This window comes from Paracoccus sp. (in: a-proteobacteria) (assembly GCF_032007265.1).
In the GTDB taxonomy this organism is placed as follows: domain Bacteria; phylum Pseudomonadota; class Alphaproteobacteria; order Rhodobacterales; family Rhodobacteraceae; genus Paracoccus.
The window spans coordinates 4,155-61,475 of sequence record NZ_DALZMB010000002.1 but is presented as its reverse complement, the minus strand read 5'-3'; the positions used below and the strand labels follow the sequence as shown (position 1 = coordinate 61,475).

54 protein-coding genes are annotated in these 57,321 nt (G+C 60.1%); 31 read left to right on the top strand and 23 right to left on the bottom strand.

Annotation, left to right across the window (positions count from 1 at the left end; all coding sequences use genetic code 11):
* Positions 1-123 precede the first annotated feature (123 nt).
* Together RTS12_RS01010 and RTS12_RS01005 are read left to right on the top strand one after the other, a co-directional pair.
* Positions 124-771 (top strand): ParB/RepB/Spo0J family partition protein, encoded by a 648-nt coding sequence (locus RTS12_RS01010; RefSeq protein ID WP_312524730.1) that lies wholly within the window; start codon positions 124-126, stop codon positions 769-771.
* A gap of 3 nt (positions 772-774) precedes the next feature.
* Entirely contained in the window at positions 775-1,041 is a 267-nt protein-coding gene (locus RTS12_RS01005; protein WP_226937283.1) for a hypothetical protein, read from the top strand.
* 19 nt (positions 1,042-1,060) lie between these two features.
* Here RTS12_RS01005 and RTS12_RS01000 read toward each other — a convergent pair whose 3' ends face one another.
* Positions 1,061-2,119 carry a site-specific integrase gene (locus tag RTS12_RS01000; RefSeq protein ID WP_312524729.1) on the bottom strand — a complete coding sequence of 353 codons (1,059 nt, stop codon included), beginning with the start codon at positions 2,117-2,119 and terminating at the stop codon, positions 1,061-1,063.
* 272 nt (positions 2,120-2,391) lie between these two features.
* Here RTS12_RS01000 and RTS12_RS00995 point away from each other — a divergent pair, with 272 nt between their 5' ends.
* Together RTS12_RS00995 and RTS12_RS00990 are read left to right on the top strand one after the other, a co-directional pair.
* Positions 2,392-3,309, top strand: coding sequence for a DUF1403 family protein (locus RTS12_RS00995; RefSeq protein WP_312524728.1), 918 nt, complete (start codon positions 2,392-2,394; stop codon positions 3,307-3,309).
* 2 nt (positions 3,310-3,311) lie between these two features.
* On the top strand, positions 3,312-3,947 hold the full coding sequence (locus RTS12_RS00990) for an SMC-Scp complex subunit ScpB (protein ID WP_312524727.1): 636 nt from the start codon (positions 3,312-3,314) through the stop codon (positions 3,945-3,947).
* Positions 3,948-3,973: 26 nt separating this feature from the next.
* Here the strand turns inward: RTS12_RS00990 and RTS12_RS00985 are convergent, their stop codons facing one another.
* The 14 genes from RTS12_RS00985 to RTS12_RS00920 all read right to left on the bottom strand — a co-directional run bounded on the left by RTS12_RS00985 (position 3,974) and on the right by RTS12_RS00920 (position 21,135).
* Positions 3,974-4,636: a hypothetical protein gene (locus RTS12_RS00985; RefSeq protein WP_312524726.1), complete on the bottom strand. Its 663-nt coding sequence runs from the start codon at positions 4,634-4,636 to the stop codon at positions 3,974-3,976.
* Positions 4,637-4,939: 303 nt separating this feature from the next.
* On the bottom strand, positions 4,940-6,130 hold the full coding sequence (locus tag RTS12_RS00980) for a GIY-YIG nuclease family protein (RefSeq protein WP_312524725.1): 1,191 nt from the start codon (positions 6,128-6,130) through the stop codon (positions 4,940-4,942).
* The gene (locus RTS12_RS00975) at positions 6,123-8,165 is read right to left on the bottom strand and encodes a DEAD/DEAH box helicase (RefSeq protein WP_312524724.1); all 2,043 of its coding nucleotides are present in this window, start codon (positions 8,163-8,165) and stop codon (positions 6,123-6,125) included. The genes RTS12_RS00980 and RTS12_RS00975 overlap by 8 nt, the downstream gene beginning before the upstream one ends.
* On the bottom strand, positions 8,162-9,046 hold the full coding sequence (locus tag RTS12_RS00970; RefSeq protein WP_312524723.1) for a hypothetical protein: 885 nt from the start codon (positions 9,044-9,046) through the stop codon (positions 8,162-8,164). Before RTS12_RS00970 ends, RTS12_RS00975 begins: the two co-directional genes overlap by 4 nt.
* Positions 9,043-11,793 (bottom strand): DNA methyltransferase, encoded by a 2,751-nt coding sequence (locus RTS12_RS00965; RefSeq protein ID WP_312524722.1) that lies wholly within the window; start codon positions 11,791-11,793, stop codon positions 9,043-9,045. Before RTS12_RS00965 ends, RTS12_RS00970 begins: the two co-directional genes overlap by 4 nt.
* Positions 11,790-12,068: a HigA family addiction module antitoxin gene (locus tag RTS12_RS00960; protein WP_312524721.1), complete on the bottom strand. Its 279-nt coding sequence runs from the start codon at positions 12,066-12,068 to the stop codon at positions 11,790-11,792. Before RTS12_RS00960 ends, RTS12_RS00965 begins: the two co-directional genes overlap by 4 nt.
* 46 nt (positions 12,069-12,114) lie before the next feature.
* Complete coding sequence (locus RTS12_RS00955) at positions 12,115-12,366, bottom strand: WGR domain-containing protein (RefSeq protein ID WP_312524720.1); 252 nt, start codon at positions 12,364-12,366, stop codon at positions 12,115-12,117.
* Between the two features lie 2 nt (positions 12,367-12,368).
* A complete protein-coding gene (locus RTS12_RS00950) occupies positions 12,369-12,998 on the bottom strand; it encodes a tyrosine-type recombinase/integrase (RefSeq protein WP_312524719.1) in 630 nt (209 codons plus the stop codon).
* Between the two features lie 691 nt (positions 12,999-13,689).
* A complete protein-coding gene (locus RTS12_RS00945) occupies positions 13,690-14,952 on the bottom strand; it encodes a hypothetical protein (RefSeq protein ID WP_312524718.1) in 1,263 nt (420 codons plus the stop codon).
* A gap of 69 nt (positions 14,953-15,021) precedes the next feature.
* Positions 15,022-16,785, bottom strand: coding sequence for an ATP-dependent helicase (locus RTS12_RS00940; RefSeq protein ID WP_312524717.1), 1,764 nt, complete (start codon positions 16,783-16,785; stop codon positions 15,022-15,024).
* On the bottom strand, positions 16,782-18,590 hold the full coding sequence (locus RTS12_RS00935) for an AAA family ATPase (protein ID WP_312524716.1): 1,809 nt from the start codon (positions 18,588-18,590) through the stop codon (positions 16,782-16,784). The genes RTS12_RS00940 and RTS12_RS00935 overlap by 4 nt, the downstream gene beginning before the upstream one ends.
* Positions 18,591-19,062: 472 nt before the next feature.
* A complete protein-coding gene (locus RTS12_RS00930) occupies positions 19,063-19,899 on the bottom strand; it encodes a hypothetical protein (RefSeq protein WP_312524715.1) in 837 nt (278 codons plus the stop codon).
* Positions 19,900-20,127: 228 nt separating this feature from the next.
* Positions 20,128-20,796: a hypothetical protein gene (locus tag RTS12_RS00925; protein WP_035715006.1), complete on the bottom strand. Its 669-nt coding sequence runs from the start codon at positions 20,794-20,796 to the stop codon at positions 20,128-20,130.
* 102 nt (positions 20,797-20,898) lie between these two features.
* Positions 20,899-21,135, bottom strand: coding sequence for a hypothetical protein (locus RTS12_RS00920; RefSeq protein WP_226937126.1), 237 nt, complete (start codon positions 21,133-21,135; stop codon positions 20,899-20,901).
* Positions 21,136-21,361: 226 nt separating this feature from the next.
* Here RTS12_RS00920 and RTS12_RS00915 point away from each other — a divergent pair, with 226 nt between their 5' ends.
* From RTS12_RS00915 to RTS12_RS00850, 14 genes are all read left to right on the top strand, one after another.
* Positions 21,362-21,697, top strand: coding sequence for a hypothetical protein (locus RTS12_RS00915; protein ID WP_312524714.1), 336 nt, complete (start codon positions 21,362-21,364; stop codon positions 21,695-21,697).
* An 82-nt stretch (positions 21,698-21,779) separates the two neighbouring features.
* Positions 21,780-22,361, top strand: a complete 582-nt coding sequence (locus tag RTS12_RS00910) for a lytic transglycosylase domain-containing protein (RefSeq protein ID WP_312524713.1) — start codon at positions 21,780-21,782, stop codon at positions 22,359-22,361.
* Positions 22,361-22,648: a TrbC/VirB2 family protein gene (locus tag RTS12_RS00905; RefSeq protein WP_312524712.1), complete on the top strand. Its 288-nt coding sequence runs from the start codon at positions 22,361-22,363 to the stop codon at positions 22,646-22,648. The genes RTS12_RS00910 and RTS12_RS00905 overlap by 1 nt, the downstream gene beginning before the upstream one ends.
* A gap of 12 nt (positions 22,649-22,660) precedes the next feature.
* The gene (locus RTS12_RS00900) at positions 22,661-22,939 is read left to right on the top strand and encodes a VirB3 family type IV secretion system protein (RefSeq protein ID WP_312524711.1); all 279 of its coding nucleotides are present in this window, start codon (positions 22,661-22,663) and stop codon (positions 22,937-22,939) included.
* The gene (locus tag RTS12_RS00895; protein ID WP_409455650.1) at positions 22,929-25,325 is read left to right on the top strand and encodes a type IV secretion system protein B4; all 2,397 of its coding nucleotides are present in this window, start codon (positions 22,929-22,931) and stop codon (positions 25,323-25,325) included. The genes RTS12_RS00900 and RTS12_RS00895 overlap by 11 nt, the downstream gene beginning before the upstream one ends.
* A gap of 213 nt (positions 25,326-25,538) precedes the next feature.
* On the top strand, positions 25,539-26,696 hold the full coding sequence (locus RTS12_RS00890) for a lytic transglycosylase domain-containing protein (protein WP_409455649.1): 1,158 nt from the start codon (positions 25,539-25,541) through the stop codon (positions 26,694-26,696).
* Positions 26,693-27,463 (top strand): type IV secretion system protein, encoded by a 771-nt coding sequence (locus RTS12_RS00885; protein ID WP_131389322.1) that lies wholly within the window; start codon positions 26,693-26,695, stop codon positions 27,461-27,463. The genes RTS12_RS00890 and RTS12_RS00885 overlap by 4 nt, the downstream gene beginning before the upstream one ends.
* Positions 27,464-27,477: 14 nt before the next feature.
* Positions 27,478-28,125, top strand: coding sequence for a virB8 family protein (locus RTS12_RS00880; protein WP_131389349.1), 648 nt, complete (start codon positions 27,478-27,480; stop codon positions 28,123-28,125).
* Positions 28,122-28,847 (top strand): TrbG/VirB9 family P-type conjugative transfer protein, encoded by a 726-nt coding sequence (locus tag RTS12_RS00875; protein WP_131389320.1) that lies wholly within the window; start codon positions 28,122-28,124, stop codon positions 28,845-28,847. Before RTS12_RS00880 ends, RTS12_RS00875 begins: the two co-directional genes overlap by 4 nt.
* Entirely contained in the window at positions 28,844-30,157 is a 1,314-nt protein-coding gene (locus RTS12_RS00870) for a TrbI/VirB10 family protein (protein ID WP_131389318.1), read from the top strand. The genes RTS12_RS00875 and RTS12_RS00870 overlap by 4 nt, the downstream gene beginning before the upstream one ends.
* Positions 30,157-31,161 (top strand): ATPase, T2SS/T4P/T4SS family, encoded by a 1,005-nt coding sequence (locus RTS12_RS00865; RefSeq protein ID WP_131389316.1) that lies wholly within the window; start codon positions 30,157-30,159, stop codon positions 31,159-31,161. The genes RTS12_RS00870 and RTS12_RS00865 overlap by 1 nt, the downstream gene beginning before the upstream one ends.
* Positions 31,162-31,175: 14 nt before the next feature.
* Entirely contained in the window at positions 31,176-31,589 is a 414-nt protein-coding gene (locus tag RTS12_RS00860) for a hypothetical protein (protein ID WP_165496661.1), read from the top strand.
* Positions 31,589-32,614, top strand: coding sequence for a type IV secretion system protein (locus RTS12_RS00855; RefSeq protein ID WP_131389312.1), 1,026 nt, complete (start codon positions 31,589-31,591; stop codon positions 32,612-32,614). Before RTS12_RS00860 ends, RTS12_RS00855 begins: the two co-directional genes overlap by 1 nt.
* Before the next feature lie 56 nt (positions 32,615-32,670).
* Complete coding sequence (locus tag RTS12_RS00850; RefSeq protein WP_165496660.1) at positions 32,671-33,012, top strand: single-stranded DNA-binding protein; 342 nt, start codon at positions 32,671-32,673, stop codon at positions 33,010-33,012.
* Between the two features lie 273 nt (positions 33,013-33,285).
* Here RTS12_RS00850 and RTS12_RS00845 read toward each other — a convergent pair whose 3' ends face one another.
* The 6 genes from RTS12_RS00845 to RTS12_RS00820 form a co-directional block, all read right to left on the bottom strand.
* Positions 33,286-34,209 carry a cation diffusion facilitator family transporter gene (locus RTS12_RS00845; protein ID WP_312524710.1) on the bottom strand — a complete coding sequence of 308 codons (924 nt, stop codon included), beginning with the start codon at positions 34,207-34,209 and terminating at the stop codon, positions 33,286-33,288.
* A gap of 128 nt (positions 34,210-34,337) precedes the next feature.
* The gene (gene cydX / locus RTS12_RS00840; protein ID WP_131389306.1) at positions 34,338-34,454 is read right to left on the bottom strand and encodes a cytochrome bd-I oxidase subunit CydX; all 117 of its coding nucleotides are present in this window, start codon (positions 34,452-34,454) and stop codon (positions 34,338-34,340) included.
* A gap of 19 nt (positions 34,455-34,473) precedes the next feature.
* Complete coding sequence (gene cydB, locus RTS12_RS00835) at positions 34,474-35,634, bottom strand: cytochrome d ubiquinol oxidase subunit II (RefSeq protein ID WP_131389304.1); 1,161 nt, start codon at positions 35,632-35,634, stop codon at positions 34,474-34,476.
* Positions 35,635-35,641: 7 nt separating this feature from the next.
* Complete coding sequence (locus RTS12_RS00830; RefSeq protein ID WP_131389302.1) at positions 35,642-37,246, bottom strand: cytochrome ubiquinol oxidase subunit I; 1,605 nt, start codon at positions 37,244-37,246, stop codon at positions 35,642-35,644.
* On the bottom strand, positions 37,236-38,948 hold the full coding sequence (locus RTS12_RS00825) for an amino acid ABC transporter ATP-binding/permease protein (protein ID WP_312524709.1): 1,713 nt from the start codon (positions 38,946-38,948) through the stop codon (positions 37,236-37,238). The genes RTS12_RS00830 and RTS12_RS00825 overlap by 11 nt, the downstream gene beginning before the upstream one ends.
* Positions 38,945-40,594, bottom strand: a complete 1,650-nt coding sequence (locus tag RTS12_RS00820) for an ABC transporter ATP-binding protein/permease (protein WP_131389297.1) — start codon at positions 40,592-40,594, stop codon at positions 38,945-38,947. The genes RTS12_RS00825 and RTS12_RS00820 overlap by 4 nt, the downstream gene beginning before the upstream one ends.
* A gap of 346 nt (positions 40,595-40,940) precedes the next feature.
* On the opposite strand from RTS12_RS00820, the gene RTS12_RS00815 reads away from it, so the two are divergent.
* The 13 genes from RTS12_RS00815 (at position 40,941) to RTS12_RS00755 (ending at position 53,419) form a co-directional block, all read left to right on the top strand.
* The gene (locus tag RTS12_RS00815) at positions 40,941-43,325 is read left to right on the top strand and encodes a heavy metal translocating P-type ATPase (protein WP_131389295.1); all 2,385 of its coding nucleotides are present in this window, start codon (positions 40,941-40,943) and stop codon (positions 43,323-43,325) included.
* A gap of 17 nt (positions 43,326-43,342) precedes the next feature.
* Positions 43,343-43,948, top strand: a complete 606-nt coding sequence (locus RTS12_RS00810) for a methyltransferase (RefSeq protein WP_312524708.1) — start codon at positions 43,343-43,345, stop codon at positions 43,946-43,948.
* Entirely contained in the window at positions 43,945-44,427 is a 483-nt protein-coding gene (lspA, locus tag RTS12_RS00805) for a signal peptidase II (protein WP_131389291.1), read from the top strand. Before RTS12_RS00810 ends, lspA begins: the two co-directional genes overlap by 4 nt.
* The gene (locus tag RTS12_RS00800) at positions 44,420-44,833 is read left to right on the top strand and encodes a disulfide bond formation protein B (RefSeq protein ID WP_312524707.1); all 414 of its coding nucleotides are present in this window, start codon (positions 44,420-44,422) and stop codon (positions 44,831-44,833) included. Before lspA ends, RTS12_RS00800 begins: the two co-directional genes overlap by 8 nt.
* Entirely contained in the window at positions 44,830-45,510 is a 681-nt protein-coding gene (locus RTS12_RS00795) for a thioredoxin domain-containing protein (RefSeq protein ID WP_312524706.1), read from the top strand. Before RTS12_RS00800 ends, RTS12_RS00795 begins: the two co-directional genes overlap by 4 nt.
* 60 nt (positions 45,511-45,570) lie before the next feature.
* Positions 45,571-46,920: an Nramp family divalent metal transporter gene (locus tag RTS12_RS00790; protein WP_312524705.1), complete on the top strand. Its 1,350-nt coding sequence runs from the start codon at positions 45,571-45,573 to the stop codon at positions 46,918-46,920.
* Positions 46,921-47,178: 258 nt separating this feature from the next.
* The gene (locus RTS12_RS00785) at positions 47,179-48,783 is read left to right on the top strand and encodes a murein L,D-transpeptidase (protein WP_312524704.1); all 1,605 of its coding nucleotides are present in this window, start codon (positions 47,179-47,181) and stop codon (positions 48,781-48,783) included.
* 438 nt (positions 48,784-49,221) lie between these two features.
* Complete coding sequence (locus tag RTS12_RS00780) at positions 49,222-49,824, top strand: SCO family protein (RefSeq protein ID WP_312524703.1); 603 nt, start codon at positions 49,222-49,224, stop codon at positions 49,822-49,824.
* Positions 49,825-49,826: 2 nt separating this feature from the next.
* Positions 49,827-50,306, top strand: a complete 480-nt coding sequence (locus RTS12_RS00775) for a copper chaperone PCu(A)C (protein ID WP_312524702.1) — start codon at positions 49,827-49,829, stop codon at positions 50,304-50,306.
* A complete protein-coding gene (locus RTS12_RS00770; protein ID WP_312524701.1) occupies positions 50,303-50,893 on the top strand; it encodes an SCO family protein in 591 nt (196 codons plus the stop codon). Before RTS12_RS00775 ends, RTS12_RS00770 begins: the two co-directional genes overlap by 4 nt.
* Positions 50,894-50,913: 20 nt before the next feature.
* Entirely contained in the window at positions 50,914-52,092 is a 1,179-nt protein-coding gene (locus tag RTS12_RS00765) for a M23 family metallopeptidase (RefSeq protein WP_312524700.1), read from the top strand.
* Positions 52,093-52,212: 120 nt separating this feature from the next.
* On the top strand, positions 52,213-52,818 hold the full coding sequence (locus RTS12_RS00760) for a CAP domain-containing protein (protein ID WP_312524699.1): 606 nt from the start codon (positions 52,213-52,215) through the stop codon (positions 52,816-52,818).
* A 16-nt stretch (positions 52,819-52,834) separates the two neighbouring features.
* Positions 52,835-53,419 carry a L,D-transpeptidase gene (locus RTS12_RS00755; protein WP_312524698.1) on the top strand — a complete coding sequence of 195 codons (585 nt, stop codon included), beginning with the start codon at positions 52,835-52,837 and terminating at the stop codon, positions 53,417-53,419.
* Positions 53,420-53,574: 155 nt separating this feature from the next.
* Here the strand turns inward: RTS12_RS00755 and RTS12_RS00750 are convergent, their stop codons facing one another.
* Together RTS12_RS00750 and RTS12_RS00745 are read right to left on the bottom strand one after the other, a co-directional pair.
* Positions 53,575-55,524: a type IV secretory system conjugative DNA transfer family protein gene (locus RTS12_RS00750; RefSeq protein WP_312524697.1), complete on the bottom strand. Its 1,950-nt coding sequence runs from the start codon at positions 55,522-55,524 to the stop codon at positions 53,575-53,577.
* The coding region (locus RTS12_RS00745) for an endonuclease (protein ID WP_312524696.1) at positions 55,517-57,321 on the bottom strand (1,805 nt) is incomplete at its 5' end. The genes RTS12_RS00750 and RTS12_RS00745, both read right to left, overlap by 8 nt.

Sequence of the window (57,321 nt, the reverse complement as noted above, 5' to 3'; positions counted from 1 at the left end):
ATATAGTGTCTATGCTGGCGCGCAGAGACTAGATGCATGGCGAGGCTGCCCGAACATTTTACAGTTGTAAACGGTCGCCGCAGATTGCTGAGCTTCTAGGCATGGCTGCCGTCCTGCTGGGGTATGTCAGGAAAGCAAACAAGAGTAAGCGAATCTCCTGAAACCCGCCGCCTTGGACGTGGCCTCTCGACGTTTCTGGCCGCTGCCGAGGCCCCGCTTACCGTACCTGAAGGCTCCGGTGCTCCTTTGGGGCAAGTTGTCTCGGTCTCGAAGGTTTCTGCCAACCCAGATCAGCCCAGAAAGAAATTCGACAGCGAGTCACTGGCTCAACTAGCGGAATCAATCCGGCAGAAGGGAGTGATTCAGCCACTGGTAGGAAGACAGCTACATCAAACTGGTGGCTACCAGATTGATGCAGGAGAGCGCCGTTGGCGTGCGGCCCAGTTAGCCGGCCTTTCGGTGGTGCCGGTGGTCGTCAGAGACTTCGACGATGATGAAGTGCTTCAAGTGGCGCTGATAGAAAACATTCAACGGGCAAAATTGAGTCCTCTAGAAGAGGCCGAGGCGTATCGACTGCTGATCTACCGATTTGGGCATACTCAAGAGCAGCTCGCAGATGCGATATCCAAGAGCAGGAGCCATATCGCCAATCTTCTCCGCTTGCTGTCGCTGTCTGAGCCAGTGCTAGAGATGTTGCGTGACAAGCGGCTGCCGAGGGGGCAGGCATGTGCGCTGATAACGTCGAAGCTGCCCATTGAGCTCGCACAGTAGGTAGTGGAACAAGGTCTCTCGGTTGGCGAGGTTGAGCTTCTCGTCAAGCGCGAGGATCTGCGTCCAGTCGTGAAGCAAAACGTCGGCGGGCAAGTTCAAAATATCAGCCCTGAGCTGCTGCATCGTGTATCGATTGCCATGGGTATGCCTGTCGGCATCTCCCTGACGCGCGGTGGACGGAGAGGAGAACTTGTCGCAAGCTTTGACAGCACCGCTGATGTCGAGCGACTCTGCGAATTGCTCGAGCGCGCAGGGTCTCTGGAGCCGTAGTCGCATCCCGGACGTTTAGTTATAGACCTGCTGCTTTGGTCAGGTTCACCCTGAACCTATCGCGGCGGCGCTGATACCTGCGGGTCATCTCGGCGCTGGCGTGGCCGAGCTGCTTCTGGACATGACGCTCGTCGACCTCGGCTGAGGAGGCGAGACCAGCGCGAAGGCTGTGGCCGGAGAAGAGGGCAGGGCGGTCCTTCTCGGGCAGATCGCCCCGCAGTCCCGCTGTTTGAGCGGCCCGCTTGACCAGCCTTGCGACCTCGCGGTCATTAAGGCGGAACGCGCCGGGTTCCTTTCCGCCGCCGGTGACACGACGGAACAGTGGTCCCTGGCTGATACGCGCGAACTTCAGCCAGTCCTCCAGCGCCTTGACCGGGCAGGTTGCGGGTGACGACCCGCGACCGATCTCGACCTCGCGCCAGCCGGTTTTGCCGCGCAGAGTGACGAGCAACCCGCCGGGCAGAACCTCGATCCAGCCGCGCCCGTCCTCGGTCTGATCCCGGCCCGCGTCCAGCCCGGTGATCTCGGACCGTCGCAATCCTCCGGCAAAGCCGATCAGCAACATGGCCCGGTCCCGCAGGCCCCGCAGGGTGCCCCGATCGCAGGTTTCCAGCATGGCCAAAAGATCCTCGGGCAGGATCGCCTCCTTCTGGCGCGGCGGGGCGGCATGGCTGTTGCGGATGCCGGCAAGGACCGTCGCGATATGACGGTCGCGCCGGTCAAGGTTCAGGCCCCGTTGGGTATAGGCCCAGACCAGCGCCGAAAGGCGGCGCTCGATGGTCGAGACCGCGTTCTTGCGCCCGCCAACCGATTTCGTGCCGGAAGCGCAGGCGGTGATATAGAGGCCGACGACCTGCGGGTTTGGCGTCAGCGCGTCCAACCCCTCGCGCCGGCCCCATCCGGCGAAATGCTTCCAGTCGGCAGCATAGGCCTTGCGGGTGTTGGCCGAACTTGCGGCCGCAGCATAGCCGTGCGCCCGCTCAGTGAGATCTCGCAGGGCAGGGGGCTGGTGGTCGAGCTGGGCAGGGGAGGGGGCGCCCCTCTTCGCGTCTTCCAGATCGGATGCCTCATCTGTCATGGCCATCTCCTTGGGCGGCACGCGCCGGCGTGTGCGCGCTGAGGCGCGATGCCGCCGGAAAAGCGCAGACAAAAGCCCGCGTTCTGCGCGGCGGCCTTGGGGCGTCTCGGGTGGGCTTTAGGGCCATTTTCGGGGTTCTGGATCGCATCTCTCTATAGAAGAGCATTTAGTCCGATAATGCAATCTTATTGGACATGATAGAGAGAAGACAGGTGCGGCGGATAAGTTAAAGTATACTGGTATAAAGCGCCGCTCCTTGATAGCGTTACCGCATGTACCGTGCCGTGAAACCTCCTCCGCCTGCCCTAATCCGACCGGCCGTGCCGCGATGGATACGGCAGGCCGTGGGTCGTGATGACCCTGAAATTGCAATGCTTTCTGCCGGGGCAGCGCTCGCCACTTTGGATCCGTTCGTGCGTTCTGACGATCTCGTTGGGATGCTCTGGCGCAAGCGGTTGGCGCTTACTGCTGCAGCGGCGATCTCAGGGTTTGAGGGTCGCCGGGAAGGGGAAGCAGAACTACGCGATGTCCTGGCTCTTTGTAAATCTGGGGATGACCCTGGCCCGGCCGGGCGAATGCTGATCGGCTGGCGTGCTTTGGGCGAGGCGCGTGCCCTGCGCTCGGCGGAATGGCCGGCGCGGCTGCCCGGCTTCTTTGATCTGTCGCCCGAGCCGGTATCAGTGCTCTTGCAGGACCTTGGGGCGCGGTTTGTTGGTCGCGCCCATCCGTTGCGCTTTGCGGCTCAGGCGGCCAGGGACGTTCTTGCCCTGGGCCCGGCCTATCGCGGTCTCGCCCTCTGGCTGGCGGATGCAGCTTTGGCCCGGGCGCTTGGACAGGATCGTCCTGTGCCACTGCTCGCGCCCCATCTGCCGCGTTCGGCTTTTCGGCTGGAGGGAGACGCATGGCTTGCCGCCTGCGCGCGCGCCTGGGGCAGGGGAGCGGTTGCGGCTATTGATCTCCACGTCGATCTAGCCCGCCGTGCCGATGCCCTGCGCGCTGCAAACCTGCGGCGGCCGGGAAAGGACACGGCCGCGATCATCATCGCCCTTCAGTCCGAGGATGCGCTGGCGGCACAGGCGGGGAAGGAGGCCAGTGATCGTGCGGCGCGGCGCTTGCTCGGCAGGCTGACATCGCTCGGGCTGGTGCGCGAGCTGACCGGCCGCCCGACGTTCCGGCTGTATGGGTTATGACCATGGCCCCTAAATCATCTGAGCCGCTGGACGCGGAACTCGCCGATCTGCCACAGGCTTTGCGCTGGCGGGAGTGGATGGCGCGGGTCGAGGCCGTGCTGTTCGCCTCCTCCGAGCCTGTGGGCCGGGAGGTGCTGGCGCGTGTGGTGGGCCGGGACTGTGCGCTTGATCTCCTGATCGAGGATATCTCTGCTGAACTGGCGGGTAGGCCTTACGAGATTGCGCATATTGCGGGAGGTTGGCAGTTTCGCACCAAGCCGCAACACGCGGCGGCGATCCGCGCCGCCCGCAAGGAGGGGGAAGAGGGTCGCGATTTTACCCCGAATGAGGCCCTCGTCTTGACCATTATTGCCTATATGCAGCCGGTGACCCGTGGTGCGATCTCGCGGTTGACGGGCCGTGAGGTCAGCCGTGATCTGATCGCACGGCTGCACCGCCAGGCCCTGATCGCCCGAGGTCCGCGCAGCCCGGAACCAGGCGCGCCCTACACCTATGTCACCACGCCGGGTTTCCTCATTCAGTTCGGTTTGGAAACCCTGCGCGATCTTCCGGATATCGAGGCGCTGCAGGATGCCGGACTGCTGAAACCGGTGGCTGATGTCGATCTGGACATGCCCATCGCCGCTGAGCAGGAATGATTGCGCCTGCTCAGGACGCTAACTGTTCAAGGCCGACGGGAGAGGAGAGCCGTGACCTGCTGCGTGCTGTCCAGCCAGGCGGCCACGTCTGGACGGCGCCATTCTATGATCCTGCGAATGCGCTGGTGATCTTCATGCAGATTTCGAGCGAAGATGGGCTCGTGATGCGCGATCCGGTTTCTCAGCTTCCGGACCTCGTCGATGTCATCGAACAATCTGGCGCGGGCTTCTGACAGCGTCAGTGCTTTGTCATATCCCGGAAATGTCGCCGCGAGGTGGGGATCCCAGATCCGAGGCTGCTGGCCTTTCAAGAACAGGAAGCGCCAAAAGGCGAACTTCAGCTCGGCGACGACCTTTCCCGCTGTGGGAAGCTTCGCTGCGCAATCTGTCAGATCTTCTCTGGGCCTGTAGCCCCTTGCTGGTGCTGGGAGCGTGTAGACGAAACCGCGGTTGAGATGCCAGTTGCCCCCAAAAACCGCCTCAATCGCCTCGACTGCTCCGTTTCGGATCGACAGTTCGCAGTACTGCAGCATGACGTAGAAAGCGGCAGACACATCGGTGTTCCAGCAGTAGAGATCCATCGCTCTCTGGCGATCGCCCGCGGTTTCACGCAGATAAGAGCTGAACCGTGGAGGTGACAGCACGGCCTCAAGATCAAAAATCAACTGGTTCGAAAATCGTGTGTGCATGGGGCGTTGCGGTATAGCGATATTGACCAGAAGACCATAGTGACCTATCTAGAGTAGGCAAGGCTTTGAGGTTCGCGGGCATCTGCCTTCCCTCATCGTCGTAAGATCTGCAGAAAGCCCGTCGCGTTCGCGGCGGGTTTTCTAATTTGGGCACTATGTGCGGACTGCCATGCTGTAGGTTGCGCCCTGCCTGCGATTTAGCAGGCAGGGCGAGGGCAGCGGCTGGTCAACGAGTTTTATAATCCAAACCGGCGATGTGACTTCAGAATTTATGCCGCCTTGGGAGACAGATGTCTGTAGGCTTTATTTGTCTGGCCGCAGGACGAGACTGGCCTTCTCTGGGTCATAGCGAAATTTTGTGATCGTTCCGTCCTTGATCTTCTGAACGGCCTCATCAATCACGAAGAGCGGCACCAGGAACCATTCGCGCGGAGTTACGGGTCTTCCGAACCGATCGGCAATCTCGATATTGAGCTGAGCGTTTCCGAAAATTCGGTGGATGAGGTTCTCGAGCCGAGTCTGGTTGATGTTGTAGAGCTCATAGGTCGCTACGACCTCAACTGGGGCCATGAGGAATGTGGGCTGTAGCTGCGCACCTGCTATCCGTTTTTGAACGTCCAAGGTGGTGACGCCAATCTTGTGAACCAGCTCGCGGTTCTCAGCCACCATGGGATGGTCGGATTTGCTGCGCAAAACGTAGATTTTTCCAGTGGTGCTGTCGCCTTCTTCGGGCGCGTCTGCAAAAAGCGGCCCAGCCACGGATTCGATTATCCGCCGCCCGGATTTATCCTTATTCAAGGCGCGCTGGAGCGATCGCAACAGCATATTGCTTTCCGTGCCGTTGTCGAAAATGACGCGCAAGCGGGCATCCGTTCGGCCTTGGTCGGTTAAGGTCTGCTCGCCCATTTCGGCAATGTATGCCTTCTGCCCCTCCACGATGAAGAACCGACCTTTTTGGATCTCGTGCTTTATTTCGAAGCCTCGTGTTTCGCGCTCACCAGTGTCCAGCTCGCGCTGAACCTTTTCGAACAGCGGCTTGAACATCTCAAAATCTTCGCAACGCTGGCGATTGGCAATATCCTCAGCGGCTTTGCGCTCCGCGTTGGATCGGACATGCTTCAGCTCAGTAAGGGGTGATGCTTCAACCGTGATACCAAGTGCGGCAAGCAGTGCGTCATCATCCAAATCTTCAGAGACCGGTGCGAAGTCATTTCCCGTTAGCAGGCCGTCAGTGTCCAGCCCTGCGAGAAGATCGGCTGCTTCGGGGAGCTCCCGCAAACGCTGCAAACGAACGGCATAAAGCCGTTCGAAGATATCCCCTTCTTCCGAATGTTGCGGGACACGCCCGTGCTCAGATACGAACTTCTGGATATCTTCGAACCCAGCAATGATCCGCTCTTCGCGTGGGGTCCGTAAAGCTTGCGTCTTTTTCTCGATCTCGATGCCAAGCTCTGACAGGAGGGCATCATCTTCATCCGTGAATGTATTAGCCATTCATCGCCTCCTGCTTCATCCGGGCAAGGAAGGCCACGCCTTCGGCCATGCGTTTCTCCCAAGCGTCAGCGGAAGTCAAAGACGGAAGCCGTCCGCGTTCTTGCTTGAACTTCACGGCGCGCTTGACGAGGTCACGCGCCTCTTCCGGCGACAGCTTGATCTTCTTGGCCTCGATCACGGCGGCAACCTCTTTCAGGCTCTCTTCGCTCATGGTTTTGGCGAGGATCGCATAGGCTTCGCTGAATGGGTTGATCCGGTCGATCAGGTCAATATCGAGCTCTTTGACGCTCATAGCGAACTGGCGAACACCGTCGACAAAAGCTGTGTTTGAGGGGGTGTCCGTACCATCACCAAGAAGAGTTTTCTTGGCCTGTTGCGTGAAGTTCATCGCAGCAATGGCGTGCTGACGCACCGCCTCCTGGTCGGCTTCGTCCAGCTCAGGATACTTGTCGCGAACGATCTTCCCCATTTTCACCTGGGTCAGCTCCTCCGGCACCATTTCGGCGTCAAAAAGACCACGCTCGATCGCGGTCTTATCCTGTAAGAAGGTGGTGATGACCTCGTTCAGGTCATTCTGACAGATGCGATTTGCTTCTGGGCTCTTGGGCTGGGTGAGCCCTTTGATCTCGATCTGAAAGATGCCTTTTTCTTCGTTGAAGCCTACGTTGCACTTGCTGTCATCGTAGCCGTTCTCGCCATAGTCGAAGCCATCCTGCGCAGTGTTTGCAGGCATCTTAGGTTTAAACTCGAACTTGGGTGTCAGCACCTGCTCCATCAGCAGGCTGGCGGCAATAGCCTTCAAGGTGTCGTTGACGGCCTCACGCACCGCCTCCTCAGACGCGTCGGGCTCTGCAATCAAGTTGGTAAATCGGGCACGTGTTTTGCCTTTGGCGTCGCGTGTGGCACGTCCGATGATCTGAACGATCTCGGTTAGGCTGGAGCGATAGCCGACGGTCAGCGCATGTTCACACCAAATCCAGTCGAAGCCTTCCTTCGCCATGCCAAGCGCGATGATGATGTCGACATGGTCACGGTTGTTCTTTTGGGCTGGATCTTTCAGTGACGCCGAGACCTTGTCCCGCTTGGCGGTATCATCATCCACGAGGTCCGCAATTCGCAGCACCTTGCCATCGGGTCGCTTTACCAGCTGGAAGCCCGTAGAAGGATCGGTACCCTGCCAGTCGCCCAAGGCGTCGATGATATGCTCGACTTCCCGATGCTTGTCTTTCGTGCTTTCACGCGAGTTGACGTTCGGGATGTGCAGAATGGTTTTCTCATTCGGATCCAAAACCTTGAGCAACTCGTCGGCGTAGGAGCCGCTGTAAAAGAAATACCCGATGTCGAGCGTTTTCAGCCATGTGTAGCCGCTGAGCTGCTCATAATATGTATATGTAACAGTCTCAAAGCGCGCCTCATCTTCGGGCGACAGCACGGCTTCAGTATCACCTCGGAAATACGATCCAGTCATGGCAACCACATGCGCCTTGTCGCGTGTGATAAGCGTGCCTAGATGCGCCCCCAGCTTGTTATCTGGGTTGGCTGAGACGTGGTGGAACTCGTCCACGGCGATAAGGCGGTCATCGAATGCTGCGATGCCGAACTTGTCTACTGCGAAGCGGAAAGTTGCATGGGTGCAGACGAGGATCCGATCGTCACTTTCCAAAAACGTGCCAAGCGCCCCGACTTTGCCGCTGTCTCCTCCCGGAGCGTTGCACAGGTTCCAGCGCGGCTCGACGGTCCAGTCCCAATAAAAACCAAACTGAGACAGTGGCTCATCAGCGAAGCTGGATCCGATCGACTTTTCCGGAACCACGATAATGGCCTGCTTGAGGCCTTGGTTGTGCAGCTTGTCGAGCGCGATGAACATCAGTGCCCGGCTTTTCCCCGAAGCAGGCGGTGACTTGATCAGCAAGTATTGCTCACCGCGCTTTTCATAGGCGCTCTCCTGCATAGTACGCATTCCAAGCTCGTTGGACTTGGTGGAGCTTCCATTTGCTGGATAGGAAACGGATACTGAAGGAGCTGAAGCAGTCATTTTTGGGAAATCCGTTTGTCAAAGCGTCTCAGGTAAAGCCTTGCGGTAACTAGGGTGATTTGCAGTCGAAAAGTCGCATCTTCTTCCTCAGACAGACCGGGATGACTGCCTTCAGGATGCATCCGGATCCACAGACCCTTAGCAAATTGCGCCTTGCTCTCGTTCGAGTGCCATTCGTTGTAGGCCGAAAGCAAGAAGGGAGGATTTAGTTCTCCGAGGAACTTAAATCGTTCGTTCATCTTGTTTTCGCCTATATATCCTAGCCGAGTTGCCAGCTGTGACAGATAGCTTTCGGTAAAGGTTCTAAGCTGTGCGTTTGCACCTGCCCACTCGCCTCTGTGGAATGCTGACATCGCCTGCTCTATGTGGCCAAGCGCATTTTTGAAGGCGTGCTTTCTCAAAATACCTACCACCTCGTTGTCAGCCTCACGAAAGTCCAAACCCGGCGCTGATTGAGGCAACATCCGCTTAAGAGTTGGCATGGCAATCATGATAGGTCCATTTTCGAAGATAGATTTCCGCCCAGAAGGGTCCGGTAATTTGTCTTCCCCGACTTCGAAACCGTCCATTTTCAGGCCTGCCACGAGCCTTGACCAAGCATCAGATCTGTCGAGTTTTACTTTTTCAGAAGCCGTTATGGCATGTTCAATCATTGCTCTGGGCAGGTCGCAGAGACCACGAGCCGTTGGAACATGCCTCTGTTGCCCCATGCGGCTTTTCGCAAACCTCACGAGATCATTGGCTCTAGAGGCAACCGATCCCGAGTTGCAAAAATCCTCTACGTCCCAACTCAATGTGAGCGCGGAGAATGCCGTTTGAGTGGACATTTCGGCGATCACTTCACCTGCCGCCATCAAAGTCATGCTGTTGAAGTCTGTCACGCTGGCACCTTCGTGGTCATCTTCGTATACATGTCGAAGAGCTTTTCCAGGCGTTCGGTATCATTCTTGAAGCGACGGCCGATATAGATGCGCTCTAAGGTTTCGTCATTGCGTTCATGAGCCGCTCGGAGGTTAGCGGGCATTTTTTCAAGGTCATAGAGGTCAGCTATGGTGGCTGGGAAATGTGCCTCTCGCGCCAGAAGAATGTCTTCGGCACAGCGTGTCAGGTCTTCACGATTTTTCTCGGTCAGCTTAGGGACCGGGAAGGTATGCCACCCCATCTTGTTGGAATAGCTGAAGTCAGTCTTCATTCTGCCGCAAACGGCCCCGACCCAGACTAAATGCAATCGAGAGCCAATCAAAGAAATATTAAGAACCGGCCCATCATAAATAGCATAAGCTAAGTTGGTTATGCAGCAGTTGCCGGGCAAAAGATCAACTGGCAAGTATGGACGAAATTCTGAGCTACGAATGGGGACGCCGATAGTTTGTGATTTTGCAGAATTCATTTCCCGGAACTGATGGGATCGTGGAGCCATTGCGCGCGTACCCGCATCTGTGCTTGAGATACGCATTTTGTACACGAGATCAACTCTTTCATTAATTTTCGCAATTTTAAGTGCATGGTTTTTATTTACATCTTCGATCCAGATACATTTTCTGGGAGACTTTGTTATGATCTCTGTAGAACCCCAGAGATCTCTGATAAATGTGCGAAAATCATCTTCACTTAGATCAAGTGAAGACACCGCATCACTGTCCTCAAGAATTAGATTGCCCCCATCATATGGGGCATTACCCAACTGCATTGGCGTCAAATCGGAAAGCGGCGAAGTGCGGCCTTCAACGATTACACGACTGCCCGGGATGAGGTATGGGCCAATTTCGTCTGTAATGATCTCAATTTGCCCATCTTCTCCAGAAGTCTGGAAAAGCCTTTTCTTCTTGACGGATCTTTGGTCGCAACCGACAATTATCACTGTCACAACTGCATTTTGGCTAGCTAAATTTCGCCATTTGAAGGATTGATGCGCGAAGAAAATGTCAGATCCAAGTGAATATAGAATCGGCCAAAGCACTGGAACTTGGCCACCTTGACATATCGAATTCGTCGTCACAAACGCAAAGGCGCCTTTTGAGTACCGGAAGAACTCCGCACCTTTGAGAAACCATCCTGATACGTAATCGAGCGTTCCGCTTCTCTTGGTGTAAGGCGCGAAAATGGTTCTTAAATCATCTTTTTCGTCTTTCGTCTGGTTCTTCGTTCCTTTGTACGGAGGGTTCCCGCAGATATATGTATCGCCACCTTCGTTTTCGAAGTCGATCTGTGCCTGATCTAGAGGCGTCTGAAACAAGTCTTCGGCTTGGAACTTCACGCCAGTTCCGGTTGGCGGGCAGATCGACAGCCAGTCCAACCGCAGTGCGTTGCCACAGGTGATCCAGTTTTGACTGTCCAGCGGCAGGAACTCGGCCAGTGCCTCTTTCTGGCCTCGATAGGTCACGTCACACTGGTACTCTGCAATGATTAGCGCCAGCCGAGCAATCTCTGCGGAAAAATCCCTGATTTCGATACCTCGGAAGTTGGTCAGGGGGATGTCAGTCTTTCGATCGGCCTCGCCTCGGCGGCGGTTGATCTCAGCCTCGATCGCACGAAGTTGCTTGTAGGCGATGACCAGAAAGTTTCCGGAGCCACAGGCTGGGTCAAACACCCGAATTTTCGCGATTCGGTTGCGCAAGTTCAGGAGCTTGCGGGCATTGTCGCCCGCCTCTTCCAGCGCCGCGTTCAGGTCGTCGAGAAATAGTGGGTTCAGCACCTTCAGGATGTTCGGGACGGACGTGTAGTGCATGCCCAAGACAGAGCGTTCATCTTCGTCGGCTACAGCCTGGATCATCGAACCGAAGATGTCTGGATTGATTTTGGTCCAGTCCAGCCCGCCGATATGGCTGAGATAACGTTGAGCGATCTTGGAGAAGCGCGGCACTTCAGTTGAGCCAGAGAATAGCCCGCCATTCACGTAAGGAAACGCATCCGCCCAGCGGGGTAGATTGGCACTGGATCGGTCTGCCAGCGGGACGTTCATAGCACGGAAGATTTCGCTGATGACCTCGTGGGTGTTCGTGCCATCACGGTTCGACATCTGCTCGATCGTGCCCGTAAACAGCCTAGATGAGGCAAAGATATCGGTGTCTTCGGCGAAGAAGCAGAAGATCAGTCGTGCCATGAAATGGTTCATGTCGGGCCGCCGATCGACCTTGCCCCATTCTGGGTTGTCCTTCAGCAGCTCCATATAGAGCCGGTTGAGCCGTCCGGTTGCCTTGATATCGAAGGCACTTTCTTTGATCTGCTTGACGGTGGAGATGCCCGCGAGCGGCAGGAATACGCCAAAGCTGTCCGGAAAATCCGGGTAGGCACAAGCCACCGTATCGCCGCCGATCAGATCTTCCGCTTCGAAGGTCTGCCCATCGGTTGCGAGGATGAACTTGGCCTTGTGCTTGGCCGTGGCGGGGCTGGCCTTAAGTGCCGCGAGGGTCTGAGACACTTCGCCCGGCGCGCAGGTCGCGATGTGGATGTTGTTGCGTTGCAGGACTCCACCAAGGTCCGACTTGTTGGAGTCGCCTTTGCGCAGTTTCTTGATCTCCGTTTCCTTGCGGCCGAAGGCTTCAAGGAAGGCGTAGGGGAATTCTGCGGCGTCGAAGGGAGCTTCGGCGAGGTCCGAAATGGCCTGTTCGATTTCAACCGGGTTCATGGGGTCTGCCTCGTAAATGGCTGGACTTCGATCTCATCGGCACGTGCCATGACCGTTTCCAGTTCGTAATTCAGTTGTCGTTCCATCCAGGCGCGAGCGGATGTGCCGAAGGCCTTTTCCAAACGCAGCGCCATTTCCGGCGAGATGCCAGACCGACCATTGAGGAGATTGCTAAGGGTCTGCCGGTTACATCCCAGCACCTGCGCAGCCTCCGTGACGGAGAGAGCATTGGGGCCAAGGCATTCTTGCCGGACCAGGATTCCAGGATGGATCATAATATCTCCCCGCTTGCTCTGGATGTACGGCGATAATGGACAGTTATCAATCAAACATTGAGAGCTGCTGCGGCATGACCCAATATCCGCGCTGCCGTTTGGACTTTTCTAACGCGAGCAAGGCGGCGATGGCTTGGTGCTCTTCTTCAAACCAGTCCAAGCGGACCTGACCGTCCTGTCCGATGCGACCCCATTCCCGATAAAGCGACCATTCCCCAAACAGGTTGGGCATGACGGCCATCCGATAAAACCGGGCGATGTTTTTTGCTGGATGGCGCTTTTCGAGATAGGTCTGCATGCTCAGAGGTGATGCCTCCGTGCGATATCAAGGGCTTCAGCCTGCCCCGTGCCGATGTAATCCTTGGTGCTCTCAATGCTGGCATGTCCGAGCAGAAGTTGGGCTGCCCGCAGATTGCCGGTTTGCTGATAGATATGGGTTGGGAAGGTCCGGCGCAGGGAGTGCAGGCCATAGAGACTGGGATCGAGACGCGCTTTTTCGAGCCAGGATTTGAACAGCCGCCAGAGCTGGCTTTCGCTGAGATGGTTGTGGGACCATCTGGGCCCCTGTCCGGTGAAGAGCCAGTCGTACAGAGGTTTCTCAGCGGCAACGAGATAGGCGCGCAAGCTCTCCCGCGTGTTGTCGGACAGCCGTGCCTGAACCGGGCGGGCGTTGCGATTTTCGGTTTTCTTCTGCCGGATTTCGACGATCTCGCGCACCCCTGCGGAGGTGGCGACGTCCGAGACCCGCAGGCGCACCAGATCAGAGCCCCGGAAGCTGGTGTCGAGAGCGGTGCTGAACAATGCCAGGTCGCGCAGCGCCTTCTCCTGGCGCAGGAGCATCCGGATCAGGGCAACCTGATCCGGCGTGAGGGGAGGCTTTTTGCCCACCACACGCCCCTTGTTCCACGTGGTTTCTGACGACGCGGCCATTGATCCATCCTTGCAGGCTATCAGATGAATATTGCGAGAAAGCTTGCATCAGGGAAAGGAAAAACTCTCGGCCTTGAAGATTGCGCCTTATTCCATTGGGATTTTATCCACCGCCCTTATGCAAGCTTCTATCCAAAAGCTCGCATGAAGATGACGCGCACGAAGTAGCAGGGGTTGACGTATTCGGCCCATAGCAGCCGATCAGCTACCGCGGATGCTGCATTGCAGCATTCTCTAAAACGGACATTCGGTATCCGCACCCGCATCGCCTGCTGGCGGATCGGTCTGGTCGGGCGCGTGATCAATACTCTACGGGATAGAGATCCGGCGCTAAGGGTGCCGAGTGTCATCGGTGAACGGAAGAGTTGCTTTTGACGTGAGCCCGGCTGGGCTGGTGCACGACCCTAGTCCCGCACTCAAGCTGCCAGGATCCGAGCCAGAACACCGGCTCGTCCATGCGCGGCGAGGTACCCCGACCGCCTCGCAAGCGAGCTAGCAATCGTCGAGTTGGGCATGGTCCGATCAGCATTCCGAGCAGCGTGCCGTAACATAACAAACGACCGTTCGATGGTCTCGTTTAAATTGGACCTAGCTTGGCAAGGTCGGCCCATTTCGAAGATGCCGCTCCCAAACAGCCACAGAGCCCTAAAGGCAACGGCTGCCTGCTGCCTGCTGAAATCAAATGGCTGGCTCACGTAGCCCAGTCTGGCAGGATGTCAGTTCGTATAGGATCTCCTCGAAGGTCTGCTCGGTAGACCTCGGGAAAGTAGGACATCGCTTCTGAAATGGTCGGGTCTACGACACTGAGCTGGGGATTCCTCAAAGCATCTCTCATTTTATTCCAGACTGTTGCGCGTATTTGGCCGAATGCACGAGTTCTCGTCAGCATGTCATTGATAATCTGTGCGCGGCACTGACCGTCTTGAGAGTTCAGGTAGGCGTTTAAGAGTCCCGTGATGTTCTCCTGCTTGTTCAAAAAGTTCGCCCATCTGCCGTCTGCCTCTGCCCATATCGAGAACATAACTCGCAGAAGCCGGTCGAAATCGCTGTCACGCTCACCGGTCACAGGGTGAAGTATAGCGGACGACCAGTTGCTCTTGGTCCTGATCAGCTCACCGATCAGGCTTTCTCGCCTCAGTGAGGCCTCTCGGAACACCGCAGGTGTTGCCACGTCCTTCAATAGGGGATGGCGGTCTGATCGATATTCAAGATCGTCGAGGCTAATAAGCCTTCGCTCCATCCCAGTGTCTGCTTGCCAAGCCGCCCAAAGGCAGAGTGTTTGGCGTTCCAGTGAGGCCGCCACAGCGCTGTCGTCGAGGACGAAAAGATTCCCCCCTGCCTCTTGTGCGATATCAGCGGTGAATGCACGAGCGACACGATCGAAGGTATACCACGGAACTAACCAAATAAGGTGAATGCCCTGGGAGAGATAATACTTGCTACGGGCGACCACCTCCGTCGCCAAACTCGGTGCGAGCTGCACCTCGACAGCAAATTTCCCTAGACCGTCGAGGTTGAACCTCACATCTGGCCATCTGCCCCTGCCTGCGCCGTTAGGAGGAAGGTAGCCATCGACGACACCGGATCCTAGCTCATATCGAGGATCTAGGCTGATCAGCTCCAACACCTGATTGCACATGCTCTTGTGGAGAGGTGATTCCTGATTCCCGGCGTAGATTGATGCCCTTACATCGTCCGGATTACGGCCCCCATCTTCGCCCCATGGGCAGGACAGACCACCTCCCTTGTAATGAGCGAAGTGTGGGCTGCGCTCAGTAGATGTGGCAGCCTTGACATGCGCCGGTTCATTGCATCCAAGGCAAAATGCCAAAGGCTCGGGCCTGGCGTGATTGATCCTGGTTCGAATGTCTTGCCAGTCTTGGCTCTGCAAGCCCGCCTGCCTGACCTCGTCGTAAACGCCAAGTCCGAGCACACGCGCTTTCCTAACTGGCATTTTCTTCCCTTCATCAAGGCCATAAGAGAGTTCAGCAGAGGAGCTCAGCCTACTGCAAGGACTACGTAATTATCCAAGGCCGGCCTCCACGATGAAGGGGGTCGGCTTATTTCTCCAGTGAGACTGATCAGAAGCAACGACGAGGACGCGTTTAGCCCGGGTTAGCCCAACATAAAACAGCCGCCGTGCTTCGTCATAGGCCTCTTGCGTCGATGTCGAGAAATGCGGGATACTGCCGTTGTTCATGCAAATCAGAGCGACACCATCAAATTCCCGCCCCTTGGAATTGTGTAGCGTAATTAGCTTTAGCGCATGTTCTGGATTGGCGAACAGGCCCATATCGGAGATGAGTAGGTTCGCTAGATCGACTTTGTTGGCCTGCATATCCGAAAGCATCTCCTCCGCCGAATCGATCAACGACTGTTTGGCGGCACCAGGCAGCCATTCTTCGCGTTCGAGATAATTTCCGGCCGAGCGGGCGATGGCGCGCAGCCAAGCGGCACCGCCGAGGTGGCGCTCGGCGAGTTCGCGAGCGAGGTAGATCAGACCAAGCGCGACCCGGCGCCCCTGATAACTGAACATGTCGTAACGCGAGTTTCCAGTGAGGTCACCGATCAGGCGAAACAGCGCCCGCTCGACACCTGGCAGTCCGATGTAGTTGCCAGCCTCGGCGCATGCCCCGAGCTGCTCGGCAAGTCCAGCGAGCAGTCGGCGTCGCCTATAGGGTCGGGCGCCCGGACCAAACACCGGCACATCGAATTCGCGAAGGGCACGGGCTACAGGGATGAGATGCGTCCACCATGGCGCGAGGATTGCGGCCTTCCCGAGAGGGATGCCGGCGTTCTGTAGGCTGGGCAGGAAGTGATCTGTGATGGCATCGATCGGCCGACCGACATTGACGTAGTTCACCTGGGCCGGGAACTGAGCCGCATTGCCCGCCGACTGCATCCCCGGAACAGTCGGGATGAGAGTCGCTGCAGTAGTGACGATCGCCGGCCCGCATCGGAAATTGCCGGTCAATGCTATATCGCGGTGCGCATTGATCTGGTCGCCGAACTGCTCTGCCAGTTCGGGGCGGGCGCCGGCAAAGCGCATGATCGACTGGTTTTGGTCGCCCACAAGGAAGAAGCGGGTTTGGAGGAAACGCTGGAGTGCCCCGAAGATGGCAATCTGAATATCAGTGGTATCCTGAAATTCGTCGATTAGCAGCCACTCGAAGCGGCTCGCTATGCCGCGTCCCACGAACGGGTGCTGCTCGAGGATTTTCCACGAGTAGTAGAGGATCATCGCAAAATCGAGATAGCCGTGGGCGCGCACCCTATCCCAATATAGAAGAGCAGAATCGGTAGTGACGATCCCAGTCTCGATTCCTTGGCCGCAAGGATGGCCACTCACATCGATACGCAGTGATTCATAGTCATCGAAAACCTGGCCCGCGGGCTTGCGCCCGAAGGCGTCCTCCACGGCCGTGACGATTTGCTCGAACAGACTGTTCTCGCGGGAGAGCACTTGGAAGCGGGTCGGCACCTCGGGAATAAGCCAACCGTAGGGACGCAGGATGAATTGCAGGCAGAAGGCGTGGATCGTAGATATTTCGCAGCGATCAGTGATCGCGTTGTTGCCATATGTGCGCAGCCGGGCTTCGATCTCGTCGACCGCAGCGTTGGTATAGGTGATGCATCCGATGAACTGTGGCGTGCCGACTAGTTGATCCGCCAAGGTCAGCAGCTTGGCGAGGATGACGCGCGTCTTGCCACTACCAGGACAGGCAGTCAGTAGAAGATTACCGTCATGGTCGACCGCTTCGCGCTGTTCTGGAGTCAATGGGATCATTCGGTAAGCCATTCATAGGCGTGCTCAATGTATACGGGCAGGTCGGTAGCGAGGTGGGCATAGCGGGCCGCGATCTGCGCGAAGCGGGCTTTGCCAAATCGCTTGGCGGTATTGAGTGTGATGCGGCCAAGTTCAACACGCAGAGCAACTTCGTCGTCCAGGTCCATTTCACCACGAGTGAGAGCGGCAAGGCCGCCCTCCATCTGCGCGAGAATCTGCGGAGCACCGAGAGCGCGCACGGTTTCGATCAGCATGGGTAAACGCCCCACCGATACGAGTTCGAGCTCAAAAGTAGTTGCGCCTAAGAATATCGACACGAATTCGCCTTCCAACGCCACTAGATCTGGGGCATCGGTTTCCGGGTCGAAGTCCTCGGCATCGGATGGCTTCATGTCGGCATCGGCCACAATGGCGCATTTCTTCTCAAGCGAGCCAGCGCGGAAAAGCTTGGCGTATACGTCAAAATGAACGCCGTGGATCGCGATAACTGAGATTCCTAGCCGCTCGAGCTTCACGCCATACACCTGCTCGATTAACGCAGGGACGAGGAACATCTCGGCCGGGCCTTCGACCAGCATAACTTTGCGAGCGTAAAGCAATGCACTCTTGGTTGCATCGAGATAGCGTTCGAGATCTGCAATCTCTGGCGTCGTCAACGTCGCGTTGAGCGCCAGATTCCCCGCTGCGATGGTCGCGTCGTCGCGTTTAGTGAGAGACACAATGCTACTCAGCGGCACCTGCGACGTCACCTGGGTGCTGTGACTGGTAAGGATGGTCTGCACACCAATCGCGCGTAACGCCGCGATCAGTGAGAATTGTAGCTGTGGATGGAGATGCGCTTCTGGCTCCTCGATCAGGATCAACTGTCCGGCCGAGCGGTTGAGTGCGATCCTCCTTTGGAGATATTCCATCAAGATAGCGATGTAGAGGATGTTGTTCATGCCGAGGCCGTTGCGACCGGGTTCAAAGGCGGTGAGCGACAGGTCCGACAGAATGATCTTCAGGTTCCGGATGATTGCGCGGAATGTGGCGGCGGAAAGACCAAGCGTTGCATCCATCTCGAAGGCGGGGCCGGACACATCCTTGAACCGAGCGTCGATCGCTGCAGCAATCTCGGCGATGGTCGCCGAGCGCGCGATCGCCTGATTGGCCTCGTCGAGGATCGCAATCAACTCGTCCTGTTCAGTCACATCGATCTCGAAGGCTTCGATCAAGCGGATGAGCGGTGACTGGCGAGGATTGCGCAAGTCATTCTCAACATCGCGGAGTGCAGGCAGGTGAACTAGAAGGTAGGATTGTAGATCCGCGAACCGCACCGACTCGCCGATTCCTTCCTCATCCCAAGCAATTTCGGTTAGGTCGATGGCCGGGTTTCCACCACCGCGTATTTCCCACTGATAGTCCTCAAGAGTTAACGTACCGGGGGTGATGTCACCACTGCCGAGCTGCTCCCGGACGGACGGGCGCGGCCGGAAGCGATAGAAAATGCGTGCTCGATCTGGAGCGGTCTTCCATGTGCTGACCAGTGCCTCTTCGTTCACCCGCCCCTCGAAGCCGGTCAGTTCAATGCCGATCAGAACCTGGCTCGGATTGGAGATGTCGACTGCGGAGTGGATATCCTCGCGCAGGAGCGCTCGGAAAGTCGATGGCAGCATATTGTCCAGGCAGATCTGGATTGCGCGAAGGATTGCAGTCTTGCCAGTATTATTTTCTCCGATGATGCAGCATAGATCATCTGCGACATTCACGTCGAGTGACGCGAACGTGCGAAAATTCTGAATCACGATTCGAGCTACCCGCATCATCTCCACCAGACTTTTGAGCAGCTAGATGATGCTGCGATATGTGATTGATCTGAGAGCGCCATCAAGACAAGGGCACTTGCCCAATTTCCAACGAATCGGGACACTTCCAAGATACTCTGCCCACTCTGCAAAAGAACTTGATCTACTACAATGTGAGGCTCATTTGGCATGAGCGGGGCGTCCGATCTTAGGCTTTCGCGCGATCGTTCTGCCTCACTGCCATCACACTGCTTTGCGCCCTCACGGTAGATCCCGCTGCGATCTCTCTGCGGTCCGCCGGAACGTCTGCTTCCATAAGGTTGCTGCTACCGCCTTGCTGCGCCGCCGTCAGGCCGGTGTCCGCCCTTTTTAGCGGTCACAGTCGCTGAACTCTGCTGACAAAACGTCTGGAACATGGGGTTACTGCCGACGTGCGACATTGATATCTCAGCGGGAAGGTCACTGCGGACGAAACCCGAGACGCGGATTTGTCTCATCGCTGGATTACTCCTTTAGCCACTGCCATTCCGTGCACAGCCAGCTGTGCCTGGAACACTGAACAGCCGAACCTGCTGCGCAGATCGTCTACCCGCTCCTCATAGCGATCCACGCCGATTGTCCGTTTCAGGTCACTTTCGTGGAAGTATCGGTTGATGAACGGGGCTGGTGCCATCAGTCGCTGCAACTGAGCGGCTTCTGGCGAGACTGACGCGGCAGCTTGCGGAGGCGGCCCCTGTCGAAACTCAGCACCGCTGCCTTTCCACTTCCGCATAAACCCCAGCAGATATCCCGCCGGCACAACCTCACGCCCACGCCGCCGATTGAACTCCCGGAAGCGATCCCAGATGTGTCGACTGTCGGCCGCGCGGCAGGGCAGGGCGGCCTTTGCCTTCCCGATCAGCGCCAGCCACCGCGCCGCCGTTTCCGGCTTTTCACGATCCACCATGATTGTTCCATGAAATACATTTTTGTTTGAATCTCTTATATAAGGCGAGATGTCAGCTGTGGTTGACACGTCATCCTCAGCATCCGGCTGATCGCAGCAGCCGAACCGGAAGAGCCAGGGCGCGGACCTGCCCTTGCCGCGATGGCGCAGAAGCCGCAGTCCGGAAGCCGCCAGCTCCGTCAGCAGGTTGTGCAGATGCTGGCGCGAGACCTCCATCCGTTCGGCGAGATCGCTCAGAGTAAAGGCGGCGGTTCCATGGGGCAGGCCGTTGTAGCCTTGCTTCCAGGCGATGCCGTCGAGGATCAGTGTCGCAAGCTTGTGTGCGGCGCAGGAGAGGTTTGTGTGGGTGATGCGGCGAAGGATGGCGCCAGTGGTGAGTTCCATGATCGTCGTCTCCGATACGACGCGCCAGGATCACAGCAATACATCACCATAGCATGCAATATAACATTATTGGTTGCGCAACCTCAAAGGATGGACTAGAATACTCTGGCTAGGTGAGTGTTCTTTGAGGTTTTGGTGTTGGACCTTTGGTCTGGCGTCGTCTTCAAAAAGGGGATCGAACGTCCCCGACACAGAGAGCCGCTGGAGCCGCAAGGCTCCGGCGGCTTTTCAATAGCGGACCTCTTCCGATCCATAGTTCCCGGCATGGTCACGCCAATCCACGAAGACCGAGCGCCAGGAATAGCTGCGGCAATGCTCCGGCACCGCGAGATCAGATGCCTCCGGGACAGCGGCCACCGAGGATCTGGCCCAACCGTAGTCGCCTTGCGTGCCATAGGAGCCGAGACGGGTGGAATCGCTGCGAATGCAGTCGCCATCGCGGTTTTGATGCTGGCTGAACTGGATGTGATAAACCCGGATGCTGCGCACGAAGTCGAAAGCATCGCCGGAGATGTCGATATCGGCCTGCTCCAGGGCCTGCGCGAGGGTCAGACCCGGCACGTCGATAGGGATGGGCAGGGTACTTTCAAGCGGCTCGCGGAACGCAATGTCATAGAGCCGCTCCATCGGGCTGAGCGGCGCATCGCCACCGAGGGATGCGCCCATCGGGCAGCGCCAAATCTGCAGCGGTGGCTCGACCGGCCAGGGCGTGATGCGGCGAATGAACTCGGCGCGGGCCCGCGCGCAGGGGACAGAGGCTGGCCATCCGCCGGCGAGGCACAGAAGGATGGCGCAGTCGATCTGGTAGGTCTGTGCCTGGACGGAGGAAGGGCTCGAGACTGCGGCGGTCAGGGCCAGAGAGGCTGTCAAAACGGTGGTTCGAAGGGCAGGGGACATGGAGGCGACTCGCTCAGTTACCCCCTATCGCTACGATACACCACTATTGAATGCAATATTCTTGCATTGCTTATCGCATGGCTGACGCGTCCGATCTTCGGCTCAGTGTCCCACCACGCTCTGGAAACGCCCGTAATCCTGACTGACCTCCTGTGCCTCGGAGAAGGCCCGGGCACGCTCGGCATCGAGGCAGCGGAAATACTCCTGCACCGCGGAGATGTAGCCCTCGAAGTCCTCCCGGATCAGATCGGCATAGGCCCGTACATCGGCCGGGTCGCTTGGCAACCATGGCCGTTCAGGGGGATCGCATGATGCTAAGGCGGCGGAGCAACTCACCATGATCGCGACAAGGCAGGATATCAGGCGCAGCTTCACCATGTTTCGGACGAGGCCCCGTCATTGCTTTGATTTGCCACAGTCTTGGGCTATCCACCTTTATGGAGCGATGATCTGCCGTCAAGGCATCAAATAATCATTGCCATCAATAATGGTGTAATGCTACGGCTATGGTGATTTGATTCCCCATGGCCTGACCCATTCTATGGAGAGGAGCCGCGGGGAGACCATGTTAGAAGACGCCCCGAATGTGGTTACAGAAGACGGATTGCGACAGCTGCTCGCCCAGGGCTATTCGGCCGAAGTGGTCTGTCGGACCGCGGCCGAGAAGCGCCTCAACGCCTGGTACGGCTCCTGGTATGTGCGGGCCATCGGCCCTTCGGGCGGCGATGAGAAGATCGTCGTCACCAGCCGCAATTACATCAAGGCCCGTGAGTTCAAGACCGTTGCCGGGCTTGTCAGCTTCCTCTCGGATATCGGCATGCGCACAGCGCATATTCCGCTCGAAGAAGGGGGACGTTCTCTCCACCAACTGCCAGAGCCCGCGCCCGCGCAGCAGGGCTGAGGCTTCATCCCTTCTTCTGGCCCTCTGCGTCCTTGCCGCGTTCGCTCCGGCTGGCGCGAACGCAGAGGGCTTTGTCTTTCGGGTGGCGCTGGACGGCCAACTGGCCACGGTGTCATCCGATACTGGCTTCATGCGCCAGTTCGGCGCCGAGAAGCCGGAGCGGCTCTTCCTCTTTTCAACACCGCGGGATGATGGTGACACTGGTGCCAGTGACGCCGCGCCTCGGCCCGCCTCCGCCAGTCCCGAGATCCTGCAAGGCATAGAAGACACCGCGCTGCGCTACGGTGGCCATGCCGCGCTGAGGCGGGCGGGGCTGTCTGTTACCGACTGGGCACTCTTCTATCGGGCAAATATCGAGGTCGAGAGCGCCTATAACCCCTCCGCGCTCAGCCATGCCGGTGCAATCGGCCTTGGCCAGCTGATGCCCGACACCGCCAGCTTTCTCGGGGTCGATCCGAATGACTGGCGGCAGAATCTCGACGGATCGGCCCGTTATCTCCTCCTGATGCTCGAGACCTTCGGCACGCCGGAACTGGCGCTAGCCGCCTATAACGCCGGACCCGAGGCCGTCAGCCGCCACGGCGGCATCCCCCCCTATGTTGAGACCCAGGGCCATGTGGCCCGTGTGCAGGCCGTTTATGCGCGGCTGAAAGGAACGAGTTGATGAAGTCCCCTTCCGTCACGGCTGTCATGGCGATGGCCTTTGTGATGCTCGCAGGTCCTGCGCTGGCACAGAGCATCGACCTCTCGCCGGTGCAGACACTGCTGCAAGGCATTGTCGATGCCATCACCGGCCCCCTGGGCATCGTGATCGGCACGCTGGCGCTGATCGGGGTCTTTCTGTCCTGGCTCTTCGGCATTCTCGATTTCCGCCAAGCCCTTTGGGTGCTGGTGGCGATTGCCGGCATTGCCGCCGCGCCGACCATCGTTGCCGCGATCTGGACCACCTGAGGTCTCGGCATCATGGCGGAACAGTCGCGCGTCTTCATCGGCCTCTTGCGGCCCCCCAAGCTGATGGGGCTGCCGATCATGTATGCCATGGTCTGGCTCTTTGGCTGGTCGATGCTGTTCCTCTCGGTCCAGAGCTGGATCATCGCTGTGGCGGCCGCGGTTGCCTGGCCGCTTCTGTGGAAGGCGGCGGATTGGGACCCGAACTTCCTCGATGTGCTGGTGATCACGCTGCAGGAAACCCCGCCGACCCGGAACCGCAAGCATCACGGGGGAGACAGCTATGCCCCGTGATGCCGTGAGCGCCACAGCGGATAGCGCCAATTTGGTCGCCGATCCGATCTCGGCGATGCCGATCTGGGTCGGAAAGGAGAAGTGGCTCGCACATATGCTGCCCTATGTCAGCCTGGTCGCCGGCAACACGATCCGCACTCGGGGAAATGAGCTGATGCAATGTATCCGGCTTGAAGGGGTGAACAGCACCACGTCCGAGGACAGCCATCTCGACCGTATCGGGTCGCTGCTTGCGGGTGTGGTGGCACAGGTCGGGACGGAGTTTTCCTTCTATCTGCACAAGGTCTCAAAGGCGGTGGACACGCGACTGCCGCCAATGCCAGGCGACGGGTTCGCAGCCGCGGTAGACGCGCGCTGGCAGTCGCAGTTGTCGAAGAGCGGGCTGCGCGACAAAACCCTCACGCTTTCGATCCTGAAGCGCCCCGAGCCGGGCAGCCGAATCCCCTTCATCGCAGCGGCCTCGCGCGCCCGCCTGGCAGCCGACTCTGTGCGGCGCCTGCGCAAGCTCGAGGAGGTGGTAGGTTTCATGCTCTCCAGCTTTGCCGATCTGAAGCCGCGCGTGCTGAGGGCCGAGAGCGGGGAATTGCTGGGCTTCCTCGGCAGCCTGAACACGGGCGAGGAGCACCCTCTCTTCCCGGCCTCGCGCCTCGGCATCCTCGCCGAGGACGTGGCCAACACGCGCGTGACCTTCCGCAGCGCAGAGATCCATCTGACTGATGGCGCCGTGGGCGACAAGTTTGGCGCGATCTTTGCCGTCAAGAACTACCCGGCCAAGACCGACAGTCTGATGCTCGATGAGTTGAACCTGCCGGTCGATATGGTCGTCACCCATTCCTTCGTGCCGATCAACTCCAACATCATGGCGGGCCGGATCAAGCGCCAGCTTCGGCTGATGCAGGCTGCCAATGATGGTGCGGTCAGCCTCGCGCAGGAGCTGGAGCTGGCGCAGGACGATCTGGAATCGAAGCGCCTGATCTTCGGCGAACACCATATGACCGTGGCGGTCTATGCCAGATCCCGGGCCCATCTCGACGATATCTGCGCCGAGATCCGCAACATCTCGGCCAGTTCCGGCATCAACCTCATCTCGGAAGGCTTTGGGTCGCGCGCGCATTACATGGCGCAGCACCCGGGGAACACCGGCGCGCGGAGCCGCAAGGCGGCGATCACTAACCACAATTTCGCGGATCTCGCGACCTTCCACCGCACCCCACTTGGGAAGACCGGTGAGGAACTGCCCTGGGGCGTGCCGATCACGCTGTTTCCAACCCCGGAGCGCAGCGGTTTCCGGTTCAGTTTCCATGAACAGGGCTCGCCTCTGAAAGAGCCGACCGGCGGGCACACCCTGATCCTCGGACGTCCCGGTTCCGGCAAATCGGTGCTGGCTGCGTTTCTGATGACCATGGCCCGCCGGGCCGGGGCACGGCTCTTCATCTTCGACTACCGCGCCGGGATGGAAATGGCGGTCCGCGCTCTCGGCGGCAGCTATGCCACCGTACGCGCGGGCAAACCCACCGGGCTGAACCCACTTCAGACCGAGATCGACAATCGAGGTCAGGCTTGGCTTGCCGATTGGCTGGCGACGCTGCTTGAGCGCCGCGACCGGCCGCTGACCCCGGTTCAGACCAACCGCCTGCAGGAGGTCGTGCGCCAGAACGCCGGCGCCGACCACGCGGGCCTGCGTAACTGGTCAGACTTCGCCTCACTGCTGGTCTCGACCGATGATGACGGCGATCTCTTCGAGCGGATGCAGGAATGGACCGAAACCGGCCGCTATGGCTGGATCTTCGGGGCCAACCCGCAAGACAGCTTTTCGCTCGGCGGCGAGGTGTCCGGCTTCGATCTGACCGGGATTCTCGATTCCGAGAGTGAGCGCGAGCGGATGGCCGTGCTCTCCTACCTTTTCCGCCGGGTCGAGCGGGTTATCGAGGACCGACGCCCGACAGTGATCTTGATCGATGAGGCCTGGAAAGCGCTCGACAATGGCTACTTCGCGGACCGGCTGAGCAACTGGCTTGTCACCGCCCGCAAGCAGAACGCGGTCGTTGTGATGATGACCCAATACGCGAGCCAACTCGAGCGCACGCGCACCGGCAAGACCATTGTCGAGGCGGTGCCGACACAGATCCTGCTGCCAAACATCCGCGCCAGCGCGGCCGATTACGCGATGCTCGGTCTCAGCGAGAAGGAACTCGATGTCCTTCTGGGTGTGGGTACCGCATCGCGTCTCGCGCTGGTGCGCGACGATCGTGGCTCGGTTGTCATCGATGCCGATCTCTCAGCCCTCGGCCCTCTCGTGACCGTCCTTGGCGGGATGGAGAAGGGCGAGCAACTCGTGGGGGCGGATTACCGCGACCGCCCTGATTTCTGGAAGGAGAAGTCGTGATGTCTCGTGTAACTGGTGCCCGGTTTCTTCATCTTCCCGTCCTCGGCAGTCTCCTGCTCCTTGCCGCTTGTGCAGGCGGGCAGGCCCCACGGGCCAATTGCTTCAGTTTCGCCGAGCGTCCTTCCGGCGTCACGGTCTCGACCATGGGCGGTGAAGTGTCGCGAGCGGCAGACCCCTGCGCCTTCACTCTGATTGGCGCGGCGGACTGACGGTATGGCCCGGATTCTGGCACCGTTCCTGTCCCAGGCTCTGATCGGCATTTCTCTGGCACAGCCCTTGGGCGCGCAAGGCGTACCGACCTTTGACGCTCAGGGCTTTGCCAGAACGGCGGCGACGATCGCACAGCGGGATCTGGACATCGCGTTGCAGCGGGATCGGCTGAGCCGGGAAGAGGAACTGGCCGAAATTGAGCGCCAGCAATTGGCCTCATTGGAGAACATCCTTGGCGCCATGACTGTCGGCGCCAGTGTGTCCGTTGGTGCGAGTGTGGCCGCGCTGGAGGCCGGGAACGGGGGAGAGACGGCTGCATCGGCGCTCTTTGCGCCCGAAGACGGCAACCCCGCCGCCACCCGCCTGTTCGGTGACGCCCGCGAAACGGTCGAAGAGCTGATCATCCGCGGAGCCCGCGACACCTACTCTCTTTCCGGCGTGTCGCGCGCTGGCCTGACGCCGGTGCAATGGCGCTGCCTCCTTCAGGCTCTGATTTGGCAGGAAAGCCGCTTCCAGATCGGCGCTCAGTCCGGCGTCGGCGCTTTCGGCCTGACCCAGATCATGCCCGGCACCGCCGGCGATCTCGGCATCTACCCGGCCTATTATGAGGATCCCTATCTGCAGGTGACCGGCGGTGCACGCTATCTCGCGCAGATGCTCGGCATGTTCGATGGCAACATCATCCATGCACTTGCCGCTTACAACGCCGGGCCCGGCCGCGTGCAGCAATACAGCGGCGTGCCGCCTTTCGCCGAGACTCAGAACTATGTCGTGGTCATCCCGGCGCAGTACAACCGATATCTCGCCATGGTGGGCGGTCCCGATGCGCTCGGCATCATCGATCCCGTGCTGCTGGCCAATGCGAGCTTCAGCCTCTCGGCGCATGGATCCGGCGTCTATGGCGACTATTCCATGGTGTCGGTTCAAGTCGCAGCGCAGCGCTTACATGACATAATTAGGCTTATCGGAGCGACTGAAGACGTGCAGGCGTCCATCGCCCTGAACACCTATGCGCGTGCCGAGCTGGCCCGGATCGTTGCCATCCGCACCCGGCTCAAAGCGGCGCAGACCCAACCCTTGAGTGACGAACAGATCGCGCTGGCCGCTGCACAGGCGGCCGAGCGGCGGTTCATGGATTTCCGATTGGAGGATTTGCGATGAGACGGTTTCTGATCAGCACGGCACTTTGTCTCGGTCTCGCCAGCGGCGCCTCGGCCCAGGGCGTGCCGACGGTCGATACTCAGAACATCGCCCAGGAAATCCGTCAGCTGCAGCAGATGCTGGAAGATTTCGGGATCCAGAGCGACATCTTCGAGAATGCGCTCGAGCAGCTGGACATGCTTCAACAACAGTTCGACCAGTTGCAGAGCATGTATGCCTCGCTGACCGGCCCGCGCGAAATCCTCGGCCTCATCATGGGCGGCGAGTTGGACCAGCTTCTCGAGGCAAAGTTCGAGAACATCCCCGGCCTGATCCGCGGCATCCAGCGAGGCGATTGGAGCAATCTGCTCGGGGTCACCGCGGGGCCGATGCGCACCCAGATGCAGCAGGCCTTGGCGAGCGCGGGTTTTGACGAAGATTCCCTGCGCGAGATCGCCACCAGCGGCAATCCCGGCGCCGAGGGCATTGCGACAAGGGCTACGACCGGCGCGGTGCTCTCGGCGGCAGCGCAGAACAGCCATACGGAGGCGGCGCAATCGCTGGCGCGGGTCGAGCGCCTTGTCGCGATGATCCCCGATATGGAGGATTTGAAGGCGTCGATGGACCACAACACCCGCGTCACGGCGGAACTGGCGATTGCCATGACCCGGATGTGGGAGCTGGAGGCGATCCAGACGATCGGCGCGGGCAATGCCGGCGTGGTCGATGCCGCGACCATCGCCGAAGAGCGGCGCTACATGGATTTCACCATGCCGAGCCTCGAATGACGGCGGGTACGAGCATGGCCGTGCGTGAGGTCGTCGAAGAAGAGCTGGTTTACGGCGCGCTGCGCCGGGAGCGCCAATGGCGGGTGATCGGTCTGTCCGGGGCCGGTTTTGGGGTTCTGGGCTGCCTTGCCGCGGCGGCCGTCGCGATCTTCGTTGAGCCGCCCCTGCCCGTGGTGGTGCCCTATGACCCGGAAAGCGGTCTCGCCTTGCCGAACGCCACTGTTCAGGCCGTGCGACTGTCCGAGCGGCCGGCGGTGATCGAGTCCCAGATCTACCGCTACATCCTTGACCGCGAGATCTACAACCAGCTCGACAACGATCTGCGGGTCAACCGCGTTCTGGCGCAATCCATCGGCGCGGCCGAGGCCAGCATGCGGGCGATGTGGACCAGCGGCCAGGAGAGTTTCCCTCCGACCCGCTACGGCGCCACTTCTGAGATGGCGGTCGAGATCGCCAGCATCACGTTGATCGGTGAAAACCGCGCTCAGGTCCGGCTGCGCAAGCGCCTGACCAGCCCGCAGGGTGGCCAGGTCGGGCTCTTCACCGCAACGCTTATGTTCGAGTTTCGCCCGGAACGCGCTCGCAGCATCGACGATGTCTGGCAGAACCCTTTCGGCTTCACCGTCACTCAATATGCCATCAGATCGGATCGGTCGGAATGAAGCTCGCCCTGCCCCGCCTACTCCTCCCTTCCAGCCTTTTGTCCGCCGTCCTGATCGTCGCAGCCCTGCCCGCGTTCGCCGAAACCACACCTCGGGCCGGATCACATGACAGTCGGGTCCGGGTTGCGGCCTGGACCGAAGGTCAGGTCTACCGTGTGGTCACCAATCTGACCCGCGTGACCTCGATCGAGTTTGGCGAAGGGGAAACCATTCGCTCTATCATCGCAGGCGACACGGTGGGTTTTCAGTTCGACGGCGTGCCCGGTGGCCGGGCCTTCGCCATCAAGCCGGTGGCGTCGAATGTGGCGACCAATATCACCGTCTATACCAACCGGCGCTCCTACTACTTCCATGTCGTCGAGGCGCGCGAGACCCCGCATTATGTCGTGCAGTTCCGCTACCCAGATGCCGCCACGCCTGCAATCAATGCTGTCGCTGCGGGTGCTCCAAACAGCAACTATGCCGTGAGCAGCCAGACCGAGTTCACGCCAACTGCCGTTTGGGATGATGGCACCTTCACCTATTTCCGCTTCCCGCGGAACGCGCCCATCCCTGCGATCTTCCGCTGGACGGGTGGCCGGGAGCGAACGGTCAACTCCGTTGCACAAGAAGAGGGCGTGATCCGGGTCTCGGGCGTTCACCGCCAATGGGTTTTGCGCCTTGGAGAGGAGGTCATCTGCATCCAGGACATGTCAGGCGCTGAGGGCGCGGCATCGTCATGAGCAGTGATCCTGACGACCTTGCCACTCGCCTCAAAGCCATAGAGGCTTCCACAGGGAACCGTAAAGCGCCCGCCCACCCCTCTCTCTTTGCGGCCCTGCTCGGCAGCGCCGCCATTCTGATGATCGGTGGACTGGGCTGGATGCTGATGCAGCCAAAGCCCGAGCCCAGTTTGCCCACCGCTGCAGCTGAAGAATTCCAAAGCGCCGGGTCAGGCTTCGGCGAATTCCCCGCGACTCCGGTTCCAGAACCTGCTCCGGCGCCCGCGCCGGTTCCTGAAGGGCCAAGCGCTGCAGAGCTCGAGCTGCGAGAAACGCTTGGGAGATTGCAAGCCGAACTGGCCGAATTGCGCGCGCGCCCCGTAGAGACGGGCGATCCAGCGGCACAGGCAGCCATCGCGGATCTGACAGCACAACTGGCGGCACTGGACGCCTCGAACGCGGAAGCCCGCGGCGCTCTTGAGCGGCAGCTCGTCGAGCGGGACCGCGAGCTGGAGCGCATTCGCATGGATCTTGAGATTGCCCGGCTTGGAGCGCCCGGCACCGGCGAGGAAGATGCAAGGCTTGCCGAACTCGAACGCCGGCGGGCCGCCGAGGCAGCCGCGCGCGAGGCCCGCATCACCTCCCCCATGCTTGCCTGGTCCGGTGTGGGTGGGGGAGCGAACGGGGAATCCGAGGTCGAGGCTGCCCGGCTGAGCGCCGACGAGGCCTTCGTGCGGGGTGGCGCGGCGGCGGCGCCCATGACCCGCGCCGAAATCATCGTGAACCCCGGTCATACCGTGGTGCAGGGCACCATGATCCAGGCTGTGCTGGAAACCGCCATGGACAGTACCTTGCCCGGTGTGATCCGTGCTGTGGTTTCGGAAGATGTGCATTCCTTCGATGGCACCCGCATCCTGATCCCGCGCGGTGCCCAGCTGATCGGACGCTACCGCTCCGAGGTATCCTTGGCGCAATCCCGGGTGATGGTCGGCTGGGACCGGATCATTCTGCCCGACAACCAAACCGTCCAGATCAGTGCTTTTGGCGGTGATGAGCTTGGCCGCTCTGGCGTCACCGGCGATGTCGACAGCCGCTTCGGCACCCGGTTTGGCTCTGCCGCTCTGATCTCCCTGATCGGAGCGGTTCCCGCAGCGGCTGCGGCGAGCATCGATGACGACACGACCTCGGACGCGGCAAGCGATGTGGCGACGGACCTGCGCGATGCCAGCCGCAGCGTGATGCAGGACTATCTCTCGATCCGTCCGGTGATCCGCGTGCCGCAGGGAACGCGCATCACCGTGATGGTCGACCGCGATCTGGAGATCCTCTGATGGCGGCAAGCTATCTCGAAGCCTCGCTGGCACGGCTGGGGGATCCGATCCGCCGCCCTGATGTGATCGAGATCTGCATCAACCCCGATGGCCGGGTCTGGGGCGAGTTCCAGGGCGATCACTTCATGCGAGACCTGGGTCAGCCGCTCACGCAGATCGAGATCCGCGACCTTGGCAACCAGATCGCCTCGGCGGCGAACACGACGCTGAGCAACCGCAAGCCGATCGTGTCGGTCAGCATTCTTTGGGGGGATCGTCCGATCCGGGCACAGGTGATCCAGCCGCCGGCGGTCGAGGGCGGTTTTTCCATCTCGCTGCGCTTCTTCTCGACGCTTCCCCTCGAGCAGATCAGGCTGGGGTTCCTTTACGGGCGCGAGCGCAGCCTCGAAGGATTGCGCAAGGAACGCAATCTTGCCCTTCGGAAGGTGGTGGCGTCGGGCGACATCGAAGCTGCGCTGCGCTTTTGCGTCGAGAACAAGCTCAACATGATCGTCTCTGGTGGAACCTCGACCGGCAAGACCGTCGCCGCCCGCAAGATCATCTCCCTGGTCCCCGATGAAGAGCGCATCCTGACCATCGAGGAGGCGGCCGAACTCAGGCCCGAGCAGCCGAATGTCGTGACGCTGATCTCGGACCGGGAATCTGACGCGCGCAGCGCCGATGCGCTCCTGACCTCGACCCTGCGCATGCGGCCGGATCGGATCGTTCTGGGCGAGGTGCGCGGCAAGGAGGCTATGACCTTTCTCGAGGCGATCAATACCGGACATGGCGGATCTCTGACGACGCTTCACGCCGAGACTCCGCAACTCGCCGTCCGGCGTCTTGCCATCGCGGCGCTGAAGACGGACCTTCCAATGACCTATGCCGACATGATCACCTACATCGAAGGCTCGATTGACGTGATCATTCAGGCTGGCCGCCATGAGGGGGCCAGAGGCATCACCGAATTCTACCTGCCCGGCATTGGTTCGGTAGAGGCCTCCTCACGCCTTGCCGCTGAATGATGAAAGGAAACCCCATGCGTGTTCTCGTTCTCGCCGCCGCCGTCTGCACCGTCGCCCTTCCGGCGATCGGCCAGGCGCCCGTCACCAACGATCTGACGCCGACCCTTGAGCCACAGCGCTACCGGATCTGCAACGACAGGCCGGAGCGGCCAGCATGGGCGGATGAGCTCCATATCCGGGAGGCATGGAAGGGTCTGACATTGCGACACCTTTATGAGCTGCGCGCCTGGGAAAACATCGCGTCGAGCCAGGACTGTTCATGCGGAACCCGCTTCCCTGACTGGACGCTGGCCGATGAAGAGTACCGGGAGCGGTACTTCGCGCTCAGCCAAGGGGAGCAGACTGCCTTGCGCAGCGGATTCATGGCGGCTCAGCGTTTGCTGGAAGACCAGGTGCGCGTGATCTGCGAAGCGCAGGGCAACTGGTAGTGGGCGTTGTCAGCTGGATGGTCGGTTCGGCCGATAGCTTCCTCGCCTCGGCTGCGGAATCGCAGTTTGGGGCGGTGGCGAGCAATATCGGTACGATCACCCTGCTGATGGTCACGCTCTCCCTGATCGGCCTCTGCATCAACATGGCCTTCCAGTATCGCAGCATGGATGGCGCGACCTTCTTCTGGTACCTGCTGAAACTGACCCTGATCGGGTTCTTCGCCTTCAACTGGACCCGCTTCAACGCGGTGGCGAACGCCGTGATCGGCGGCCTGGACTATATCGCGGGTGCCCTGGTCTCTTCGGTCGGCGGCGGCGGAGCTGGCGCAACGCACTTTGCCGGTGAGTTCGACAATCTGATTGAACAGTTTTCGGCCTATCTGAACGCGATCGGCAATAATCTGGGTTGGATGACAGGCGCGATCCTGGGCGGCATTGGCCTCATCCTGCTCAGCATCCTCGGTTTCATGACAGGGATCGTGCTGATCTTCGCCAAGATGATGCTCTCGCTGATGCTGGGTCTGGCACCGGTGATGATCGCGCTATCGCTGTTTGATGCGACCAAGGACTTCTTCCACCGTTGGGTCTCGACCACCGTCAGTTATGCCTTCTACCCGGTGGTCATCGCGGCGATGTTCTCGACCGTGGTCGGGATGGCGAATGCCTTGCTGGACCAGGTTGGCGATCCAGCCTCGGCGACAAATATCGGCTCACTCATCCCCTTCTTCGTCATGATCTTCCTGGCGAAGGGCTTCGTCGCAGCCACGCCGCTGATCGTGCGCGGACTGTCGGGGAATTTCATGGTCGTGGCAGGACCAGCGGTTGCAGCCGGGACTGCGGCCATGACCCGCGGCATGCTGAATACGCGCGGCGTGCAGGCGCGCGAGCGAATGGGAAATCTCAGCACCGGCGAAATGGTCGGCCGTCAAATCGCCCAGAATGCACCTGCCGTGAAATCCGCGGCTCTGGCCGCCGGCGGTCAGATCGTCCGGGTCGCTGAGAGGGCCCGGCGGCTTGGGAAGTAGCCGCCCATATGGGCGGTCCGGCCTTTGAAACCAGTATCGTAACGAGGAGAGATGAGATGCTGTACACCTTCGCGGAATTCCAGATTCAGGGCTATGTCGGCCGCAGAACCGAGCTTGGAGGCGGCAAGGTCCTAAAGGTCAGCATCGCCGCAACCGACAGCTGGAAGGACAAGGACAGCGGCGAGCTGCGCGAGCGCACCGACTGGAACACCGTCACCCTTTTTGAGCGCAGCACGGCGGGTTTCGCCTGGCTGAAGGAGAACCTGAAACCCGGCGACCTCGTGCATGTGAGGGGGCGGATCGGCGAGAGCAATTACGAGAAGGACGGGCAGACTGTCTACGATACCTCCCTCACCGCTGATCGCTTTGCGGTCGTTCCGGTCGGGAAGGATGGGTAAGGGTTGCATTGCCATCAGCCATCGCAGCGGCCTTTTGCAGCAGATGTATCTCGCTGGCTATTCTGGCCGCCAACTGCCATGCTGGCTGCGTCTGCTGCTGGCCGGCTCGTAGCTGGCACCGGGCGTGGTTGCTCGGGCGATTGGGCTGATTCGTTGAGAATGGGATAGGGCGCGGACCGGGTACTCCTACGAAAATGGGTCTGGTCACCTACGCCGGTCCCGATCAGCAGCATATCTTTCTCAGCCGTCCGTGCTGACGCCCCGTTGTTCCAGTCAGATTTCCTCACCCCGCCAAAGTGCGCCGGGCGGATCGACCTGGACAGTCACATGGTCGATGTCGTGACGTGCCTTCAGCCAATCAGCCACAAGCGCGGGCAAGGTTAGTGGGTCGCATCCCAGAGCCGGGGTCACATGGACGGTTGCCACAACGGTCTCATCTGTCAGCGTCCAAGCATGGAAGTGACCCGCTTCCGCCAGTTCCGGGAGGCCGCTCAGAGCTCGCTCTGTTTCACGAGGATCAATGCCTTTCGGAACCGCCTGAAGCAGGATGCGGATTGAATCCGCAACGAGTGTCCAGGCCGAGCGGACCACCAGGATAGCAACCAGCACCGACAAGATAGGATCAAGCACTGTCCAGCCGGTCAGCATGATTCCGATCGCCGCCGCAACCGCCCCTACAGACCCGAGCAGATCGCCGATAACATGCAGCATGGCCCCGCGCAGATTACCGTCGCCCTGTCTTCCTTTCGAGAGGATCCAAGCGCCTGCGAGATTGACGAGCAGGCCTACTATCGCCACGGCAAGCATCGGTCCGGCCAGCACCTCAACCGGCTGATTGAGGCGCCGAATGGCCTCCCACACGATCCAGGCGACAAGCAGTAACAGACTGGCTCCGTTGGCGAGGGCTGCCAAAACCCGGACGCGGTGAAACCCGTAGGTCCGCATGCCGTCCGCAGGTCGCCTCGCAACACGATATGCGATCAGCGCGAGCAAAAGCGCCGCGGCGTCAGAAACCATATGGCCCGAGTCGGCGATTAGGGCGAGAGACCCCGATATCCAACCGCCCGCTGCCTGCACCGCAGCATATGCTGCAGTAAAGAAGAACACAAAACGGATGCGCCGTTCGTTGTCACGAGTGACAGGCTGACTGTGATTGTGACCGTCGCCCTCGTCATGTGCCCGGGTGGTCATGTGCATAGAATCCTGTTCACAACGAGTAGAAAACCCCACCACAGAACATAGTCATACTTACTATGAGCACACCGCTAGCGGGTATCGGATTGGGGCCGGTTTCTGCGGAAGAATCAACACTCCTCTCCCGATGGTCAATCTTCGGGGTAGCCTGAAGTTCGCCGATCTTCGCTCATTTCAAACCACATCGCATTGATGACCGCGAACATTGCCGCCACGGGGAGTCCAAGCATCCAGGCGAAATACCACATTCCGTTCTCCTTTTCCGAGTTAATAGGCGTTGGGGTTTTTGGTCAACTCGTCGGCACCGACCTTGCCCCAGAGCACTTTGTATACCCATGCCGTATAGGCGAGGATGATCGGCATGAAGAATAGAGTTGCTACCAACATGATGAACAGCGTCTGATGTGACGACGAGGCATTCCAGACAGTCAGCGACGAGCCTGGATCAAGCGAAGAGGGCAGGATGAACGGAAACATCGTCAGCCCGACTGTTGAGATCACCCCAAAGATCCCCAGCTTCGATGCCAACAGTGACCAGCCGCCAGCACCGCGCGAAAGACCAAAGGCGGCAAGTGCGATCCCGACCACCCCGAGGACCGGTGCAACCGCGATCCAGGGTCGGGTTCGGTAGGCCTCAAGCCAGGAACCGCCCCGAGCCATTGCGGTCAGGTGTGGATTGGAAGGGCCAGCGGGCTCGATGTCGCCCACGTAGTGATAGGCGGGGATGCCATATGCAAGCCACAGACCGGCCAGCAGGAAACCGGCCACCGCAAGCAGCCCGGTGATCGCACCGATCCGGCGCGCGCGGATGGCTACCATGCCCTCGGCTTTGAACGACAGCCAGGCTGCGCCGTGGGTGACAAGCATGGTCAGACTGACCGCTCCCACAAGCAAGGCAAACGGGTTGAGAAGCGCGAGAAGCTTCGTCACTGCATTCCCCGGGTAAAGGGGAACCATCATTTCGGTGATCTGGAATGGCACGCCCTGCAGCGCATTGCCGACCGCCACACCAAAAGTCAGTGCAGGAACGGCACCGCCGATGAAGAGCGCCCAATCCCAACGGGTCCGCCACTTTGGATCCTCCTTCTTGTTGCGATATTTGAAACCCACAGGCCGCAGGATCAGCGCGGCAAGGATCAAAAACATAGCAAGGTAGAACCCGGAAAAGCTGACCGCATATAGCGGGGGCCATGCGGCAAAGATCGCGCCGCCACCAAGGATGAGCCAGACTTGGTTGCCCTCCCAGACCGGCCCGACGGTATTGATGGCGATCCGCCGTTCGACATCGGTTTTGGCCGCGAATGGCAAGAGCGCTCCCACGCCCATGTCGAAACCGTCGGTCATTGCAAAACCGATAAGCAGGACGCCAAGAAGCACCCACCAGATCAGGCGCAACGTCTCGTAGCTGATGAGTTCATGCAAGATCATGCTGGTGTCACTCCGCTGGCTTGATATCGGTGGCAAGCACGCCGGAAAGGCGAGCCCGGTGGGTCTGGTTCCACGCATCGGTTTCGGCCGTATCGAGCACCGGCCCCTTGCGGATCGCGGCCAGCATCAATCGGATCTCGATCACCAGAAGAACGGTATAAAGCGCGACAAAGCCCGCCAGCGTGATCAACAGGTCCAGGACGGAAAGGCGGCTTGCCGAGAGGAAGGTTGGTAGAAGTCCGTCCACCGTCCAGGGCTGGCGACCGAATTCGGCGACGAACCAGCCGGCCTCGATGGCAATCCAAGGGACCGGGATCATCCAGACCGCTGCATGGAGCACCCATGAAGGATAGCGACCTGCCCGGAAGTTCGTACGCCAGAACATGTAGGCGAGGAAGCCGAGCATCAGGAAACCGGCACCCACCATGATCCGGAAACTCCAGAACAGCGGCCAGACGGTGGGGATGGTGTCGACGGCGGCCTGTGCGATCTGTGCCTCGGTCGCATCTCGCGGGTCTTCTACATAGCGCATCAGCAGCATGCCGTAGCCGAGATTGCCACCATTCGCCTCGAAGGTTTCGCGCACCTCGGACGGTGTCGCCCCTCGCTGCTCGCGGATGGTCTGCAACGCGTCCCAGGCGACAATACCCGAGCGCACGCGCTCCTCTGATTGCTTCACCAGGTCATCAATTCCGGTGATTTCTTCAGTCAGCGATCGCGTGCCGATCAGCCCCATCACGTACGGAATATGGACAGCGTAGCGAGTTTCGCGGGCCTCCTGATCTGGCACGCCGAAGACAGTGAACGAAGCCGGCGCTTCCTGCGTTTCCCACATGCCCTCCATCGCGGCGAGTTTCATGCGCTGCGCATGGGTGGTCTCGTAGCCGCTTTCATCACCCAGCACGATCACCGCCATTATCGAGGCCAGACCGAAAGAACAGGCCACCGTGATCGAGCGACGGGCCAACTCCGTGTGACGACCTTTGAGCAGATACCAACTCGAGACGCCGATGACGAAAATGGCGGCCGCGACATAACCCGCGCTGACCGTATGGACGAACTTCGCTTGGGCGACCGGGTTGAAGATGACCTCGAAGAAGTTCTCGACCTCCATCCGCATCGTGTCGGGGTTGAACACAGCGCCAACCGGGTTCTGCATCCAGCCATTGGCTATCAGGATCCAGAGCGCCGAGAAATTTGTACCGATTGCGACACACCAGCCCACGATGCAATGCGCGCGCGCCGATAGGCGGTCCCAACCGAAGAACCACAGCCCCACGAAAGTCGCTTCCATGAAGAAGGCCATCAGACCCTCAAGCGCAAGCGGCGCGCCGAAAACATCGCCTACATAGACGCTGTAATAGCTCCAGTTCATACCGAACTGGAATTCCATCGTGATCCCGGTAGCGACGCCCAGCACAAAGTTGATGCCGAAGAGCGTGCCCCAGAATTTCGTCATCTGCCGCCAGATCGGACGACGGGTCATGACATAAACCGTCTCCATAATTGCGACGAGCAACGACAGACCAAGGGTCAGCGGAACAAATATGAAATGATACATGGCCGTCACGGCAAATTGCAGTCGTGACAGGTCGACGACATCAAGCACCATTCGGGGCCTCCTTTCTGAAAGGGGCGGTGCCCATTGAACTGTGTGGAAGGGGGAGATCTGTATTCCGCGAAGGTGGCGGCAGTCGCAGACGAAGGTCGGCACCTGCCAGATCGCTCTCGCGGTGGGAAACAATGATGATGCCTGCCTCAGGCAGGGCCTGACGCAGGCCGGCAAGGACGGCCGCGGCATTGGTTGGGTCAAGCCCTTCTGTCGGTTCATCGACAAGGAGGATGTGCGGGCGGCGCAGCACCGCGCGGGCGAGCGCAAGACGGCGCGTCTCTCCGCCCGACAGCCCCTGCCCGCGTTCACCCAAGGGGCGCAACAGCCCCGCATCCGCATCCGCCATACAGGCAAGAGAAACCGCGTGCATGGCTTCCCTGAGGCTGTCGTCGCTCGCATCCGGCGCGGCGATGCGCAGGTTTTCGGTAAGAGTGCCTGCGACCAGCGTCGGGCGCTGCAAGACCAGCGCCAGCGTCGCGCGCAGGGCGGGTTCGGGCCAGAGCGACAGGTCGTGGCCCAAAAGGCTCACCTCTCCCGGCCGGGTTGGCGCCAGCCCCGCCAGCAGGTCAAGCAAGGTGGATTTTCCGGCCCCCGAGGCTGCCTGGATTGCGATTGTCTCGCCCCGCCCAAGGGTAAAGCTTACCGGCCCGCTCAGGATACGCCCCGCATCGGGCGTGCGGATCACCAGATCGCGCACCTCCAGCAGCTGTGCCTTGGGGTCGATGGCGGGCGGCGTGGATGCCACAACCCCAACGGGAGCGGACGGCGCAAGATGGCGGGCCGCAAGTTCGATCCGTCCGCGCTCAGACCAGCCGCGCCACATAAGCCGCAGGCATTCGGTCAGCGCCAGATTGATCAGGATCACCATCAACAACAACGGCGGTGGGAGATGCAGGCCAAGGCTGAGCGTGGCGAAAATTGCCAGACCGGGCGTCAGCTGGATCACCACCCCCGCCAAGCGCCCGGCAAAATCGCTCTGCTGGCGTGCAAGAACGGCGCGGGTGATTGCTGTTTTCGTTTCACTCAAAAGACGCGGCAGCAACCCCTGCATCAGAAGATCGCCCCGGAGTCCCAAAAGGCCGGCTGCACGCGCCCGGATGGCCTGCAAGGCGGCCTCTTCGCGTCTGGCATGGCCCTGCTGCGCAGGACCGGCCAGCCGCGCAAGGCAAATCACGCCGATCCCCCAGACAGCGGCGGTCACCAGCGCCAAGCTTACTCCGGCGGCCAGCCAGATCACCAGCAGGCCGATCGCGAGCGCTATCGCTGCCGAGATCGTGGGAAAGACCAGCCGGATCAGCACTCCTTCCAAGGCCTCTACATCCGAGATCAGCCGATTGAGCAGCCGGGGGGAATGCCGACGCCGCAACTGACCGACCGGCAGCGCGCCTATCTCCCGAAACAGCCGCAACCGCAGCCGTTCAAGCGCGCGGAGGGTGGCGTCATGGCCCAAAAGACGCTCGCCATAGCGTGAGGCGGCACGGATCATCGTCAGGGTGCGGATACCGCCAGAGGGGCGCAAAAAGTCAAAGACCAGACCCATACCGGCCAACCCGGACATTGCCGAGGCGGCAATGAACCATCCCGAAAGCCCCAGCAAAAGCGCTCCCGCCACCGGCACAAGCGCCGCAAGCAAAGCGGCTCGGCGCAGGTGCTTGCCGCTGCCCTCGTTCAGTTCGCGGATAATGGCGATGAGCTGCTTCATGCAGCCCGCCCCGCCCCGCCAAGGTCAATGCCATGGTCCATCGCCGCGATCAGGCGGCGGTCATGGGTCGCAATCAAGAGCGCTGTGCCGGTCGTGCGCAGCGCCAGCAGGGCACGGGTGATCGCCTGCGCGGCCTCATGGTCAAGATCGGCAGTCGGTTCATCGGCGAAAAGCAGGATTGGCGGGGCCAAAAGCGCCCGCGCGATCAAAAGCCTTCGTGCCTCTCCGCCGGAGACACCACCCCCGGCCTCGCCAAGACGGGTAGCGAGCCCTTGCGGCAGTATCCTGACAAGGTCGCCGAGCTGCACTTTCCGCAACGTCGCCTTCAGATGCTCATCGTGCGCATCCGGGTCCGCCGAACGAAGCCAGGCGCCAAGGCTCATCGCCGGAAAGCGGGGCTGTTGCGGCAACCAGCCGAGGCCCTGACGCAACCAGGCGGCGCTTGCCGCGTTCAGTTGAGTGTCGCCGTACGTGATCATCCCCTCGGCAACTGGTAGCAACCCGGCAAGTGCGGCGAGAAGGGTGGACTTCCCACTGCCACTCGGGCCGGTCACAGCGATCGAGGCCCCGGGCATAATCTGCCCGGCCGGCAGGCGGATCAGGGCTCCCGGTGCAGACGAAATCACCAGGTCCGTCCACACAAGCGGCATCGGGGTCCTGGCTGATACTGCCGAAATTTGCTCCGCACCAAGGATACGGGGCCCGTCTTGAGCCAAAGAGCGCCGAGCTTCGTCGAGCACCGCGAGGGCTGCGGCCCGATCATGCCAGGCCGACGCTAGGTCGCGCATCGGCTGATAAAATTCCGGCACGATCAAAAGCACAAAGATCGCGCCGAAAACGCTGATCTGTCCGCCCCACCCACCCCATGAGACAAGGCCAAGCAACGACGTTCCCATCTGCACCGCAACCATCGCCACGCCGAGCGATGCCATGAGCTCGAGAACGGTAGAGGACAGGAACGCTAGCCTCAGGACCTTCATGACCCGTACTCGCAGGCCTGTTGATCGCGCCACAAGATCGGCCTCGGCGAGGTGTGTCGCGCCAAGCAGTCGGAAATCCGCAAGCGCCGCGATCCGGTCGGCAAGGACACTGTTTAACGCCCCGGCCTCGACCAGATGATCGCGGGACGCGGCTTGTGCAGCATAGCCGATCAGCATCATGAAAACCGGAATGAGCGGCCCGGTAACAGCCAGTGCGAGCGCCGCCGTCCAGCTTTGGCTAAGGACCAGCAGCAAAATCACGATCGGTATCACCCGCGCGCGCGCCATCGCCGGCACAAACCGCTCGAGCCAGGGCCGAAGCATTGCCGATTTCTCGCCGATCAAGGCCGCCTGTGCAGCTGAGTCCTCGCTCGCCCCAAAAGGAGATCGCCAAAGCAACGACGTCAGCATTTTCAGGCGCAGATCTGCGATGGCTCTGGTCGCGTGTTCCTGAAGACTTCTCTCTGCCAGCCAATCCATAATTGCGCGCAATAAGCAGAGAAAGAGGAAAAGCGGTGCCGCAATCCAAGGCGGTGTTTGGGCCATAATTAATGCAGATACGACCCAAGCGATGAGTGCCGCCTGTGCTGGCCACAAAAGCGCGGAGCAAACGGAAAGCAAGGTTGCAATCCGATTTTCATGAAGACTTGACAATTGCGTTTCCACACAATTGTCAGTCCGATTGGTTCGGTCAGGTATCACCGTTTTGTCCGCAGCATCAATCTGCGAGGCATTCCTTTTGAATGCCCCTTGCAGTTTCAGACCCTAGACCTCACCTGCGGCGTCACATTTTGCTATTGGACATTATGTCACTGACAATCTGTCGCGGCATTTGATGTTCAATTTTTCGCTACACCTCAAAATCTGACCGTTTGATATGGTCTTCAACAAAACGTCAGAGGCATGAGCGAAAAATCTCTTGAAGCTATAGTTGCTCGAGGTTGTACCTGAATGATTCGATGAGACCAGATGAGACCAGTTGACCCGGATCTGAACGGGCAGGAGACCTTGAATGAGCAGCCCGGCGCGGCACGAATGGACGGTTGGCGGCATGGATTGTGCCGCCTGTACGGTCAAGGTAACCAAAGCGATCGAGCGCCTGCCAGGTGTCAGCGATGTGAAGGTTGCTTTGATGACCGAGCGGCTGACACTGAACCTAGCGCCCGAAACCACCGGTACGGCTCAGATTGAGGATACGGTCAGGCGGCTCGGCTTTCAGATTGCGCCCCGCGTGACACCGGGGCGGGGCAGCCCGGACACGACGGCCACGAAGACGCCACATGTGCATGGTCCGGGTTGCGCAGACCATGATCACGGCAGCCATGAGAGTCACAATCATGGCGCTGAAGGTCACCACGGTCATGATCACGGTGATGATGGACATGTTCTTGGGCCTGATTGTAAAGGGCACAGCCATGACGGTCCCTCAAATACGGGGCTCTTAGCGGCGCCTGCCGGCAGAGACGCCGACGCGGGCCATGGCGGTCCGGGCCATGTGCACGACGACCCGGCAGATCGCGGCAAGGCGTGGTATCAGACGCGCAAGGGCCAGTTGGTGATCTTCACCGGCGTCCTGCTCGCACTCGCCTGGGTGTTCGAACTGCTGACCACCGCAGAATATGGCTATTGGGCCTTTACCCTGGCCTGTGTGATCGGCGTCGCCCCGGTGGCGAAACGCGCCTTCGAGGCATTGCGCCTGGGCCAGCCCTTCACCATTGAAAGCCTTATGACCATCGCCGCCGTGGGCGCGCTGTTCATCGGCGCGGCTGAAGAGGCCGCGTTGGTCGTCTTCCTGTTCGCCGTGGGCGAGGTTCTGGAGGGTGTGGCCGCTGGCAAGGCACGCGACAGTATTCGCGCACTGGCAAATCTTGTCCCCAAGACGGCGCTTTTGGAGGTAAACGGCAAGACCCGCGAGGTTGCAGCCGAAAGCCTTGCGATTGGCGCTCGCGTGCTCGTTCGCCCCGGTGACCGCATTCCGGCCGATGGCGAAATCGTCGAAGGCACCTCCGGCATCGACGAAAGCCCGGTGACCGGGGAAAGCGTCCCGGTCACGCGGGGGCCGGGCGAGTCGGTCTTCGCCGGTTCGATCAATACCGAAGCCGCCTTGCGAATCTCGGTCACCAAATCCGCCTCTGACAATACTATTTCGCGCATCATCAAGCTGGTCGAGGAGGCCGAGGAAGCCCGTGCGCCGACCGAGCGGTTCATCGACCGCTTCTCACGCTGGTACATGCCCGCTATCGTCCTCGTCTCGGCACTGGTGATCCTGGTTCCGCCTCTGGCGACTGGTGCCGATTGGGACACCTGGATCTATCGCGGCCTTGCGCTGTTGCTGATCGGTTGTCCCTGTGCGCTGGTAATCTCGGTTCCGGCCTCCATCGCGTCATCCCTGTCGTCGGGCGCACGCAAGGGGTTGTTGATGAAGGGCGGAGCGGTCATCGAGGCGGCGGCCAATGTAAGCCGCATCGCCTTTGACAAGACCGGCACTCTGACCCATGGCAAGCCGAAGGTCACAGATATCTTGGCGGCTCCCGATGTGGCGGAAAGCGATCTGCTGGCCGTGGCCGCCGGGGTCGAGACCGGATCGTCGCACCCGCTGGCACAGGCGATCCTTCGCCGGGCCGAAGAGGGCGGTGTCGAGGCGCTGCCCGCGACTGACGCCCGTGCTATTGTCGGTAAGGGTGTCGAGGCGCTGGTTGGCGGCGCAAAGGCCTGGGTCTCGTCGCCTCGCCACGCCTCAGAGGTCGCCGGGATTGCGACAGGCCATATCCGCCGTGCGACGGAATTGGAGTCCGAGGGCAAGACGGTTGTTGTGGTGTTCCGTGAACGCCAGCCGCTGGGATTGATCGCGCTGCGCGATGAGCCACGCACGGACGCCGCCGAGGCGATGCGGCAGATCAAGGCTATGGGGATCGCGCCGGTGATCCTGACCGGCGACAACCCCCGCACGGCCGAGGCGATCGCGGGCCAGTTGGGCATGGAATACCGTGCCGAGATGATGCCCGAAGACAAGCTGAACGTGATACGTGAAATGGGCGGCCAAGGCGGCGTGATGATGATCGGTGACGGTATCAACGACGCACCGGCTCTGAAGCAGGCCGGGGTCGGTGTCGCAATGGGCTCGGGCACCGATGTGGCGCTGGAAACGGCGGATGCCGCGATCCTGCGCGACAGGGTGACGGATGTTCCAGCTCTGATCCGGCTGGCACGCGCGACGATGGGCAATATCCGCCAGAATGTAACGCTGGCGCTTGGGCTGAAAGCCGTCTTCCTGGTCACGTCGGTTCTGGGACTCACCGGGCTCTGGATTGCCATCCTGGCCGATACCGGCGCGACGGTTCTTGTCACGCTAAATGCCTTGCGCCTTTTGCGCTTTGATCCGGCCAAGGAGGGCTGAGAACGGTGCCATCGCTCATGGGATGGGCTGCTTTTGCAGCCCTTTCAATCTACATTGTCCTGTTTTTCACCGCAACATTGCGCCTCTCGCAGACTGGGCAGCGCATCTGGCTGTTCGGTGCTGCTCAGGGGACGGACCGGCTGGCGGCGATTGGCTTTCGTGGCGCATTCGTTTTGGCTTTCCTGGGCCCGCTGCTGTGGCAAAGCATCCCCTGGCTGCACAAGAACGACCCGCTGTGGAGCGAATTCGGCACCCTTCCAACGGGCGTTACCGGAGCAATCATGGCCTGGCTTGGGATGTCTCTGGCGCTTGCGGCGCAATCGGGGATGGGCCGGTCCTGGCGCGTCGGCGTTGTCAGTGGCCAGAGCGGTGATCTGGTGACAGGCGGGCTGTTTGCCATATCGCGCAATCCGGTCTTTCTGGGCCAGGCGCTGCTCCTGACCGGAATCGCGTTTGCCCTGCCGGCCCTCGCGACTGCGGCCGCGCCGATGCTGTTTCTGTGGTCGGCCAGAAACCAGATCCGCAGCGAGGAGGCAGTTCTGCTTGCCGCCCATGGCGAATCCTATGCCCGCTATATGCGCGAGGTCCCGCGCTGGATCGGCCCAAGGAAAGCTGCAGCATGAAGAACTGGCTGACATTCTCCGTCCCCGCGCTGACCGCTATCATCGTCGATCAACTGAGCAAGGCTGCGGCGCTGGCAGCCCTGACCTACGGCGCGCCCGTCCCGGTCATGCCCGGTTTCAACCTGACGCTTGGTTTCAACACTGGCACGAGCTTCGGGATGATGGGCGGCTTCATGGCCGACAAGCCGCTACTGATGGCGGCCCTCACGGGAGCAATCACCCTCGGCGTAGCCTGGATGGGCCTGCGTGCCAGCACATCGGCTGAACGTATTGGTTTTGCACTGATTGCCGGTGGCGCAAGCGGCAATATCATTGATCGGCTGCGGCAAGGCGCGGTGACCGATTTCCTCGATTTCTACTGGCGAGACTGGCACTGGCCTGCCTTCAATGGCGCCGATATCGCGATTTTCCTCGGTGTTGTGCTGATCCTCTTCACCGGTTTCCGGCGCCCCCGACAAAGCGCGAGGCCCCATGCCTGATCTGAACACCCGGATGACGCTCGCCTTCGTTGTCGCGTTGATCGCCACGCTTTCGGCGCTGTTCATCGGTGAGGTGCTTGGCCAGATGCCCTGCACCCTGTGCTGGTATCAGCGCATCGCGATGTTCCCCATCACCGCCGTGCTGGCCATTGCCCTTTGGCGCGACGATCCGGCGGGACGGTATTACGCGTTGGCACTGGCGGGTGCAGGGCTGCTGATCGCGGCCTGGCATTCCGGCCTCTATGCCGGGCTGATCCCGGAGCCGGTCATCCCCTGCACGCAGACCGGCCCCTCCTGCACGGACTCGGCCGCGCAATCCATCCTCGGCTTGCCGATCCCCTGGCTGTCGCTGGCATCCTTCCTCTCCATTCTCCTCCTGCTTCTGCCGAAAGGACGCGCACCATGAATCGCCGCACCCTCATCCTCGGATCGCTGGCCGCTGGCCTGGCCGTTTACGCAGGCGGAACCTGGTATGTTCAGGATCAGCGCCGGAAAGAGGCTCTTGCCGAGGCGGCCCGGCGGGCGGCCGAGGTTCCTGATCTCAATTCGGTTCTGCTGCGCCCGGGTGCCGCATCTTTCGGCGCTGAGGATGCGCCGGTTACCCTGGTCGAGTTTTTCGATCCCTCCTGCGAGGCTTGCCGGGCCTTCCACCCTGTCCTGACGCAGTTGCGGACGGAGTTCCCCGATCAGCTGCGGATCGTGATGCGCTATGCCGCCTTCCATCAGGGTTCCGACGAAGCTGTTGCCATTCTGGAGGCCGCGCGCCGCCAGAATCTGTTCGAGCCGGTTCTTAACGCACTGCTGGAAAGCCAGCCGAACTGGGCACTGCATGACGGCCCACGGATGGAGATCGCCTGGCAAATCGCTGAAGCTCAGGGGCTTGATATCTCTGCACGTGATGTTGAGCTGCGCTCTCCCGGAACTGTGGCGATCCTCAATCGGGATCGCGCGGATATTGAGGTGCTCGGCGTCAGGGCAACCCCAACATTCTACCTGAATGGCGCTCCCCTCGGTCAGGTCAGCTTCGAGAGCCTCTCGGCTGCGGTGCGCGCTGCGGTGCAAGCCTCCGCCGCAGGTCAGTAATTGACGTGGCAGCCGGTTGCGAATAGATTGCAATTGCAAATCATTCGCAACTGAGTCGCCATGACAGCCAGGACCACGCCGCATTTCCAGCCGACCGAGGGCTGGCGTAGCCAAAGCCCGATGCCGTCGCTCTCGGAGGTATATGGCTCGGTTGTGGTGCCGCAGGGGCGTACGCCCTGGCGGCGCTTCATGGCCTTTGTCGGGCCGGGCTATCTGGTGGCCGTGGGCTATATGGACCCCGGCAACTGGGCGACCTCGCTCGCCGGTGGGGCGAAGTTCGGCTACACGCTGCTGTTCGTAGCACTTTTGTCGAATATCATGGCAATCCTGCTGCAATCGCTTTGCGCCCGACTGGCCATCGGGTCAGGGCGCGATCTGGCGCAGGCTTGTCGCGATGCGTTCCCGTCATGGGTGTCCTGGCCGCTCTGGCTCTTTGCCGAGGCTGCAATCATTGCAACCGATCTGGCAGAGGTGATCGGCGTCGCCATCGGTCTGAACCTGTTGTTTGGCATCCCGCTGGAGATTGGGGTCATTCTGACCGCCCTGGATGTCTTTTTGATCCTGTGGCTGCAGAACCGGGGTTTTCGCTGGGTCGAAGCCTTCGTCATCACCCTGCTGGTAGTCATTTCGGCCTGCTTCTTCGTGCAGATCGCCATGGCCGACCCCGACTGGAACGCGGTCATCATCGGCTTTGCCCCTTCGGTCGAGATCGCGACAAATCCCGAGATGCTGTATCTTGCGCTCGGCATCATCGGGGCGACTGTGATGCCGCATAACCTGTATCTGCATTCCGGAATTGTGCAGACGCGAAACTGGGGCACGGCACCCGGCGCGCGTGAGCAAGCCCTGCGAATGGCAACATGGGATTCCACCATCGCGCTGATGCTTGCGCTGCTGATAAACGCCTCGATCCTGATTCTGGCCGCAGCCACATTCCATAGCACCGGAAATACCGAGATTGTTGAGATCGATCAGGCCCACGCTCTGTTAGCCCCGCTACTAGGCGGCTCTTTGGCCCCCACACTGTTCGGCATCGCGCTGCTGTGTTCAGGGCTGAATGCCACGGTAACGGCAACCATGGCCGGGCAGATCGTGATGGAAGGATTCATCAACTTCCGCATCAGCCCGGTGCTGCGCCGGCTCATTACCCGGTCCATCGCCATCGTGCCCGCTGTCGGGGTGATCCTGATCTGGGGCAGCGCCGAGATGGGGCGGCTTCTGATCCTCAGTCAGGTGGTGCTGAGCTTTCAGCTTCCCTTTGCCATCGTGCCACTTGTGATGTTCACCGCAAGCCGACAGAAAATGGGCGATCTGGTCGCACCGCGCTGGCTGTCCGCGCTTTGCGCCGTGATCGCTGTCACCATCATCTGGCTGAACCTGAACCTGCTGATGTCGATCGCAGGAAGCTGACCCGCGAGTAGCAAGAGGGCATTGGTATCGGACACTGTCGGTCCCCGACCTAGTGCACTCACGAGAACTCATATTCCTGTGATGCCAACTGTCGGGCGGGATAAAGCTCTTGAACCTCTACCTACTGGAGGTCCTATAAAATCGAACAAATCAGCCTCCGTAACCAGGAAATTGCTCGCAAGTTTCTGGTTCTCAGTCCGGTCTCTGTGTCGGCATCGCAGCGCTGACGCTTTGGAATGGACAGTGACGGAGGATACCATGGATAGCACCACCGAGAGCCTAAGGGCATCACGCAGGCAGGTGCTTGGAATGATGGCGGCAACCAGTCTCATCGGCCTGTCCACCGGACCGCTTTCTGCTCAGGGCCTTCCCGTCTTCAGCCTGGCACTGGCAGAAGCTGTCGCCGATGAGCCCGGACTTTCCGCCTTTTACCGCGATACCGGCTATGCACCTGTCTGGACTGGCCCCGAAGATTCGGTCCGCAGGTCAGCGCTTGTCACGGCGCTGTCTCAAGCCGGCAATCATGGGTTGCCGACAGTGCAGTATGATCTGGAGGGCCTGATTGCTGGCTACCATGACGTGCGGAGCGAGCGAGATCGGGCAAGGCTTGAGGCGCGAACGTCAAAGCTCTTCGTCCGCTACGCGAGAGACATCGGCAGCGGGGTGCTGGAACCAGAGCGGATCATCTCACAGATCGTCCGCACCCTTCCCCGGCCAGATGTGGCAACCTTGATGCATGGCTTCGTTAGCGCAGAACCGGCGGTCTTCATGCGTAGCCTGATGCCTGCCTGCCCGGAATACACACGCCTTCTGCGCGCAATCTTCGAAATTCAAAGCCAGATCTCTCGCGGTGGCTGGGGACCGGAGGTAACATCATCTGGCCTACGTCCGGGGGATGTGGGCGAGCAGGTGGTCGCTCTACGCAACCGGCTTATGGAAATGGGCTACCTGTCCCGCACCGCCATCGCCAGCTATGATCACCGTATCCAGAACGGCGTAGCCGCATTCCAGCGATTCCATGGAATAGCGCCCACGGGTATTGCCGATGAGGCCACGCTGCAGGAAATCAACCTCTCCCCCGAGGCGCGGCTGCAATCCCTGACCGTTGCCCTGGAACGCGAGCGATGGCTGAACATTCCCCGCGGTCAACGCCATATCTGGGTAAACCTTGCCGATTTCACGACACAGATCATGGACGATGATCTGGTGACGCTGGACACGATTTCAATCATCGGCAGCCGCCCGAACGACATGCAGACGCCGGAGTTCTCCCACCGGATGACCTATCTGGAAGTGAACCCCGACTGGACGCTGCCCCGTTCGATCGTTGCGCGAACTTACTGGAATAGCCTTGCCAGTGGTGGCGCCCGACAGTTGGAGGTGATCGACAGCGCCGGTCGCGTTGTCCCGCGAAGTGCGATTGATTTCTCACGCTATACTCCGCGCAACTTTCCCTACAACCTGCGCCAGGCACCGGGACCAACCAACCCACTGGGGACGGTCAAGTTCATGTTCCCTAACCCCTGGGCCATATACCTGCACGACAGCCCCGAGCGAAACTTGTTCGACAATACGGTCAGGACATATTCTGCTGGCTGCATCCGGCTGCAGGATCCGCACGAATTTGCATACGAGCTCCTGTCGCGCCAAAGCGATGACCCGGTGGAACTTTTCCAGTCCACCCTGCGCAGCCAGCGGCAGACCAGGATCACTCTCGACGAGCCAGTGCCGGTGCATCTCGAGTACCGGACCGCTTTTACCAGTGCGCGTGGCGGGGTGCATTTCCGTAAAGACATCTATGGCCGCGACGCGAAACTCTATGATGCACTGAGCGAGGCCGGTGCAGTTTTCAAAGTGAGCTGAGCGTATTTTGCTCGACAGCGGACTTACATTGCGTCCTTAGGGATGCCGGTCACGGTCGGGCTTTCGCAGGCTGCGTTGCGCCCGGAGTCTTCAAAGGAAAAGCCGTTCCCGATCTTAATCGGCAGTCTCTGACAAAGCTGTGAGGTGCGGCAATACCGCTTGAACCTCTAGCTGCTTGAGGTTGTAGGGGCTTGCTCAAGTCCGGCTATGCCGCAGGAACGGGGAGAGAGCCAATCCATGTCCGAACACCTTGAGTCAGATCATTGCTTTCCGTCGTTGCATTGGTAGTCGGAGCGGCGTGGGGAGGCTTTCTCGCGCGCAAGCGGGGCGGTAACCGCTTGGACATGCTACAATATGCCGCCGGGTTCGGGATCGCGTTTTTCCTGTGTGCGATGGCATTGAGCATCGCATTCACCCGCTTCCTGGAGATTTGAACCCGTGATCCGACTGAGCAGATTCCAGAAAGCCCTCTGGGTGGCGGCTATTTTGGCCTCCGTGGGCTTTGTTCTCGTGAACACCAGACCATGGGTTTCAGAATCGTCCAGTATAGCTGCGACTTCGGAATTCAGCCCAGTCTTCAGCTTGCAGGACAGTTCAGACCGTCCGCGCACCAACGAAGAATTCCGTGGACGATGGCTGCTGGTCTTCTTCGGATTCACGAATTGTCCCGATGTTTGTCCGACAACCCTTTCCGAGGTTGCACAAGTTCTTGAAGATCTCGGCCCGCAGGCAGCAAATGTGCAGCCAATCTTCATCTCGATTGATCCGGAGCGCGACCGCGCGCTTGGGATCGACGAGTATACACAGGCCTTCCATCCGCAAATTCTTGGACTCGCCGGATCACCGGAAGCGACACAAGCCGCAGCCGCGAGCTTCCGCATCTACTATTCACGCGAAGATGATCAGAATGCGCCTGATGGCTACACAATGTCGCACAGTCCTGGCCTGTTCCTCGTCGCGCCAGATGGGCAATGGTTGCGCCAATTCGCCTATGGCACTCCCTCCACTGAAATCCTCGCAGACCTGCAGGAGAGGTTCTGAACATGAAGTTATTTTCGGCTGCGATGGTCCTTGGCCTGACAGCACCCGCTGCGTTTGCGCAGGATTGCCCGACCTGGCAAGCCGGGGACCTGACTATCCTCAATGCCTGGTCGCGGGCGACCATTGGTGCTGAACGCCCGGCAGTTTTCTATGCCGATATAGTCAACTCTGGCGATGAAGATGATGCCTTGATCGGGATCGCAACGCCGGTCGCTGGGATGCCGATGCTGCATGAAACTGTGGTGACGGATGGCGTGGCGACCATGCCCCATGCTTCACGCATACCTGTGTCTGCGGGCGCGACGGTCGGCCTTTCTCCGGGCGGCTATCACGGGATGCTCATGAACCTTAATGCTGCACTGACGGAAGGCGAGTCCTTTCCGCTCACCCTGACCTTTGAGCGCGCTGGTGACGTCGCGATTGATGTCGGCATCGCCGCAGTTACTGCCAGGGGGCCGGTGTGCCAGACAGACGACAGTTGATCCTCGGCACCTCGGCCCTCGTTGCGGCCGCTGCGGGCACCCTGGCTTTGGGTGCCTGGCGCAGCCAAGGCAGCCAGTCTGAGGCAGGGGCTTCACCCTTACCCCTGGCACTGTCAGAGATGGACTGGCGACTCACAAACCACAGGGGGCAGCGCGTCGGTCCGGGCGACTGGATCGGCAGGCCGGCAATCGTGTTTTTCGGCTTCACCTGGTGTCCGGATGTTTGCCCGACCACACTGATGAACATCGCCGCGTGGATAGAGGAGTTGGGCGCTGAAGCCGACCCACTCACCATCGCGCTGATCTCCGTCGATCCTGACCGCGATACTCTAGAGGTGCTGGCGGACTATGTCGGCCTGTTCGACCCGCAGATCGATGGATTGACGGGGACTGCCGAGGAGATAGCAGGCGCCGCCCAAGATTTCAGGGTTCGGTACGAAAGAGTGCCGCGTGACGATGGCGACTACACCATGAACCACACCGCCGGCGTGTTTCTGTTCCGGCCGGATGGACGCTTTGCAAGCATCATAGATTTTCACGAAGATCCCGCCTTCGCGGTTCCCAAGATCCGCCGCATCCTGAGCTAGAAAGAAGGACATCCTGCCAGATGACCCTATTAAGAACGACAATCCCGCTCCTGTTTCTCGCGATGGCGACACCGCTTCGGGCAGAGGCCCCCGTAGAGGCGCAAGCAGAAGATTCGCTTTCGATCACCATCACAACTGGTGAATCCGTCATCGCAGAGGGAGATTCCCTCGACCGGGTCCTCGCCCGGAGCGGGATCGTACCAGCCGACAGGATGGAGGCCGCACTCGCCTTCGAAGGGGTATACGATCTGCGCGATCTGCGGCCCGGCAACGTCCTGCGCTGGACAACCCAGCCCGATGATGCGGCGCGGCTTTCAACGCTTCAGCTCCTCGCCTCGAACGGAGTGGAAGTGTCACTGGTGTTTACCGACGAGGTCGAGGCGGTTCTATTGGAGCCCGAAGTCGTTGCGCGCGACCGGATGGAAACGCTGGTGCTGGATGGCTCACTCTATGACGCCCTTATCGCAGCCGATGCTCCTGCCCGTTTCGCTGTCGACCTGACCGCACTTATGGCAGGTCAGGTAGACTTCCGGCGCGACCTTCGAGGTGGAGAAACTTTTGCCCTGATCTGGCAGGAGGATCGTCTGCCCGATGGAAGTCTGGCTGGAGAGCCACGTCTCTCCTACGCCCGCCTTTCCATCAGCGGGCATGACTATGAGTTGGTCGCAAGTGATCCGGCCAGCCCGGTGCTGCTCTTTGAGGATGGCGAACTCGTTCAACGCAGCGCGCCACCAATCATGGGCGCGCGTCTCTCATCGGTCTTTGGCAATCGCAATCACCCTGTGCTTGGCGGACGAAGGATGCATACCGGCATAGATTATGCCGCGCCGATCGGAACACCTGTCAATGCAACAGGTGCCGGCAGGGTTGTGTTTGCCGGTACGATCCGGGGCTATGGCATGACTATTGACATCAATCACGGCGGTGGGGTCATCACCCGCTATGCCCATCTTTCCGCTTTCACCGACGGGATAGCAAATGGCGCCCGTATTCGAGCCGGAGATCGTATCGGCTCCGTCGGAGCAACCGGCCTCGTGAGCGGTCCCAATTTGCATTACGAGGTCCGGGTTGACGGGCGCCCCATCGATCCGATGGAAGAAGATGCCATGCCCGTACAGGAAGTCGCCAGTGCTGCTGACATTGACGCGCTGACACAAGGCCGCCTCGCGACGAATTACACGTCCGAGCAAGAAGGCTAAGAATGTAGCCTTATCACATATCCTGAAATTCGCGTGAAAGTCGTGCAATTCAGCGCCAGACACCTTGAACCTCATGTCGCTGTAGGAATTACAAGCATCTTGAGAAGATGAAAGAACAGAATGCCAGATCAAATTGAACTTCAAACATGGACGGTTCCAGCCACGACCGCTGTTCGCAGCTCGAAACCGGCCATGCCTGTACCTGCTGGCTTGCGCGCTGTCCTTGGCCTCACTGTCATTCTGACGCTTAGTGCTTGTGCACAGTTCAACCCGTCTACGCCACCACGGCTCGATGAAACAGGCGCGTCTGTTCAGGGCATCTATCCCGTGACGCCGGAAAACATTGACCGAGTGCGCGAGCGGGCACTGGAAACGGTAAACAACACGCGCGTAGCATCGGGTCTTGCTCCAGTCGTTTTGGACCCCGCACTTGTTTCTGCCGCAGACGGCCATTCACGGTCGATGGCCGAGCAGAGGCGCGCCTGGCATTTCGGCCCCGATGGAAGCTCTCCGATGGACCGTGCCCGCCGCGCTGGCTTCGTCGGCGTTGTGCAAGGCGAACTCGTATCTGAAACCTATGAGAGTGAAGTTCAAGCTATCGCCACATGGATGGGCACTTCCAGCCAAAGAGCGATTTTGCTCAACTCCACCGCACGACGCATGGGGATTGGAGTTTACCAGGAACCCAATAACAAACTCTGGTGGACTTTAACCGTCGCCGATTAAAAAGAGGGAGATTTTCATGTCGCAACTACCGACCCGTCGGCGCATTCTGACATTTGCCGCAACCGGCATGGCTGCGTTCGCTACACCAGCGGTTCTGAGAGCTCAGGATGTCACCATGGTGGCCCCATCGGCTCCCAGACGACACAACACAGCGAGTTTCCAGGCACAGCGCTGGCAGGATCACTTTGAGCATTTGCGAAAAGGGGCGATTCTTTGTGACCTTGAATCTCGAGTCCTGCACTATTGGTCAGAGGATCAAAGCCTCTATCTGGTCTACCCCTCCTCAGTGCCGATGAGCGAGGAGTTGACTCGACGGGGCTACACGGAAGTCACTCTCAAACGCCGTAATCCAACGTGGATCCCAACACCCAACATGCGCGCTCGCGATCCGTCGCTTCCGCAATCGATAGGGCCGGGCCCGGACAATCCACTCGGATCGCGGGCTTTGAACCTGAGTTGGCAGTACTATCGGATCCATGGCATCGACCTGGTCGAGAAGATCGGACGACCAGCGTCTAACGGTTGCGTCGGTATTTATAATGAGAATATCGAGCGCTTGTTTGAGATCGTTGAAATTGGTACACAGGTGAGATTGCTCTGACCGCCCCGTCCGTATTGGGAGCCACTTTCCATCACGCCGACAGATCCAACTCAATAGATTGAGATGTCATGCCGCAGCATTAAATGCGGCATGAACCCGCGAAATTTGGCCAAGAGCATAGGACGAAGAATTGCTGTTTCTGAAGGCAGCGCGCGCTACTCCGCATGCTCCTGAAGAATTCCGGTAGTCTTCAAGACTGCCATTTCGACAGCCTGCCGCTCATATTCAAGACCGGGGAGTGCTCCGAAATCGATCTCAAGCGGCACGGGCGGGGTTCTGGTCTTTCCCTTGCGCATAGATTTCGGGAGCGTTGAAGCCGATGGATTGGTGGACTGAGCAGGTAGGCCGCCATTTGGTTCGGACCCAACCTGAGGATGCGATATGGCCTGAAGGCCGCGAGACAGACGCTCAACTGCCTCCTCCGCTTCCTTTAATCGCGCATCATATTGCCGCTTTTCTGCATCCGGATAGGGATGATCGCCCTGCTGCCCGGCATGGATCACCTTCAGGGCCGGATCTTCATAGTACTTGATGCGCCGTGCTCGGATCGGCATCTGGGCATCGACGACGAGGATCACCTCGTCCAGATCCAGCCGCCGCGCCTCATCCTCATTGAGGAGCGGTGTTTCCTCTGTGCGCTCGGTGACGCTGCGACCCTCAAAGGGATTGCGTCCCACCGAGCGAGACCGTGTGACTACCCGCTTAGTCGTCTTGCCGACGGCCTGGCTCAGTTCCTCGATGGTCTTCTGGTCGGAAGGCGTCAGGTAAAGCTTCACCCCTGCCCCACCCTGCAAGGAACGGCGAGTGTTCTCGCCATAGATCTCATCTAATGCCGGTATGGTCTGGGTGACGATGGCCAGGTTGCCGCCATAGGACCGCAGCGTCTTGATGCTTTCGGCCACGATCGGCATTTTCCCCAGCCGGTCGAATTCATCGAGCATGATCATCACCGGCCAGGGCTCATCCGTTCCCGGTTCCGCAGCCTGCAGCGAGGCGATCAGATCCGAGAAGAACAGCCGGATCAGAGGGGCCAGCGGCCCGACCATCTCGGATTCCACCACCAGATAGACCGCATGTGGCTGCCGGCGAATGTCCCGGAAAGAAAAATCCGAGGTCGCCGTTGCCGCATCGATCGCGCGGTTGTCCCAGGTGTCGAGACCAGAGGTCATCAGGAGCGACAGATAAGAGGTCAGCGTGTCATTGTTGGTCGAAGCCATGCGCTCGAAGATCAGCCTGGCCGAAGGGTTCTTCACCTCCTCTGCCCGTTTCAGGAACTCCAGCTGCTTGTTCCCGCCCGAGGCAGTGATGCGGTAGATCTCGCCGATGGTCGGGTTCCCGCGCTCGAAGGCCAGCAGCCCGGCCGCAACGAAGAGATCAATCCCGCCGGCGAGCAGACCGCTGAGTTTTTCATTGTCGGTCTGCAGGAACAGCTTGGCAGTGAGCTTCAGCTCCATCTGCTGGCGGTCGGGGTTCTTCAGAGCCGCGATCCGGGCGAGCGGGTTGTAACGATGCGTTGGCCGTTCCCAGTCGGTGGGCGCGAAGCGAAATACCTTGTCGCCGGTGGAGGCCCTGAACCGCGAGGTCTCACGGAAGTTCTCGCCCTTGACGTCGAGGACCACGGCCGAGCCGCGATAGGTCAGGAGATTCGGGATCACGAAGCCGACCCCCTTGCCCCGGCCTGTCGGGGCCACCACCAGTGCATGCGGGAACGTCCGAGATACGATGAAGGGCTTCTTCGATTTCGGTGAACCCATCTTGCCGAGCAGGAACCCTGCTCCCGGCCCGGCAAAGAAGCCGTTGCGCTTCATCTCGGCCCGGCTCTGCCAATGCGTGGTGCCGAAGCGGGTCAGCGCATCGCCGAGCATCGTGGCGGTCAGGAGCAGGGCGGCGAGGCCGGTCCCGAGGATGATGCCATTCACCCAGAGGAAATCCTGCGGAGCCGAGGTTCTCAGCCCCAGCCAGTTCCGCGCCAGCAGGGTGAGATCGAAGCTGCGCGTCGAATAGCCATACTGGACGGCAAAATAGATCGTCGCCAGCACATAGCCGATGGCAAGCCCGAGCAGGGTCAGAACTACGGCGCCAAGAAGCATGCGTCCCTTATCCATGGGTGATCCCCTTCTCACCATGGGAGAGGGAATGCCTCAGATCCTCGCCGTGGCGCTGTTCCACGATCCGCTCGAGCACCCGGTCCATCGCCGGATCATTGGCATGAACCTCCCTGGCCTCCAGATAGGCCCGCGCAAGCTGCAACTGTTCGAGCGCATTGGGCGTGATGCGGTCCAGCACCTTCGCATCGCCGTGGTGCAGATCATCGATTTCGGTTGGGGTCAGGCGATCATTGACCTGCTCGACGAAGCGGTGTCGCGCCGCATCCGAGGCCAGATCAACCTTGCCGTCGGCCGCCTGGCGTAAGGCGGAGGCAAGCTGGGGAGCTGTCAGATCAAGGTTGCGGCGTTCGGCATAGGCCTGGCGGGTGTCGTCCTCAACTTCGGCCAGCCTCTCGATGATGCGGTCGCGGGATGCGCCTGCAGCATGGAGCTGGTTGATCTCCCGGCTGACGGCATCGCGGATCTGCTCCTGGGGGGTCTCGGCCCGCAAGCGCGCCATCTCGCGCACCTCCTCTGTGATCGGACCGAGGCGGATCGACGGATCACGCTGCGCGAGATCCATATCGCCAGCATGGAGGGTGCGATGTGCGACCCGAACGCCAGTTGCCGGGGGCTGAATGACATCGGTGGCCTTTTCCCAGGCCATGGTCGCAATTTCAGCATGCTGGGGCGAGCGTTCGGCAAAGCGGTCGAAGGCCTCTTTCGCCTCGGCCACCTGCTTCTCGCCATCACGCCGCGCCCGCGGGTCATCGGAATAGGGATAGCTGAAATCCGTCCTCTGGAACTGTTTGACCAGCGCACGGAATTCCTCCCGTTCCGCCGGGCTGAATATGTCCGGCTCGCTACGCAGGGTTACGTTGTCGGTCGAAACGAGGTGAGCGGAGGCCTCCGAAAGCCTTGCCCCCTCTTCCCTTTCCGGCCCTTCCCTCTCCACATCCTCCACGACCCGCAGGACGCGAGCCTCGGTCAGCACATCGCCCAGCTTGCCATGAACCGCCTCAAGACGGTCCATCGCCTGATCACGCTGCACAGTGTCGCGCAGATCAAGTTGCTCTTCCTTTGCGATGGCGCGTAGATCCTGCGCCAGCCATTGCTGTTCCAGCGCCGCATTGCCCGCACCCTCACGCATGCGGGCCAGAACAGCGTCGCTATCGATTCCGGTCCCCTGCACCGCTTCGGTGACACGGGCTTTAAGACCTGGATCTTCGAGCTGGTCCCTGTGGGCCTCAACCAGGTTAGGCGCAGCATAGATCCCATCTCGGGACCCCGGCTCATGCAATGCGTCAGAGCGATCGCCCAAGGGCTGCAGATGCGAGACCTCGCGCAGCACATCGGTCAGCTTGCGCTCGATCACCGGGCGCTCAGTGGCAGGGGCGCGTTCGATCAACCCCTCAATCTGTCGAATGTTCTGCGAGAACCGATCGATCAGTTGGTCAAAATCATGAACTTCATCACTCATATACAACACTCCGTCTGACTGGATACGATCACCGCGGGCAAGCACATCCCCGGCCCGAGACAGGGCTTCCGCAACATCGTGGAAGTTCGAACGCGAGGCCTCGGCAGCGAGGCCGCGATAGATCGCGGCATTGCGCGCCACCTCGGCAATGGCGCGGTCCAGATCGGCACCTGTACGCTGGCGCTCCACCGGCACCCTGCCCTCATCCATGGCTTTGCGGATTTCGGCATCGGTAGCTGCGCGGGTGAGCACGCCCCGGTCTAGCCGCCGCGTGGCTTCAAGGCGCAGCCCGTGGCGCTCAGCCGCCTCGACCATGGCTTCGCGGAAGGCGTCGT

Coding starts and splice junctions, on each gene's coding strand:
- RTS12_RS01010 (WP_312524730.1), top strand. CDS start 124: ATGTCAGGAAAGCAAACAAGAGTAAGCGAATCTCCTGAAACCCGCCGC.
- RTS12_RS00950 (WP_312524719.1), bottom strand. CDS start 12,998: ATGGCCGCGTCGTCAGAAACCACGTGGAACAAGGGGCGTGTGGTGGGC.
- RTS12_RS00930 (WP_312524715.1), bottom strand. CDS start 19,899: ATGGAACTCACCACTGGCGCCATCCTTCGCCGCATCACCCACACAAAC.
- RTS12_RS00945 (WP_312524718.1), bottom strand. CDS start 14,952: ATGCCAGTTAGGAAAGCGCGTGTGCTCGGACTTGGCGTTTACGACGAG.
- RTS12_RS00995 (WP_312524728.1), top strand. CDS start 2,392: ATGTACCGTGCCGTGAAACCTCCTCCGCCTGCCCTAATCCGACCGGCC.
- RTS12_RS00925 (WP_035715006.1), bottom strand. CDS start 20,796: ATGTCCCCTGCCCTTCGAACCACCGTTTTGACAGCCTCTCTGGCCCTG.
- RTS12_RS00955 (WP_312524720.1), bottom strand. CDS start 12,366: ATGCAGACCTATCTCGAAAAGCGCCATCCAGCAAAAAACATCGCCCGG.
- RTS12_RS00750 (WP_312524697.1), bottom strand. CDS start 55,524: ATGGATAAGGGACGCATGCTTCTTGGCGCCGTAGTTCTGACCCTGCTC.
- cydB (WP_131389304.1), bottom strand. CDS start 35,634: ATGATCTTGCATGAACTCATCAGCTACGAGACGTTGCGCCTGATCTGG.
- RTS12_RS00940 (WP_312524717.1), bottom strand. CDS start 16,785: ATGATCCCATTGACTCCAGAACAGCGCGAAGCGGTCGACCATGACGGT.
- RTS12_RS01000 (WP_312524729.1), bottom strand. CDS start 2,119: ATGACAGATGAGGCATCCGATCTGGAAGACGCGAAGAGGGGCGCCCCC.
- RTS12_RS00895 (WP_409455650.1), top strand. CDS start 22,929: ATGCCCCGTGATGCCGTGAGCGCCACAGCGGATAGCGCCAATTTGGTC.
- RTS12_RS00765 (WP_312524700.1), top strand. CDS start 50,914: ATGACCCTATTAAGAACGACAATCCCGCTCCTGTTTCTCGCGATGGCG.
- RTS12_RS00980 (WP_312524725.1), bottom strand. CDS start 6,130: ATGGCTAATACATTCACGGATGAAGATGATGCCCTCCTGTCAGAGCTT.
- RTS12_RS00785 (WP_312524704.1), top strand. CDS start 47,179: ATGGATAGCACCACCGAGAGCCTAAGGGCATCACGCAGGCAGGTGCTT.
- RTS12_RS00760 (WP_312524699.1), top strand. CDS start 52,213: ATGCCAGATCAAATTGAACTTCAAACATGGACGGTTCCAGCCACGACC.
- RTS12_RS00885 (WP_131389322.1), top strand. CDS start 26,693: ATGAGACGGTTTCTGATCAGCACGGCACTTTGTCTCGGTCTCGCCAGC.
- RTS12_RS00825 (WP_312524709.1), bottom strand. CDS start 38,948: ATGAAGCAGCTCATCGCCATTATCCGCGAACTGAACGAGGGCAGCGGC.
- RTS12_RS00790 (WP_312524705.1), top strand. CDS start 45,571: ATGACAGCCAGGACCACGCCGCATTTCCAGCCGACCGAGGGCTGGCGT.
- RTS12_RS00900 (WP_312524711.1), top strand. CDS start 22,661: ATGGCGGAACAGTCGCGCGTCTTCATCGGCCTCTTGCGGCCCCCCAAG.
- RTS12_RS00905 (WP_312524712.1), top strand. CDS start 22,361: ATGAAGTCCCCTTCCGTCACGGCTGTCATGGCGATGGCCTTTGTGATG.
- RTS12_RS00810 (WP_312524708.1), top strand. CDS start 43,343: ATGGGATGGGCTGCTTTTGCAGCCCTTTCAATCTACATTGTCCTGTTT.
- RTS12_RS00935 (WP_312524716.1), bottom strand. CDS start 18,590: ATGATGCGGGTAGCTCGAATCGTGATTCAGAATTTTCGCACGTTCGCG.
- RTS12_RS00915 (WP_312524714.1), top strand. CDS start 21,362: ATGTTAGAAGACGCCCCGAATGTGGTTACAGAAGACGGATTGCGACAG.
- lspA (WP_131389291.1), top strand. CDS start 43,945: ATGAAGAACTGGCTGACATTCTCCGTCCCCGCGCTGACCGCTATCATC.
- cydX (WP_131389306.1), bottom strand. CDS start 34,454: ATGTGGTATTTCGCCTGGATGCTTGGACTCCCCGTGGCGGCAATGTTC.
- RTS12_RS00875 (WP_131389320.1), top strand. CDS start 28,122: ATGAAGCTCGCCCTGCCCCGCCTACTCCTCCCTTCCAGCCTTTTGTCC.
- RTS12_RS00975 (WP_312524724.1), bottom strand. CDS start 8,165: ATGACTGCTTCAGCTCCTTCAGTATCCGTTTCCTATCCAGCAAATGGA.
- RTS12_RS00965 (WP_312524722.1), bottom strand. CDS start 11,793: ATGAACCCGGTTGAAATCGAACAGGCCATTTCGGACCTCGCCGAAGCT.
- RTS12_RS00985 (WP_312524726.1), bottom strand. CDS start 4,636: ATGCACACACGATTTTCGAACCAGTTGATTTTTGATCTTGAGGCCGTG.
- RTS12_RS00845 (WP_312524710.1), bottom strand. CDS start 34,209: ATGCACATGACCACCCGGGCACATGACGAGGGCGACGGTCACAATCAC.
- RTS12_RS00960 (WP_312524721.1), bottom strand. CDS start 12,068: ATGATCCATCCTGGAATCCTGGTCCGGCAAGAATGCCTTGGCCCCAAT.
- RTS12_RS00920 (WP_226937126.1), bottom strand. CDS start 21,135: ATGGTGAGTTGCTCCGCCGCCTTAGCATCATGCGATCCCCCTGAACGG.
- RTS12_RS00870 (WP_131389318.1), top strand. CDS start 28,844: ATGAGCAGTGATCCTGACGACCTTGCCACTCGCCTCAAAGCCATAGAG.
- RTS12_RS00865 (WP_131389316.1), top strand. CDS start 30,157: ATGGCGGCAAGCTATCTCGAAGCCTCGCTGGCACGGCTGGGGGATCCG.
- RTS12_RS00850 (WP_165496660.1), top strand. CDS start 32,671: ATGCTGTACACCTTCGCGGAATTCCAGATTCAGGGCTATGTCGGCCGC.
- RTS12_RS00755 (WP_312524698.1), top strand. CDS start 52,835: ATGTCGCAACTACCGACCCGTCGGCGCATTCTGACATTTGCCGCAACC.
- RTS12_RS00860 (WP_165496661.1), top strand. CDS start 31,176: ATGCGTGTTCTCGTTCTCGCCGCCGCCGTCTGCACCGTCGCCCTTCCG.
- RTS12_RS00775 (WP_312524702.1), top strand. CDS start 49,827: ATGAAGTTATTTTCGGCTGCGATGGTCCTTGGCCTGACAGCACCCGCT.
- RTS12_RS00890 (WP_409455649.1), top strand. CDS start 25,539: ATGGCCCGGATTCTGGCACCGTTCCTGTCCCAGGCTCTGATCGGCATT.
- RTS12_RS00815 (WP_131389295.1), top strand. CDS start 40,941: ATGAGCAGCCCGGCGCGGCACGAATGGACGGTTGGCGGCATGGATTGT.
- RTS12_RS00800 (WP_312524707.1), top strand. CDS start 44,420: ATGCCTGATCTGAACACCCGGATGACGCTCGCCTTCGTTGTCGCGTTG.
- RTS12_RS00990 (WP_312524727.1), top strand. CDS start 3,312: ATGGCCCCTAAATCATCTGAGCCGCTGGACGCGGAACTCGCCGATCTG.
- RTS12_RS00880 (WP_131389349.1), top strand. CDS start 27,478: ATGGCCGTGCGTGAGGTCGTCGAAGAAGAGCTGGTTTACGGCGCGCTG.
- RTS12_RS00795 (WP_312524706.1), top strand. CDS start 44,830: ATGAATCGCCGCACCCTCATCCTCGGATCGCTGGCCGCTGGCCTGGCC.
- RTS12_RS00830 (WP_131389302.1), bottom strand. CDS start 37,246: ATGGTGCTTGATGTCGTCGACCTGTCACGACTGCAATTTGCCGTGACG.